Genomic DNA, 57,671 nt, shown 5'->3' on the forward strand with positions numbered 1-57,671 from the left:
TCTTCCGTGAATTACTTCAAATTTCTTTGACGTTTCCTGTTCAGTTTTCAAAGATCGAGTTGCTTTTGCGCCGGCGGTTGTTCCGCTTGGTGCCTGTATATAATACCAAATCTTCTTCCCTTTTGTCAATCCTTTTTTTACCCTTTTTTTCGTTTTTTTTAAATAAATCATAAAAGCTTATAATTCAGGGGTTATTTGCTGATTAATAATTATCTTATTATGAATCTTTCATTAAAATAATCTTTCTTACTTAAAATCTTTATTTAATAAATGATAAAGGATTCGGCTTCAGAGTATCTTTCAAAAAAAAAGAGATAATGATTATCTCTTAAGCTTCTTTACGGCATGCACCGCAGATTTCATAATTCTGACATGTTTCATTGCATGTCTTGGATACAAGGTTGCGCAGTTCACTAGGCACAAAGGATGTAATTTCATCATCATCATAGCCTACAACTAAATTCTTTTCATTTAAGATGATCGGTCTTTTTAATATTGAAGGATTCTCACGGATAAACTTAACTAATTCATTCAGTGATAAATCGTCTAAATCAACATTCATTTCCTGAAAAACCTTTGATCGGGTCGAAATGATATCTTCAGTACCATTTTCTGTTCTTTTTAATAAGTATTTAATTTCATCCTCTTTCAACAATGTTGTGAAGATGTTCTTTTCCACAAACGGCAAATTATTATCTTTTAACCATTGTTTAGCCTTACGACAAGAAGCACAGCCCGGAGATGTATATAATAGTATCATAATGCAGCCTCCATTCTCTTGATATCTATATAATATTATAGACTAATTCTGCTGTCACTGCAAACTATTCTCAAACAGTTATGCAATTTGCGGAATCGATTTCTTAATATTTCTTCCTTGTGTTTTTAATTAAACTGGTGTACGATAATACTGACAAGCGATGATAAAGTGAAGTAGATTAACGATCACCTTCAAAGAGAGCTGACGGCCGGTGTGAGTCAGCAGTGATTTTTAATTGAATTGGGACTTTTGAGCTGATGCAGGCATGAGTCTGTAACCGGTGAGCACCGTTATATGCGAGCGACTATATTATTATAGTAAGCTGGGTGGTACCGCGTACTTTACGTCCCTGCATGGGGGCGTTTTTTTTATTTAACAAGAAAGGAAACTATTATGAAAACTATGTTAAGCGGCATTAAGCCGACCGGAAAGCTGACACTGGGAAATTATATCGGTGCAATCCGTCAATTTGCCAAGTATCAGGATGAATATGAAATGTATATCTTTATTGCGAATCTGCATGCTATTACGATTCAGGTTGATCCTAAGGAATTAAAGAAAAATACCCGCGATTTAGTCGCCTTATATCTGGCATGCGGCCTTGACCCAGAGAAGACAACTGTCTTTTTACAGTCTGATGTGCATGAGCATGCCGAGCTTGGCTGGATTTTAACATGTCATTCTTACATGGGTGAGCTTCAGCGTATGACCCAGTATAAGGATAAAACAGCAAAGGGTGAAACGAATATCACCGCTGGTTTATTTACTTATCCATCTTTGATGGCTGCTGATATTCTTTTATATGATGCTGATTATGTACCAGTAGGCATTGATCAGAAGCAGCATGTTGAATTGGCCCGCAATATCGCCGAGCGTTTCAACAATCGTTACGGTGAAACATTCACCGTGCCTGAACCGCTTGTGGAAGAAGTCGGAGCCAAGGTTATGTCACTGACTGAACCGACCAAGAAGATGTCAAAATCAGGCGATGATGAAAAATGTGTCATTTATCTCTTAGACGATCCTAAAGCTGCCAGAAAGAAAATCATGTCAGCCGTTACCGATTCAATCGGCATCATTCAATACGATGTTGAAAATCAGCCAGGTATCGCCAATCTGTTAACGATCCATTCTACACTGACTGGTGAATCAATTGACAGCATTGTTGAACGGTTTAAAGGCAAGGGCTACGGCGATTTGAAGAAAGAAATCGGTGACAATATCGAGAAATTCTTGACTGAACTGCAAGGACGCTACAATGAGATTATAAACAGCGGCATCTGTGAACAAGTATTGGAAGAAGGCCGTCTGAAAGCAGGCAAGCTGGCGCATAAGAAATTAATGAAAGTTAAAAAACGTGTCGGCTTTCAAATTTTCAATCATTAATTAAACCAAAACAAGTGAGATCATCACTTGTTTTCTTTTTATAGCTTAGCCATTTCAAACATCAATACATGGGCCCAGCTGGCCGCCTTCAGTCTTGTACTTTCATCGATTTTAGCACCATCATGGGCATCAAAGAGCATATCCTCAATTCGCACCCGGCCTTCAAGCACTACTAGGTAAACCTGCCGAAGCGGCATTACCTTTAATTCTATTTCTGCCGCGTCGCTTAATTCACAGGTATAAATATTCATATCCTGATGAAGATGAAGCGGCGCTTCATCTCTTTGAGAAGCTATAAGCAGCCAGCGGTTATACCGCTCATGCCATGGCAGTGCTGCCAGCTGATAATCAGGTGTCAGATCTAATTCATTGGGATAAATCCAAATCTGAATCATTCTCAGCAGTGAATCCTGCATATTCACTTCACTGTGCACAATACCTGTACCAGCGCTCATCAGCTGCATCATTCCCCGTTTTAACGTCTGTTCGCGTTCATTGTCACGATGGGTACATTCTCCTTGCACGACATAGGTTAAGATTTCCATATTCTTATGACTATGTAAATCAAACCCGCTGAGCGGCTGAATCGTATCGTCATTGACCACCCTCAGCATGCCATAGTGCATTTTCTCAGCGTCATAATAATCACCAAAGGAAAAATGATAATAAGTATTCAGCCAGCTGTTATGAAATCTTCCCATCAGCTGATGATCGATTTTTTTAATCATTAATTACCACCCGGGCCATCCTGACGGGGACGTTTATCCGGATAATATTTCAGATTATTATTCGTCCACTGATTATTGCCGGCATCCTTTTCTGCAGGCTCTGATGTCTTTTTCTTCTTGTCTTCCATAAGCCACCTCCGCCCTTAGTGTGTGCGCGGCCTGCATGGCTATGCAAAGGCAGTTTAAAACAAAACCAGTAAAAATTGCAGGAGGGTCATGAGAATCATCCACGGCAGAATACCAATTTTAGGATCAGTATTCTTTAGTTCTTTAATATAAGTGCTTATACAGAGCGATGAATATTGATTTTTTAGTCATTTTTTCCTCCGCTTTTGTTTAATTAATCCATAGAAAAAGAGTATTCATCATCAAAATGACAAATACTCTTATAAGATTACTGCTGATGATTCATTTCCGCAAATTCGCGGATTTTCCATGCATTGCCGATCTTCTCGAAGCCATCTTCTTTTACTACCACCAAGGTTGGTACCTGCATAATACCATACTGTCTTGCCAATGCCTCCTGCTCCTCAGCATCAACCTTCTCATAGCTCAGCTTTGATTGTTCCAATGACTGATAAGCAGCCTTACAGTTCGGACAAGTCTTAGTCGTAAACAGCAGCAGCTTGCCTTCCGCTTTTTCACATGGCGTCTGAACATCACTCAATGCCTGTTTCCCCTTTAACACAGAGTGACCGATATCATATACCTTACGTTCGCTGAATTCCTGTGTCTTGCCCTCATTCCAGTTTTGTACCGGCCGGTAATATCCGGTAATACGGCTGTAAACCTCCGTCTTTTCACCGCAGTGCGGACATTCATAAACCTCACCGCTGATATAGCCGTTATTGCGGCAGATTGAATAAGTTGGCGAAATAGTATAATAAGGCAGTTTATAATTCTCTGAAATCTTACGCACCAAGGCCGCCGCAGCCTTCCAATCCGGCAGCTTTTCACCTAGGAACGCATGGAAAACAGTACCTGATGTATACAGTGTCTGCAGTTCGTCCTGAATATCCAGCGCTTCAAAAATATCCTCTGTATAACCAACCGGCAGATGGGAGCTGTTGGTATAATAAGGCTTCGCGTCATTTTCCGTAGCCGTAATAATATCCGGATATAATTCTTTATCATGCTTCGCTAAACGATACGTTGTTGATTCTGCCGGTGTTGCCTCAAGGTTGTATAAATCACCGTATTCTTCCTGATAAATAACCAGACGCTCACGCATGTGATTTAAAACCTCCTGCGCAAATTTCTGTGTCTTCGGATGGGTTAAATCCGCACGCAGCCAGTTCGCATTTAAGCCCACCTCATTCATGCCGATTAAACCGATCGTCGAGAAATGGTTCTCAAAGCTTCCCAAATAGCGCTTCGTATACGGATATAAGCCTTCATTCAGCAATTTGGTAATGATTGTACGCTTTACGCTCAGTGAGCGGGCGGCAATATCCATTAAATGATCCAAGCGTTTATAGAAATCATTTTCATCCTTAGCCAGATAAGCGATACGCGGCATATTGATCGTTACCACACCTACAGAACCGGTACTTTCACCGCTGCCGAAGAAGCCGCCGGATTTACGGCGCAGTTCTCTTAAATCAAGACGCAGACGGCAGCACATACTGCGCACATCGCTTGGTTCCATATCACTGTTTACATAATTGGAGAAATAAGGTGTCCCGTATTTTGATGTCATTTCAAATAACAGCTTGTTGTTTTCTGTCTCTGACCAGTCAAAATCACGAGTAATTGAATAAGTTGGAATCGGATATTGGAAGCCGCGGCCATTCGCATCACCCTCAATCATGATTTCAATGAATGCCTTATTAATCATATCCATTTCTTTCTGACAATCTTTATATTTAAAATCCATTTCCTTGCCGCCGATCAAGGCTTGCTGTTCAGCAAGATCCTTTGGTACTGTCCAGTCCAAGGTAATATTAGAGAATGGTGCCTGAGTTCCCCAGCGGCTTGGTGTATTTACCCCATAAACAAATGATTCAATACATTTCTTTACATTCTCATAGCTCAAATCATCAACTTTTACATACGGTGCTAAATAAGTATCAAAGGATGAGAAAGCCTGTGCGCCTGCCCATTCATTCTGCATAATGCCCAAAAAATTAACCATCTGATTGCATAAGGAAGCCAGATGTCTTGCCGGCTTTGATGTGATTTTACCGGTAACGCCGCCCAGTCCTTCACAGATCAATTGACGCAGTGACCAGCCTGCGCAGTAGCCTGTCAGCATCGATAAATCATGGAGATGCATCTCGCCACTGCGATGCGCATTGGCAATCTCCTCATCATAGATTTCTGAAAGCCAATAGTTAGCGGTAATCGCGCCGGAATTGCTTAAGATCAAACCGCCGACGGAATAAGTGACCGTTGAATTTTCCTTAACCCGCCAGTCTGAAACCTTCACATAGCTGTCTACTAATTCCTTATAGTCAAGAATCGTTGATTTCATATTGCGGATTTTCTGACGCTGTTTACGATAAAGAATATAAGCCTTTGCTACATCGGCATAACCCGCCTGAATCAAAACCGCCTCTACGCTATCCTGAATCGCTTCTACCTGAATCTTATCATCAACGATCTTATCTTCAAAATCGGCCGCTACATGCAGTGCCAGCATTTCGATGACACTTGGATGATACTGTTTTTTCTGTGCGTCAAACGCCTTTGTGATGGCAGCACAAATCTTCTTTAAATCAAACTCCGCAATACTGCCGTCCCTCTTAATTACCTGATACATAGTTATTTCCCTTTCCTTTCCGCTTCTATAACCCACGCACCTGCGTGTTAGGTACAAATTTTCTGGCTGCTTCACACAGCTTCTGCATTTCATCAGCATCATATCCCTGCAAACCCTTTTGAATGACGCATTCACTGTCTACAAAGGCTTGCAGATAATACGCTTTAGCGCCCTTCAGCCATTCTGCCGCGGCGCTGATTTCCTTTTCACTGTGAAAATCCCTGACCACCGTAGTTCTGAATTCATAATCAAGATCACCATGAAGCAAAAAGTCAACGCTTTCCTCAATCGGTGATAAATCAAAGCTTTCAAGACCAATCGTCTTCGCGTAATGAGCTTTGTCATTTTTTATATCCATCGCAACATAGTCAATTAAGCCAGCCGCTGCATATTTCTTTAAAAGCTTAGGATAACTCCCGTTAGTGTCTAATTTTACCTTATATCCCAGCCCCTTCAATTTATATAAGAAAGGCTCCAGCTCTTCATGCAGCAACGGCTCGCCGCCGCTGATACAGATGCCGTCCAACGTTTTCTGCCGCTGTTTCAAAAAGCTTTCTAAATCATCACTGTTGATTTCAGAAAGATCCTCCGGCAGAAAAACCAGATCCGCGTTCTGACAGAAAGGACAGCGGAAGTTGCAGCCGCCGGTAAACAGCGTTGATGCCAGCTTAGAGGGATAATCCAATAAGGTAAGCTTCTGCATGCCGAAGATTTTCAACTGATTGGTTGGCTGAGTGAGAGCCGACGCGTTGGCAATCAACTTTGCCTGTACGTTCTCTGCCAGCTGCAGCTCTTCTTCACTTAAGCCTTGGGTTATTTTCTCCCACCATTCCTGACGAACGAGATAGATTTCCGGAATGATTTTCTTCGTCTTATCACACGTATATAAATGTTTAATGCGCTTATCTTTTTCATTTGCCGCGGTTGTGATATAGCCTTCCGCCTCTAAGCGCTGAATGCCCTTGGTAACCGTTCCTTTATCAAAGCCGCCCATCAAAGACAGATCGGACATCGTAATGCCCTCATGTTCATAAATCAGAATCAAAAACTGAAGCTGACCGGCGCCAATTTGATAGAGATCTAAATTTTTATCATAATATTTCTGTGTATACCGATATAAAATCGAGGTATTCATCAGCAGACTATTGCGTTTTTCCATACAGCCTCCAAAAATGGTTGGATATTCAACTAGATTTATAATAGCACCAACCTATTGAACTTTCAACCAATCGAATTAATGATATGAAATGAAAAAAACCGGCTTTTTCTTTCACATTTTCAACACATAAAAAAAGCTGGAGTTACTGCGTTAAACACAATACTCACAGCTTTCTGATCAAATTATTGCCACAGCTTTGCGGCATCATAGTAATTCATAGCCGCCTCTAAATAATTGAGCTGGCTGCATTCCCGAATAATCTGCAGATGAATCAACTGAAATAAATGAGCGGTTTGAACCGCAAATTGATCCCGTTCTCCTTTTTCCAACGCTGCCGACGCTTTCATACACAGCTTGTAGATTTCATACTCAGGCTGGCTTTTTTCTTTGCTGATAAAGCCCGGCAAACGTCTGCCGACAATGAAATTCTTACGAATCATCACATAGATCGTCTTCAGTGTTTCATATTGAATATGATCGATAATAAATTGCAGCAGAATACCCGCGATAAAACGGTGATCAAAGGGATCATGCCAGGCTGTCTCCAATTCCCTCTGCAGTTTTAAACAATCGTCTGGCAGCACTGCTGAAACCACCGAAGCTGCCACCCCTTCTACACTCAGCGCCAGTAATTCTAAGCTGTCTAACAGCAGGCGGATATTGCCGGCAATTAATTCCGGTTTAATGGGGGCCTGTTTCAGTTCATCCAGATCCATCATCACTTCAATTCCTGAATGCGGGGCTGCCTTTAGTGCGCCTAAGACCTGCAGCTCTTTGATCGCCTTAAGTGTCGTATCGATACTGACCCCATAGATGCTCTGAAGCTCCTTATGTGAAGGCAGGCGGCTGCCCTTTGGGTATTGTCCAATGGCAATCCGGCCTAAAATATCAACGCAGATACTTGAATACCGTTCTTCGCTTTTGCGCACCTTCTGTTCCAAATCCGCGCAGCCGACACAAAAAATAGAATCCGGCTTTACTTGATAAGGCGGTACCTCAGCATCGTTATCCAAGCCGTAAACAGCAGACATATCATCAAATTTAACACTGGCCGGATCACCGCCGTTTTTGACCGTTTTTAAGAACTGCGTTAACTGCCGGCGATAAGTTTCACGAATGGCAGCATCACTGTGCAGCGATTCCAGCTCTGAAAAGCCTAAGCTGTCAACAACTCTCAGCATCAGCTCATTGCCGTTGCGGGCAATCAGATAACGCCAAAATTGATTAGACAGCTGCCAAAAACGCTCTTTTGAAACTGTCTCCATACTTACAATGATGGTCTTTAAATACTCCCAATCCGCATCCTGACATAGCTTTAGACCCTGATCAATCAACGGATAACAAAGCAGTACCCCTGTCCGTAAAGCGTCTACAGCCGCGATAGCATCTGCCTGCTTTAAAGCCAGCTGCGATGTTTTCTGCATTGACTGATAGATGATGATCGGCCGTTTGCGCTTCTGAGTCGCGATCAGACCTTCCTGAGCTAAAAGTTCCAGGGAACGCCGCACCGTCTTTTCAGAAGTGTTGAATTCCTCACACAGCTTAGCTCTTGAGGGCAGCTGACTGCCCGCCGGCAAGATACCGCAGATTATTTTATTTTTCAAATTCACATAAACCTTTTCATACAAGATCATTTGTCATAAACCCTCAGCTTTAAGAATATTAGTGCCGATGTTTTTGAACTTGCCCATACTGAGTGCAGATATCAGCTAATACAAAAGGCTTGCCGATATGCGCATCCATGCCGCAGTCCAAACATTTTTGAATATCCTCCTGGAAAGAATTAGCCGTCATCGCAATAATGATTACCTGTCCTGCATCGTGCCGATCTAACGCGCGAATCACTTCGGTTGCACTGCAGCCATCCATGATCGGCATCTGAACATCCATCAGAATCAGATCATAATAACCCTCTTCTGATGCGCTAAAGCGTTCAACAGCGATCTGCCCGTTAGTCGCTGTATCAATGATTGCTCCCGCAAACCTCAGCAGTTCAACTGCAATTTCAAGATTAATTTCATTATCTTCAACAATCAAAACACGCTTACCGCTTAATATAGAGGCTGTCTCACTGTCATCGGCTGGCTGAGCATCGGCTTGACCATCATCCAACAGCTGCACGATATCCTTAGTAAAAGCCGGCAAGGAAAGCACCTTGGCTATTTTTAATGCTGAAGCTCTGGCTTCCAATTCATCCTTATCATATCCCATTAAGATTAATTCAGGCATTCTTATTCTATCACTGTCATAAAGTAACTGCAACTTTTGCGTAAACTCATTGCTTTCTGCCAAGGATACAAAACACGCATCAACCGACGCCGCAGTATTGCAAAGCACTAATGCCTGTTCGGCGGTTTTGGTTGCTACAGCTTCAAAGCCTAAGTGATGCAGCAGATCCGCGAGCGCTTGGCGCTGCGGCTGATAATCGTCTATAACTAAAACACGGCCGCTGAATAGCTGAGCCTGTTCCTCACGCTCATAAGCAAACGGCAGATTTACCTTGAAACAGCTTCCCTTGCCAACCTCACTATCTAAGGTGATGGTACCGCCCATCATCTGCACAAATTGCTTGGTAATCGGCAGACCTAAGCCAGTTCCCCCATACTGACGGGCAACGCCTGAGGTTTCTTGGATAAAGGCTTCAAAGATTTTATCAAAATTTTCCCTGGCGATGCCGCAGCCTGTATCGCTGACCTTAAAAGTCAGCCAAAGACGATCATCATCACTTAATGACGTTTCAATACTTAAAACGATCGTACCGCCGGTTGGTGTGAATTTCAATGCGTTAGAAAGCAGATTATTTAAAATTTGATTCAGTCGCAGGGAATCTCCAATCAGCACTTCATTGACTGCCTGCGCGCAATAAGCATTAAAATGAATGCCCTTTTCACATGCCTGAATATAGAACACGGTTGTAATTCCCTTCAGTAATTCTCTGAAATTAAACGCCGCCTGATGCAGTTCAATTTTACCTCTTTCAATCTTAGACATATCCAAAATATCATTAATTAAAACTAACAGATGATTCGAAGAATAACTGATTTTATCAAGACAGTTTTTCATTCGTTCCGGCTGATCAATATAACGCTGTCCCACCTCGGTCATACCGATAATGCCGTTCAGCGGAGTACGAATCTCATGCGACATCTGAGAAAGAAAATCACTCTTTGCCTGATTCGCCTGTTCCGCCCGTTCCTTGGCTTCCATTAATAGCTGCTGATGGCGCTGTTCAATCTGACGGTAAAGCATGAAAAATACAAAAATAATTATCATGACCGTCACAAAAATACCGGCAGCCGCAAACAGCATCAGAAGACTGAGCCGCGACACCTGCGAATTCACTGTCTCATAAGCCATACTGGTCATCATATACCATTCGGTATCAGGAATTGGCGCATAATACAGATATTCATGTTCATCACCCAACCGTAAAGAAAGCATCCCGCTTTGACCGTTCTCAATCTGACTCTGCAGTGATGTCAGCTCATAGCCAGCATCAAATACTGCCTGCTGCTTAAAGATTGAAAACAGATTGCTGCCGCTCAAGAACGGATTTACATCCTCACCGCGGATAATAAAATTACCTTCACGGTTAATCACATTAGTATAAGAATTAGTGCCTTTCTGATTCAGTGCCACCTTCTCACTGATTTTCATTGTATTAATTCCGACAATGACGGCCACTAATTGTTCATTTTTATAGGCTTTGGGAACAATTGAAGTCCCCAGCAGTATCACATCATCATCCCAGATCGTTTCATCAATTGAAATAATTTCCTTACTGCCATTCAACAGTTCATTCAGCGCTCTGATTTTAGAAATCGCCGGCTGTGACCCCTGCGGTGTATAAGCCATCCCCTGTGAATTGATCACCGCTACATAGGAAAAATCATTATCCGTCTGAATTTGTTTCAAAAACGACTTCAGCGCTTCCTCATCGCTTAATTCACTCATCGACAGCGCATTCGTCATTGTCTTGATCTGTGCGAACTGACTTTTCATATTTGTATTAAAATGACTGCTGGTCTGTGAATTCATTTCCTGCAGATAAACCTCACTGATTTTTGACACCGTTTCCGATGCCGCTTCATTATAAGACTTTAAAGCAAATGAGCAAGCCAACACAATAAAGAGAATCAAAGTACAAATGACAAGAATTATAATCTGCTTCTCGCCCTTCATCTTATGCTTTTTCATACTATTCCCCCTTTATTTGACTTAATCCGCATTCGCAAGATCAACGATCCTGCCTTCCAGCTCAATGATTTTCTCCTGTTCAGGATGATCGCGGAAATACTGCTTCACCATTTCCCGATAGCTCATGCCGCTTTCTTTAATCAGTGTCACATCACCCTTTGGAGTGTTTTCATCATAGATATTCAGCATCGTATAGCCATCGCCGTTGCCCTCAAAATAACCGACCGCACCTGCCATATAATTATTTACCGCCAGCTGATAGTTCGCCTTTAAATCAATCGGTGTACCATCCGGCAGGGTAACTGATACCATTCGGCTGCCCCGTGGCTTAGAGCTGTCAAACACATAATGCAGACCAGAAATCTGCAGGAAACGGCCGTTAGGAAATTCATCATCACTATAGGTTACGCTGTTCTCCAGCATATCCCATATTGTTTGACCCGATGCTTCAATTACGATGATCTCGTTTTCAAACGGAAACAGTGCTTCCAAATCTTCGCAATATACATCACCGACATAGAGGCTGCTGCGGATATTGCCGCCGTTCACCACCGCAATCGGCGCCGCGGCCACAGAAGCGATGCAGTCAGCCAAGAAATTGCCAAGTTCGGTTTCGGTGCGCCGCACATTAAAGTTTTGAAACAGCAGATCCTGTTTCATAACGGTAAGCACGGATAAATTATCAGCCATCGCCTGTGAACCCTCAAGATAATATTGATCCACCGCCTGCAGCAGCTCCTCATTCGTAAGTCTGCCAGCCATCCGCTGCTGAGCCGTGCTGCCCAGATACTGGACAACTCTTTCCGGAAAATTCAAATTATAAACATAACCGGAATCAATAAACGTTTCTACACCATTAGGAACCGATGTTTCATTCGCAACATAACCACGCAGACTGGAAGCCCCCATCTGCAGATCCTTAATGATGGCATCCTGACCTTCCTGAGTAGATATCAGCGCTAAGATTCGCTTGCATGCTTCCTGCTTTTCCTCGCTGATTGATGCATTGATGCCGACATAGCTTGACGGTGCATAAAGAATCCAAGGTTCATTTCCCTCATCACTCATTAACGGCAGCATGCGGTATGAATACTGCATCGCCTTGCCTTCTTCAAAGGCTATTTGATTTTCACTCACACACTGCGCAAAAAGACTGGAATCGCCAAAAACGGCCGCCAGATTTCCCGACGCCATCCGCTCATGGGTAAGAATGCTGTTGCGCTGCTTGCTTAATGGCGCCGCATCTAAAACACCGCTGGCTACCAGCTCATCCGTCAAATCAAAGACATTATCCCAAACACCCGTTAAACGGCTGTTTTTCTCTTTGTAATCGGAAAGCCATTGGACACCCTCAACCGTTCCTAAAAAATCAGGCACCTCACCGCCGATTAAAAATAAGCCAAAATAAGTATTATAATCACTTTGAATGGCTATATTCTTATCATCATCACCAAGACCATAGCCTTGCTGCTTTAACTGAACAAGGGCCTCAATCAATGATTGATTGCTGTTAGGCAATTCAATGCCCGCCTGTTCAAACAAAGTCTCATTAATGATATATCCATAATACTGCCCCGGCAGCGGCAGCTGATAATTTTTTCCTTCTACACGCAGACCCTTCATAATCGTACCATCATAGGCAGCGCTGGCGCTCAAATCGCTGATGTCAATAAGATATTGACTGTTATCATCGGTATAAGCTTCTTTTGAGAGCACTAAATCAGGGCCATAACCATTTTCTAAACGCCGTGATAATTCGCTTGTATACGGTGTGATCTCACATTGCAGATCAATGTCTGAATACGTTGATTCCACAAGCTCTTCCAATTGCGGAAATTTATTAGTATAAAGCACCGTTATGACGATTTTATCTGATTTCTCCACAGTCTTTTGCTGACAGCCGCCAACCAGACAAAAACATAATAAAACCGCCAGCCCCTTCAAACATCTGTATCGATTTGATTTACGCATCTTGTTTTCCTCCTTCACTACTTTTAAAGCAGCCAGGCAGTGAAACAGGTACCGCTGGCGTAGGCTGTCAAAAGCATTAAATTTGATTAAAATTCTTGGTACTAATGCCAGTTAAAGTATATCATCATAATTTATGGAAAGCAATTGCTTTAGCGGTATACAAGGCCAAGAAAAAAAACCTTCTCATTAAAATGAAAAGGTTCAATTAGTTCATTCGTGAATTATTTTCAATACCGCTTCCTTAAACAAATCGCCGCGCTGCTCATAATTATTGAATTGATCATAGCTTGAACAAGCGGGTGAAAGCAGGATCACATCACCCGGCGCGCTCATCAGCCATGCCTCATTCAGCGCGTCAAACATCGTTTCACATTGCTTTGAACGGGTAAATATCTCCGCAATTTTAGTTTTAGTTTCACCAAATGCCAGACAGCACTTGATTCGATCATCATAAGCGCGCATTTCTTCAAAAGGGATTCCCTTATCATGACCGCCGGCCAATAACAGGATATTTTTAGGGAATGAGGCAATACCAATGGCAGCTGCCTGCGTATTGGTAGCCTTAGAATCATTGTAGAAGCTGACGCCATTTTTTTCACCGACATATTCAATGCGGTGTTCAATACCCTTAAATGAAGTTAATGCCTGTTCAACATCTTTAAAACTCACACCTAATTTAACTGCCATCGCACCGGCGATCATCGCGTTGCTGACATTATGCATGCCGACTACCTTTAAATCATCAAGCTTAAACAGGCGCTTGTCAAACAGCCATGCACAGCCGTCTTTAATGCAAAGCGGCGTATCGGTCCGAAGCAATGAGAAGTCAATGATTTTACACTTAAGATCACGCGCATACTGCATCACGATCGGATCATCCACATTGCGCAAAAACCAGTCATCACCACGCTGATTCATGGCGATTCTAAACTTTGACGCGTAATATTCTTCAACACTGTTCATATAATCAAGATGATCCGGCGCCAGGTTACAGACAACCGCTGCCTCAGGATGAAAGCTTTCTATCCCTAACAGCTGAAAATTAGATAATTCAAGCGCGATATCTTTTTCTTCATTACCATATTTTAATGCCAGTTCACTAAGCGGTGTACCGATATTACCGGCTGCCTCACAGCGGCCATTCGCCTTTAAGCACTCATAAAGCATGCTTGTAATCGTCGTCTTGCCATTGGTGCCAGTCACCGCGCCGTAATGAAACTTCTCTGCATACCAGCTGGCAATTTCAATTTCCGTATAGATTTTTACTTGATGCTCCACAAAATAGCGGATGATCGGCACCGAATATTTTATACCGGGATTCTTTACGATAAACGCATAGTCATCGTTGAAGAGGAAGTCCGGATGCCCCTCATCCACAACTCGGATGCCCAATGCTTCAAGCTCCTCCTTATCCGGAATACGCTGCATATCCGTTAAAGTGACCGTATAACCCTTTTGATTCAATAACCGGGCGGCTGCATTGCCGCTTTTCGCATTGCCGATAACCAGACACGTTGCCATTTACATTACCCCCAGAAAATAACCTAAGATTGCAAAACCTAAGGAAATCATCCAAAACATTACTACGACCTGCGTTTCCTTAAAGCCGCTTAATTCGAAATGATGATGCAGCGGCGCCATTTTAAAGACCCGCTTGCCGGTAGCCTTAAAGCTGGTTACCTGAATGACTACTGACATTAATTCCATGACAAAGATGCCGCCGATGATGACCAACAGCAATTCCTGCTTCAATACCATTGCTGTGGCAGCTAAAAGACCGCCCAGCGCCAATGAGCCAGTATCTCCCATGAAGATTTTGGCAGGATGCAGATTAAATTTAAGATAACCAAGCAAAGACGCGATCACCGCCAGCAAGAATAAAGCTAAATCGCTTTTTCCCTGATGAATGGAAAGCAGAACAAAGGGTGAAAGAGCAATAATCACACAGCCTGCCGATAAACCATCTAGGCCATCAGTCAAATTTACCGCATTGCTTTCCGCCGTAAACATGATAAAGATCAGCAGGAAATACAGCCAGCCTAATTCAATTTCCATATTCAGAACCGGCACATTGATGGTTGTCGGGGCGATTCTTTGATAAAGATAAAAGAACAGTACCGCTAACACACTCTGCATCAGAAATTTCATCTTCGGTGATAAACCGCGGTTATTCTTTTGAACCACGATGATAAAATCATCAATAAAGCCAATCATCGCATAACCGACATAAGCCAGCACGACAATCTGCATTTCCGGATTCATGAAAGCCGGCGCATCCAAAATCAGCAGCACCAGAATCGGTACCAGAATAAAAACAATGCCGCCCATCGTCGGCGTACCGTTTTTGGCTTTATGGGAAGCCGGTCCCTCTTCACGCTCGCTCTGTCCGAATTTAACTTTATGTAAAATCGGAATCAGGATCGGCATCACAGCCAGCGTGATGCACAATCCCAGACCGACAGCTAATAAATATTGATTCATAGAGGTTCCTCCTCGGTAAGTTTTAGTATAAACGCCTTATCATTATAAGGAATTTTATCCTCTTTGACAATCAAAAATTGTTCATTTCCCTTACCGGCGATTATTATTATATCACTTTTCATACTGATTGACAGTGCGAATGCGATTGCCTTTTGCCGATCAATCAAAACACACACATTATCCAGTACATTGACCGACATCTGTTTGATGATTTCAACCGGATCTTCCCCGCGTGAGTTATCCTCTGTGAAAATCGCCCGATAGCTCAGCGTTGAAGCAATCGTCCCCATCTGATGCCGCTTATCCTGATCCCGTTCGCCGCCGCAGCCCAGCACCGTAATGATTCTGCCGATACAGACCTGATTGGCAAATTCCAGCAAGCGCCGCAGCGCATCAGGCGTATGCGCATAATCAATCCAGATCGTATGATTCTTCAGCTTCAAGACCTCCATGCGGCCCGCCGGCGCTTCGATGCGGGATACAACCTCACACAGTTCATGAGAATGAATACCCAGGCTTTTAAACAAAGCGATGCAGGCAGCTAAATTATAAACATTATTCATACTTAACAAGCATGTCTCAAAATGCAGCTGACCAATATCAAAGCTGGAACCGCTGCCGCGCAGCTCAACATTGCTGATCTGTACATGCGATGGCTTAAGGCCATAAGTAATAATGCCCTTGGTACGCAGATGCAGCATTTCCATCAACTCATCACGATCCTGATTTAATAGAATCCGTCCATTCTCCTTCAAATAGAGCCGAGCCTTAAATTTGGTGTACTGATAATGAGTAAAGGTTAAATGATAATCGAGATGATCCTGAGTGATATTCGTATAAATCAGCCGGTCAAAGCGGATAAAACCCAATCTTCCCTCATCTATCGCGTGTGAGGAAACCTCCATCATCACCGTGTGAATTCCCCTTCGTATCGCTTCCAAAAAGACGCGCAGGCAGACCATCATGCCGGGCGTTGTATTTTGCGTCGCATAACAATAACCGTCAAGCTGGATGCCATTAGTCCCGATGACCACATTGCGCTGTCCGAATTCAGTAAACATCTGCGACAAAAAGGAACAGACGCTCGTCTTGCCGTTGGTGCCTGTCACACCGATAATTGTCAGCTTATCACTGGGTGAATCGTAATAATCGTTAATCAGCATCACAAGCGCCGCTTGAGGATCAGACACTTCGTAACAGTCCGGATGCGGGTGCGATGTGATGACGATGCCGCCCTTCGCCCTTACCTCATCAATAAAATCATCGCCGTTATGCGACATTCCCTGAAGACTGACAAACAGCCAGTCCTGCTTTACTTCTCTTGAATCACAGGTTATTCCTTGAATGATTGTTGAATCATCACAGGATATGCCGATTAAAGCCAGTAACTTTTGACATTCTTTAGCCAAGGGTAATCATCACCTTTCCGCCCTCAAGCAATACCTCGCCAGCCTTTGGCAGCTGGTCGATCACAACCTCCCCCTCATTCACAAATTCAAAGGTTAAGCCTTCCATCTTACATTCATTCTTTTGCTTGCCGATCAAATCCGGGACAATGATTTCAATCGGATCAAGCCATGTTGTCTTTTTAGGCAGCTGTTCCTCTACCTTTTCCACATTCAGATACGGCAGAATATCCTCATAGCATTTTCTGACTACCGGCGCGACAACGGTACCGCCGTACTGCACATCATTTTGCGGTGAATCAGCCGCTACATAAATCACAATCTGCGGATCATCCATCGGCGCCGCCGATAAAAACGACAGAATATATTCATTGCTTAAGTAAACGCCATCCACGGCCTTCTGGGCGGTTCCTGTCTTACCGCCGATCTTATAGCCTTTAATATATGAATTCTTGCCGCCGCCGTTGGCAACTACACTCTCCAGCGCCACGTGCATCAAATCACTGGTTTCTTTAGAGATGATCTGCCCCTGCGGTGTCGGTTCAAATTCTTGTACGATATCCTTGCTGATCGGATCCACCAGCTGCTTCACAATCATCGGTTTATACAGCGTACCGCCGTTTACCACCGCGCTGAAAGCTCTCACCAGCTGAATCGGTGTAACTGATAACCCCTGACCGAATGCCACGGTCGCCTGTTCCACCGGCCCCATCGCTTCCTTTTTAAACATGATGCCCGTACTCTCACCCGGTAATTCAATGCCTGTCTTGCTGCCAAAGCCAAAATCCGTCACATACTGATAAAGGCGATCCAAACCAAGCCGCCGGCCAATTTCCACAAAGCCCGGATTACTTGAATTCTCCAGCACCTGCAAGAACGTCTGCAAGCCATGACCGCCAGCCCGCCATGATTTGATTCTGGCCCCCTCAACCATTTCATAGCCGCGGTCATAGTACGTATCGGTATACATATTAAAGCATTTCTCCTCAAGGGCTGAAGCAAAAACAATCGATTTAAACGTTGATCCCGGCTCAAAGCTCATCCAGATCGGCAGATTTCGGTTAATGATTTCAGAGGTTGAATCCTGATAATGATTGGGATCAAAGTCCGGCTTGGATACCATTGCTAAAACTTCCCCAGTTTTAGGATTCATTGCCAAGGCTAAGGCACTTTTTGGCTTATACCGTTCCATCAGATTATTCATTTCTCTTTCAATAATATCCTGAATCGTCGAATCAATCGTCAGTACCATATCCATGCCCTGTCCTTGATTGATCACCTCTTCATTAATTGACAGCTGATTTCCCTTCGCATCAAAGGGCAGCTTCAAGTCACCATTCTTAGCACTCAAATACTCGTCGTATTCAAGCTCAAGACCCGCCAAGCCCTGATTGTCGATACCGGTAAAGCCCAGCACCTGCGCCAGATAATTGCCGTTGGGATAATAACGCTTGGAATCCTGAACAAGCACGACGCCTTTAATATTCGCATCCTGAATGGCCAGCGCCTGTTCATCACTGATATTTCTGCCCTCCGGCTGCAGCTTCTGCGTTGAGACATGATTCGTCAGCTTTTTATAAAGCGCGTCACGGTCAGTATTCAATATCTGACTCAAAACGTCAGCCGCATGCTCAGGCTCCTCAATCATTGCCGGTACGACAATAATTGAAGTTGACGGTACATCCACCGCTAATTCACGGCCGTCACTTGAATAAATCGTTCCCCGATTGCCGGCCAGCTTAAAATCACGCTGCCACAGATCCTTGGCCTTATCAACGATTGAGCCTTGATTAATGATCTGTTCATAACCAAGTTTGCTCAAAATACAGCCAAACAAAACCAAAGCGCCGATAAAAATCGCATTAATTCTTTTCTTATTGCGGACATGAAGCATGAACTCACCTCAAAACATCTTATTCCAGCACATAAAAAAATAGCACCGAAGTGCTAGTCTAATGTAACTTTAATTTCTGTATCAGCGAAAATGCTAGTACCGGCATCAAGATTCTGCCAGACAACAACACCCTGACCCGTCATCTCAATCGACATACCGCTTAATTCCTTAAAAATCTGCACATCCTTGTATGCCCAGCCAGTCATATCCGGCATCGTATAATTGATACCATCGGTCTTCACAAAGGCATGCTGCTTGGTACCAATCGTTGTTCCCATTTTCGGATATTGTGAAACAACCTGATTGCCGTCGCCGATGATGATGCGGTCGACATCCATCTCATCCAGCTTCCAATTGGCATACTGAAGCGTATGATTCACTAAAGTCGGCATGGTATATTCCTGATAAGTGCTGCCATAGCTGTTATCATAGGCAACCGCCTTTAATGGCTGCGCGTTGTTGATTGACGCCGCGTCAAGCGCGGTCATAAACGCGTTTTTAAAATAATCAGCTGAATAATAAAGATAGTTGCTGCTCTCAAACGCATAATACATCATGATTTTTGGATCATCCGCCGGTGATGCCGCCATGATGCTTGATGTATAAACCGTATCCCCGTAGCTGCCATCCTTCGCAATCTCACCGGTACCGGTTTTAGCCACCATCGATACACCGTCAATCTTATACTTATGCGCCGTCCCCTTTTCAGGATCTTCAACAATCTGTTCCATCAGCTTCAAAATCTTCTCAGTGGTTTCCTTTTTCAGCACCGGCACCGGCTGACCCTGTTCATCCGTATAAACATATTGGGTTTTGCCGCTTTCAATAATTTCATTGGTATTTGGATTTACGATCTTATCAATATAATAAGGACGCACCATGATGCCGTCATTAAAGATTGCCGTATAAGCCTGCATCAACTGCAGTGTTGTAACCGCGGAACCCTGACCGAAGCCAGCAGCCACACGGTCAAGCGGCGTTTTATCATTCTTGATACCGAATTCCTCACTCTGTGACAAGCCTTCAATACCGGTTTGTTTAAAGAAGCCGAATTTATCCAGATAGTCCCAGAACACATCGGTTGACAGATAATCGGTCAGCAAAGTCGCGATACATGTATTTGAGGAACGAATCAAACCGTCATCAAAACTGATCGTACCCCAGCCGGCACGTTCAGCGTCATTGATATTGCCGTTTTCTTCACAAGGACCGCTAGTCCGATATAAACCACCGTTTTCATCATAAGCGATACAGAAGCGGCCGGTAAATACCGTATCATCGCCTTTATAAACACCGGCATCCATCGCCGCCGCATAGGCAAACGGCTTCATAACCGAGCCTGGTTCAAACACATACATACTCGGCAGATCTACATAGCTTTCAATATTACGCTTATTCAAATCAAAGGTCGGATAACCGGCCCAAGCTAAAATCTTACCAGTTTCAACCTCCATGATAACACCCCAGGCACGTTCAGCACCATTGGCCTCCATCGTACTCTGCAGCGCTACTTCTAAAGCGCTTTGCACATCCTTATCTAAAGTCAGATAGACATCATTGCCGTTAACCGCTGCTTTTTCCGTCTTCTCCGTACCCGGCAGCTTATAGCCAAGCGCGTCTTTCTGATAAGTAACCAAGCCGTCGCTGCCCTTCAGCACCGCGTCCTGAAAAGCCTCGATACCGATCTGACCGACGATTCGCTGCTGCTCCTCATCATAATTCGCAAAGCCTAAAAGATTTGACGCGAACTTACCCGGTGAATAAAAACGGGTCGTTGTCTTATCAAATTCAATCCCCGGCAAGCCCGGATATTTCTTATTTGGATCAGGCGTATATTCAATCGCTTCAATCGCTTCCTTTTGTTCGATCGTCAGCCCTTTGCCCTTTTCACCAAGCAAAGTCTCATAGACACCCTGATCCTGAAGATTCAGATAATTCATGATTTCTTCTTCGCTCATACCTAAAATAGGAGCCAGGGCTGCAGCCGTAAACTCCTTGTTGTCAACATAAGCATAAGCACCTGTACGATCTTTAGAAAGTACAGCTTTAATTGTATATGTATCTTGATCCTGAGCGATGATACTGCCATTGCGGTCACGAATATATCCGCGTCTGGCCGGCAAAGTCTCCTGCCGTTCCTGACTGCCTTCCTTGCTCGCCAAAATATTGGTGCCCGAACGCATATGGACACCGCCGATCGTTACCACAAAAACATTGATGACGACCACTAACGACAATACGGCAATGACGGTAAAAATCCCAGCGATTCTAAGATTTGATCTCTTCATTCTACCAGCTCACTCTTCTATTTGTCTTCATTGCTGATATACACGATATTTTTTTGATCGAGTTTCAGATTTCCCCCGTTTTCATTACTGATAGTCATCAGATATTCTCTTTCTGTAAACTGCGCTACCTCAAGCTTTAACGTCTCTAATCGCTTATTAGCATCTTCAATTTCAATCTGCTGGGCAGTCAGCTTATAGTTTAAAGCTACATTATGCGAATGCAAAAAAGTCGCGGAACAAATATAGACAATAAATGATAAGCTGAAAATCACATTCACAAAAGTCCCAAATTTAAATCTTCTCTTCCTTTTCACAATCTTAGCCATAAACTATTTCACCCTTTCTATCACTCTGAGTTTGGCCGAATGAGATCGGTTATTTTCTTTTAACTCTGCTTCCCCTGCCAGAATCGGCTTTTTAGTAACCAGCCGATAAGGCGCTTCTTCTAACTGACCCGGCAAAAGCGGTATGCGTTTATCAATCTTAGGCTGACTGCTCATCCGTACAAAGGTTTCCTTCACGATGCGGTCCTCCAAAGAATGAAAGCTGATCACCGCGACACGGCCGCCGATCTTAAGCATTGCCAGCGCATCCTCAAGCACCGTTTCCAGTTCAGATAACTCGTCATTAACCTCGATGCGGATGGCCTGAAAAATCTTCTTGGCCGGATGTCCCTTGCTGTTAAGCACCTTAGCCGGATACGCCGACTTAATGATATCCACCAGCTCAAACGTCGTTTCAATGGGTTTTACGCTGCGGGCCTGTTCAATTTTGCGGGCTACCTGTTTGGCGAAGCTGTCTTCACCATAACGGTAAAAAATACGCATCAGTTCATTAAATTCATATGTATTCACTACTTCATAAGCGCTGAGCGGCTGGCTTTGATCCATGCGCATATCCAGCGGCGCATCATAACGGTAGCTGAAACCGCGGCTGGCTTCATCAAACTGCGGTGAAGAAACACCTAAATCAAGAAGCAGACCGTCAATTTCATCAACACCCCGATTTTGAAGCTCGCTCTTCAGATTTTTAAAGCCGGCATGGATAATTGTAAAATTACTGCCAATTGCCGCCAATCTGCCTTCTGATTCCAAAATTGCCTGTTGATCTTTATCAAAACAATAAAGATGACCATTTGGAATCCTTTTTAAAATTTCACTGCTGTGACCGGCTCTTCCCAATGTACCGTCCACATAAATACCATTTGGTTTAATAACTAAAGAATCAATGCATTCCTGCAAAAGTACGCTTGTATGTTTCATCATATAATAAAATCCGTGATACTCTCGGCAATGCTTTCAAATTCATCATCAGCACTGTCAGAATATGCTTCCCATCTTTCTTTTGACCAAATCTCAACCTTATCAGCGACACCGACAATCACGCATTCCTTAACGATTGCGGCTTCTTTGATCAGAATTGAGGGAATCAGGATTCTGCCCTGATTATCCAACTCCACTTCACTGGCCTTGGAAGTCAGTGTACGAACATACATCCGCACTTCTTTTTTAGTCGTAGGCAAAGCGAGGAGCTGAGCATAAATCTTATCCCACGCTTCCTTTGTATAGAGTGAGAGACAGCCGTCAAGACCGCGCGTAACGATCATGGCAGAACCCAATTCATTTCTGAATTTAGCAGGAACGATCAGACGTCCCTTCGCATCAATATTGTGCGCGAATTCGCCCATGAACATCACAATCACCCACTTTCTTCCACTTTTACCTACTTCTTACCACCATTATAGACTAAATCATGTTTTTTGTATAGATGAAATCCATCGAGAATTGATTTTTTTATAAGTTAAAAAATGTCAAAGTCCTTTCCTTCAAACGGCTTGACCGCCCCTTAAAACAAATTCACCCTTTTTAAAACAATTTTAGTTATTATTTGCATATTTTCGCTAAACACATTAACAGCAAAAAAAAGAACTGATCAGATTCACTGTCAGTTCCGCATTATTTTAAATCAGCTATTTTATAAACCAAGCCTTTTCAGCATAACTTCCTTTGCCTTATGTTCAAGCATGTCATTCAGCGGTTCCAGAGTGCATTCACCATGTCTCTTAGCCAATGCCTTGCGCAGAATAAAGTCGGCGATTTCAGGATTTTTAGGCAGCAGGGGGCCATGCATATAAGTCCCCAATACCTGTCCGTTATAAAAGCCCTCAAAGGCACTTTGATATGTATTGCCATGGCCTTTCAGCACTTTTCCGAAGGGCTGATCCACACCCTTTGTCTGACCGCCGTGATTCTCAAAACCGACCGCGATGATCCGCTCATTATCTAAAGCTGCTTCCACCGCGATATTGCCGATGCAGCGATCACTTCGGGAAGCGGCTTCCGTATAATAATCAAAGAATTTTAAGCCTTCGATTTTCTGACCGTCACCGTCTAAGTAATATTGGCCAAACAGCTGATAACCGCCGCAGATCAGCAGGATAAATGAACCCTGATCCATCGCTTCTTGAATCGCGTCACGCCGCTTAAGCAGATCATTTACCAAAAGTCCCTGCTCACGATCCGCACCACCGCCGATAAAAAGCAAATCATAATCCGCCAATGTCTTTTCTTCATCCAGCGTACATGTGTCGACAACACATTCAATGCCGCGCTTTTCACAGCGGGTTTTCAGCACCTGGATATTCCCTTTATCGCCATACAGATCCATCAGATCATGATACATCCAGCAGATTTTCAGCTTCATGAAACCTTCCTCCTTAAAATTGAACGGCATTGCTGCAGCGCCGTATATGTTGAAATAACCATATGCGTACCCGGACATTCACAAAGCTTATCAATCGCCTGTGACAGATTTTCCTCCACCTGAAGGCCGACATTATAGCCCTCATACTTCAGCCGCAGCGCCATGTCATAGGCACGGGTACCGGAACAGACAATGCATTCAGTCAATGGATCAATCAGCAGATCAAAATGCGCGTCCCAGATCCATGATACATCTCTGCCATCCTGATCATTATCATTAAGCACGATCAGCACAGAACGCTTCTGTTCATCATGAGCAATCATCTTCATGACCTCATTGGCACCGGTAGGATTTTTAATCAGATTCAAAACACATTTCTCATGGTTAATCATAAATGTCTCATTGCGCCCATCATTCAGCTCAAACTCGGCAAACACCCTCGCCGCATATTCCCAGCTGATGTCCATGGCCTTTAAAAGCGTCAGTACCGCCGCACAGTTATAAACCGCGTAGATCGCGTTTTGAAACATCGGCAGCGTCTGAGCGTTTACCACCATCGTCTGCGTGTTAAAATCGATACTTTCCACACAGACCGCCGTCTCATGCCTGCCAAAGCCGTCGCGCGGACAGCTGAACTGGCCGATATGTGAATATTGATAATAATCATAATGCAGCTCACCACCGCAGCGCGGACAGAATTTACCCTCACTCGCTTCATGGCTGTCAGAAAGTGAAACCGCACATTGCTTCACTTCAAAATAAAGCACTTCGGCCTGTTTGGCACAATCCGCCAGCCGCACGACATTGGGATCATTGCCATTCAAAATCAGCTTGCCGTGATAGTCAGGCAGTACCGATTCAATTTTACGCACGATCGTTTCCATCTCGCCGGCCCGATCCAATTGATCACGGAAGAAATTATTAACCACAAAGGCACTCACAGGCAGCTGATCAAACACCCTCGGTATCGTTAATTCATCAACTTCAAGCACAACCGCATCCGCCTTGACACGATAATGCAGATCACTGTTTGCGCACAGCAGGGTGGCAATCCCTTCACGAAGATTATCACCGCGGCGATTGCCGATCACCTTCATCCCCGATGCCAGCAAGCTTTCAACAATCAGATTGCTTGTCGTCGTCTTGCCATTGGTTCCGGTTACCAAAATCACATGCTTTGGCATTTTGAATCGACTCAGCAGCTGTGAATCCATCTTTAATCCGATATTGCCCGGCAGCGATCCGCCCCGGCCCAGCTTTACTAACAGCCAGCGGATTATTTTAACTATCATTAAACGCAGCATAACCAACACTCCTCACATTCCTTTCTATTAGTATAGCATGCTTAAACAAACCATGCATACTTATCAGAAAACAAAATAAAAACCCACGAAAACTCATGGGCCTCTATTAGCGTTTTAAACTAAGCAACTTTTACTCCGTTGTAAAAACCACATTCTCCGCATACTCTGTGTTGTCTCTTTAAAGCTCCACATTGAGGGCATTTAACTAATGCCGGTGCAGTCAGTTTGTAGTGTGTTCTACGTTTTGCAGTTCTAGTTTTTGAATTACGTCTTTGTTGAACAGCCATGTCGGTACCTCCCTACTTATTTTTCGATCTTAAAATCTCTTAATTTTGCTAACCGAGGATCAATTGCCTTCTCTTTTGAAGCAATTAAATCTTCCTCCCTGACGACTTCCCACCCTTTTCCTTTCGGATAATCAGTGAGCCCCTCTTTCACGACCTTATATGGAATTTCCATCATAATCAGCTGAAAGAGAACTGGGTACAACTCTACGATATCACCTTTAGCTTCATGCATCTCATCTTCTTCACTTACCTTATGAAAGGCATAGACTTCCGTTGAATTTACATGAAACGGATACTCCACATCTTCCAGTGTAATTGAACACGGAAGAACCATACAGCCGTCGATATCAAGGTTGGCAATTGCCAAATCACTAGTCGAATCGTAATGGATGTTTCCGGATACCGTAACATTCTGTAATTTTCTTAAATGATGGATGCGAGCTATTGCTTCTTCCTCAAATGCGATTGATTCATCAAATTCAATTGTGCAATCTCTGGCCTGCAGCAATTCACTTTTGGTCCACTTCAAAAAAATCACCTCGTCGCTTAACGTACTTATTATAAGGAATTTGTACTCCAAAGTCAACTATATTAGTATAACTTATTCAATCCTGTGATGCAAGTATAATCCGTTCGCAGCCGATATAATTCATGGTTAATCAAACCCATGCATGTACTATGATTTAAAAATAGCGCCTGACTTTTTTCATATAATCAAGATACTTGCTGCCAAAGCGCTGTATGCACCAGTTTTCTTCCGCAAGGATGATCCGATGCGCAGCCAACTGAAAAAGCAGTACCGCAGCCAGCAGCAGCCATGAATGAAGCAGCATCGCGCAGCCGATAAAGAAGATAAAATAGGCAGCATACATCGGATTGCGTGAAAAGCGATAGACACCGCTGCAATTGAACCCTGTATTATCACATGAGGCAAAGCTGATGATCGATGCCGTTAAAGCCAGCAAGCCAAAAAGGTAAATCAGCAAGCCCATATAATAGATTGAAGAAGGCGAACGCTTTATCGGCAGTACGAGAATCAAAATAAAAATCATGATATTGGTGACCTGATAAAGCCAATAAAAACCTTTTTCCGTTTTAGGCATCGGTACAAAATGAGCAGCCCGCCCCAGCGCCTGCTGATCTAGCCTTGATAAAAGCAGGAAACGAATCAAAAAAAACGGCAGCAGCAATAAAAAGCCCATTTCATCACACCTCTCTGTGCCTGACATTAAACATAAAAGCCTGCCCGTTCAAGCAGTAAAGCAGGCTTTAAAACAATCAGCAATTTGATTATTCAATCGGACGAGCGGCAATAAAAAGCATATCATTCAGTTCTTCTTCCGGAAAGAAGTCATACATCGTGAAATTGTAATAGAACCGTTCAGCCGGATAAATGACATAACCATCCTGATTGTGATCCGTTGTATCATATGGATCAGCCATGATCAAAACATCATCCTGCTCCGTTTCTGTCCCCATTGTATCATAACCGATGATTACCTGCCAGTGACCGCCCCAATCATTCCATGCCACCATTACCGGTATGCCTTCTTTCAAATAATCTTGTATGGTCGATAAGGTAAATGCTTCCGCAAGCTCATCACCATAATCAAAGGTCGTCGCTAATTCAAAACCGCCGACACCTTCAAAAATCTCCATCGCCTGACGCAGTGTTGTCGCTTCCGGTGTCAAGCCATTGGAGCGCAGCTGAGCCAAAGAATATTCATCATGATCCCCCAGTTTATCATAATAAGCCAGAACCATCATCGCGCTGGCAACGCCGCAGCTCCATTCTGAGCTTTGCTGGATCGTCTTGAAATGCGGAAGAATCGTCAAAGTATCAGTTGATTCCATGTTATAAAAATCAAGCTGTGTAAAATACGGAGAAGCTTTATGATCTCCTAAACGTTCAACGGCATCCGCACCGTCCTCTAAAGAAATATCCTGCCCATAGGCAAGCTTCATCTCATCTGTAAAATTACTCTGTGGTTCGGCATTCGCCTTTACACAGGCAGTTAGTGTCATCAAACAACATAAAATAGCAATCAGTTTTTTCATTTTAACATTTCCCTTTCTGAAAAATTTAAAAACAGGTTGTACTTGCTGACAAACATCAACTTTCTTTATTTATTATTCCCAAGGATTTTATTTATGATAAGCTGGCAATCTGCATAAAACACAGGTGTCCCTGACAAGTACCTCATTGTTAATCGCTGAAATCATCACCCCGCTTTTCACATGCTTTTTATTATACATAGAACAAAGCTGATTTCAAGCCAAAAGTTTAATAAATTATAATTTTTTGTTTAGTATTATTAAACAAGAATGACAATTCAGAAGCCATTCATTATCGCTGAGATTCTCTTCAAAACATCAAAAAACTCTCACCGGCGGCAAGAGTTTAACATTACTAAACAAATAGTTTATTCATAAACGATTTCATAAGCCTCACCGCTTTGTTCAAGCAGTGCCTGTATCACAGTTTTAGCCTTATCCATCGCTTCCGTCAGCAAACCGTTCGCAATGGCTTCACTTTCTACCTTGGCTTTCTGATCCTTGGAGAAGTTAGTATAATCAGTAATTTTTATCTGATTAAAGATATTTCTCGTTTCATCAAATACCTCAATGCTGTCTTCATCAATTTCATGCGAAATAATTTTAGCTTCCGGCAGATGCACTGTTACCTTATTGCCATCAACCTGTATTTCCGCTTCTGAAAGATCAACCCCCGCCAGAATCACGCCGTCATAGGAAATAATAAATGACTTTGTCATAAAAGGTACCGTCCAGCCATAAAAATCGGTGGCTTGTTCGAATTTACCCATATTTGTATATTTATAGCGAAGCGTTGCTAAATCGCTGACATTCTGCAATTTAGTCGTCAGCAGGTCAGAGGTGATAAGCGGTGCCTTAGCACTCGGTGAGAAAAAGCGGCCGCCGGCAAAAGCAATCAACGCGACTAAAGCTAGGATTGCAATGCCTTTTAAAACATCTTTAGCCTTCTTAATATTTTCCATACACAAGCCCCCTTTGTGAATCCATTATACCTGATTCACAAAATATTTCGAGGATTATGACGAAATTGTAGGAATTTATTTCTGAATTGCCTGTTCAATAAATGCCAGCATATCACTGCGCACTTCATTTTTACTTAAATCATTCAAGATTTCATGACGTACATTCGGATATATTTTATTCGAAATATTCTCATATCCAACCTGACACATAAAATTAACGCTTGCTTTGAACTGTTCCATATCCACCGCGCATGGATCATCGCTGCCGATGATAAAAAGGATTGGTACATAGCGATTCTTCATCTGCCAGTAATTCTTAGAATATGTCTTCTCCATCAAATTTAATACATTCATAAACCCATTCAGTGTAAATGTAAAGCCGCATTTCTCACTGGCATCATACGCCCGCACAACCTCTGGGTCAGAACAGATCCATGCATTTTCAGACTTTTCCTGACTGAAGCGCTTATTATAAGCACCAAAGGATAATTTATTGATAAAAGCAGAACGATAACGTTCACCCTTAAGCTTGATCATCAGCTGAATGAACAGCTTCTCAGCCGGCAGGGTTGTCCGTTTACTTGGTGATCCGCAGACAATTAAACCATTGATTTTATCATCATATCTTTTCATATAAGCACGAACGATCAGACTGCCCATCGAATGACCAAACAGAATGAGCGGCAGGCCCGGATAACGCGCTTTAAGCATATCGGTTATCAACGCTACATCATCAACAACGGCATCGCCATTAATATCATTAAAATAGCCATAATCATCCTGTGAAGCTACACTGTCGCCATGGCCGCGATGATCATGCATCACGCAGACAAAACCATGATCCGCGAAATATTCCATGGTTTCAAGATACCGTTCTTTATGCTCTGCCATACCGTGAACCATCTGAATGATTCCTTTGATTTCACCTTCCGGCTCAACACTTAGCAAAGACAGCTGAGTTTGATCATAAGCCGATGTGATTGTTTCATTTTTTATTTTTGACATACTTCCACCTCTTATCCAGTATAGCACACTTGCTTCACTCTGACACGGCTTTGAATTTTTTTCGCATATGGAAACCTGACCATTTCTATGCTATCATTATTGCGAGAGGGATTTTTTAATGAAAATAACAGGCATCATCGCTGAATATAATCCGTTTCATAACGGTCATATTCATCATATAAATAAAACAAAAGAAATTACCGGCTGTGATCTTTTAATTTGTACCATGTCCGGTCATTTTGTGCAGCGCGGCGAACCGGCAATCACTACTAAGTGGGAGCGGGCTAAAACAGCAATTGAAAATGGCGTAGATTTAGTTCTTGAGCTGCCCTTTGTCTATGCAGCGCAAAGTGCCGCCTATTTTGCGAAAGGCGCAGTTGACGTATTAAAATTAGCAGGTGTTGACAGCATCTGCTTTGGCAGTGAATCAAACAATCTAGAAATATTGGAACAATTGGCTGAGCTTGATGTCAATCTGAGTGATGCCATGAAGGGCGGTCTTTCACCAGTACAGGCCTATGAGATCTTATATGGCTCACTCAATGCCAATGATATTCTAGCTTTAAACTATATCCGCGCCCTGCAAGGCAGCGGTATCCGGCCTTATTCCATACAGCGAACGAATCATTATCATGAATTGGATACTAGCAAGCAGATTGCTTCTGCGACAGCCATTCGCTATGCAATAAAAAATCAGCTTGATATTAAGCATGCGACATGCATGGAAATTACTGATCCTATCTTTCTTGAGGATTATTACCGATATTTTCAAACGGTTTTATTAACTATGGATTCATCAGCACTGCCGTCATATTTCATGATGGATGAGGGCATTGAAAATCTATTAATCAAACATACCAGACTGCCTGAATTTGAAGATTTTATCAATGCCGTCACATCAAGGCGCTATACACGTTCAAAAATTCAGCGCACCATGCTGCACCTGATGATGCAGACAAAGAAAGCGGACATTGACAATTTACCGCCGCTGAATTATCTGCGGGTACTGGCATGCAATGAAAAAGGACGCGCGCATTTAAAAGCATTAAAGGAACAAGGCGTACTGATTGCTTCTAAATTCACACAAATACCAGAAGCATACCGTACTATTGAATATAAAAGCAGTGTGCTCTACGGTTATCCATGCAGTGATGAAAAACGTCAGCTGATTCTTGAACGTGAGTTGAAAGCACCGGTGATTCTTTAATGATTTACTTAATTCTGTTAATGCTTGTGCTGCTGCCGATCTTTATCTATTTTCCCAAACCTAAGCAAAACATGGATCATGCCGATTGTATCCTTGTATTAGGCTGTCCGACGCATGAAGACGGAAGTCTTTGTCAAACCCAAATCAGACGCTGTAAGAAAGCCCTTGATTTATGGTCTAAACAAAAGGCTCCCTTAATCATGATCAGCGGCGGTAAAGCACATAACGCTACGTGTGAAGCCGAGGCAATGGCAAAATACATTCATCAAAGTGATCCGCAGATACCAATATTGATGGAAACTAAAGCCATGAATACCTATGATAATTTTAAGTATTCCAAACAGCTTTGTGATCAGCATCAGATACATTCCATCATCGTAGTTACAAGCACCTCACATTGCCGGCGGTCTGCCTACTTTGCCCGCAAGTTCTTTGATGAATTTGCCATGATTGGTGATGATGAACCATTTTCATTAAAGAAGCGAACAAGGGAATTTTTTGCGAAGTACAACACCTTGTACTGTGAGATTAAAATCAAGCTGAAGCAAATGTAACAGCACCGCTTAGAATACAAGAAAAAAATGAGTGAACGCATTCAAGCTCCACTCATTTTTTATTATGGTTTAATATACGCATATCCTTCCGCCTGCCGCTTAGCTAATTCAACAACACCCGCGCTTACAACCTCTACAAAAGGATACAGCTCCTCGGCATTGAGTTGGTTCGCTTTCAACGCGTTGCCGCAAGCGGTAAACAGAATACCTTCCTTTGCCAAGGCTGCCATTTTCTCTTCTAATTCATCAGCCTGCGCATACTGTTTAACAGCGGCGCTATTAGCAAGCACCTCAATTTTATACGCTTCACCCTGCTGCTTATATACCGCAAGCATATTTGATACATTAGTTAAGGTCAGCGGCCATTTAGCCATCTCATCAACATGATAAATTACCTTCATTGTCTCGCCTTCTTTCACTCCATGATTATAACATCAAAGCGGCAAAGCAGATAATAATTTACCCATCAATCATCAAGTTGATACATATAGCGTGAAGTACAATAACCCTTCACAATTTCTCCTTCATCGACAAGCTGAAAACCATGCTTCTCGTAGAAATGCTTAAGTTCAGGCTTATTAGCACGGCAGTCCAGTCTGCACGCATCTTTCTTCAGCCGCCGGCCTTCTGCCTTAAAATAATCCATAATCATCTGTGAAGCCATTGATTTAGCCGCCTTACGCATCACACACAGCTTATGGATATATAAGCTTTGCCCCGGTTTTATTTCCGACCAGTAGATTGGATCAGCATCGCACAACAGGAAGGTCGCGACAACCTCGCCCTTTTCTTCCACTACATAAAACTGATCAATAGTATGTGTCTGACTTAAGGTATGCCAAGCCACATCCTCCTCGCTCCATGCCCGTTTATTAATTGAAGTGAGCCATCGCACAGCATCCAGCAATACCGCCTCGATGTCTTGTATATCCTGTTCACATGCTTTTCTGATTTGCATAAGAAAAAACACTCCGCAGAGTGTTAGTCGATATTTTCAACGTTGTGCCAAACATTCTGCACATCGTCAACATCATCAAGCAAAGTAAGCAGGCGCTGGAATAATTCCTTATCATCACCCTCTAATGTGCAATATTCATTAGGGATCATTGTCAGCTCTAATACATCAAATTTCACATCAGGAATTAATGCCTCAATTGCTTCTTTAGCCTTATATAAATCTGACGGCTCTACATTGATATTCATGTATTCACCTTCAACTTCAAGCTCCAGCACATTTACATCAGCCATAATCAGCGCATCCAGCATTGCTTCTTCGTCAGTATAAGCAATTACTAAATTACCTACATGCTGATAATTGAAAGATACACTGCCGGCAACCCCAATTTTAGCCTTAGCCTTATTGAAGCATGCTCTTAAAGACGCGATTGTACGATTCTGATTATCTGTTAAACATTCAATGATAACCGTAGATGCTCCAGCTCCAAAGCCTTCATAAGTTGAGCTGGTATAAGAATCAGTCGAACCGCCCTTAGCCTTGTCAATTGCTCTTTTAATTACATCAGCCGGTACATTGTTAGCCTTCGCACGTTCAATAACCTTTTTTAATCCTTGGTTCATTGAAGGATCAGGTTCACCCGCTTTTGCTGCCATATAGATTTCTTTACTGAATCTTGAGAATAACTTTGCATTTGCAGCTGACGTTTTAGCCATTGCTGCCGCTCTTACTTCAAAATGTCTACCCATTTTAATCACCTTCCAGATTTTTATTGAATTTCCGCATTTTATTATAGCAAATATTTACCATGACTACAAATAAAAATCAACATAAACTGATGAAATCGCCTATAAAATCATTAAAACTGAGTCTTTGACACTACAATGAAGCCTTGATTGCTTCTAAAACATCCTGACTATTATCATTAGTAATCAAAACCCAAGCATCGCCAACCTTTTCAATGACACTGTTTTTAATCTTATCAGCTTCCTCTGGGAAATAGTTTTCAGCACTGGTCAGATTATAATCACGGCGTTCTTCAAAGGCTTTTTTAAGTACCTCATCTTCACCTTTGCAAATAGCTAATTCATTTGTTTCATTACTGCTTGAAACATAAACTGCACATGTATTCTTCGCCATATCAATCATCAGAATACTGCGGATTTGATCATCATTTGCCTTGATCATCTCATCATTATAATACTCACTAATCATTGTTTCAGCTGTCTTATCAATATCGATTTCTTTGCTTTGGTTACTGCTGCAGCCAGTAAGCAGACATAAACTAATCAGCGCAAGGCTTCGTTTCATATAAAATCTCTCCTTTATTCACATGTTCTTTAATCATCGTCAGCCAATGACTAAAGCCTTCTTTGTTTAAATGATAACCATCACTGGTCCATTCATCAGGCAGATATGTATCCTCTGATTCAAACATTGAATTACTGTGAATCAGATTCACCTGAGTTTCTGCCGCAACCTCTTTAATTGTATCATTAATCAGTTTCAATTTATCAAGATTTGTATAATCATTTTCAAATTCACGGCTTTTTGAAAAGTTATAAACATCAAGCAGATAAATCTGTGCCTGCGGCTGCAGGGCTTTGATCTGATTGACAATATCGATATAATCTTCTTTAAAGATATCCATGACATACCAGCCTAATTCATTTAAGCCAAAGCTTAAATAAATCTTTTGAACAGGTGTCTGCGCAAGTGCGTCAATCATCGTACCCATACCGCCATTATCCAAAGGGAATACGGTACGCATTGTCGCCTTGCTGACATCCAATGAGACAGAGCCATAGATTCTTGCCGTGGTGTCAGCTAATACATAAAGTTCAGCGATACCGGCAATGCGTGAATCACCGGCAAAAGCCGCGTCATCAAAATAACTATTCTCAACCGCTTCACTTCTAGGCACTGGTTCTCCATAAGACTGCGGGATTGCGAAATGGCATAATTTAACATGATTTCTTAATTCATGATCATTTTGATAGCCGGTTTGACGAGCTTGAGTATATTGACTGGCACTGCAAGCTGATGCCAGAGAAAGACAAAGCATTAAACTAAAAAACTTACTTATTTTCATATAATCATCCTCTAAACTTAATTACACTTCACTAGTTTATCCTATTCACAACAAAACAACAACATTAAACACAAAAAACGGATCTTTCAATCCGTTAAAAGAATAGGAGTGCCGCCAGTACCGAAAACACTTGAATCAGCACATAGATAATTATGACCCAACCAATGATTTTAGAAATGGAATTTCCCTGCTGCCGATTTGCAGGCCGGCGATTAACTGGCTTACGTTCATTCATTGACCGTGAGTTCGCTGTTTTAGCGTAACGATCACTATTTGCTGAAGAGTAGCTGCTATGAGTATTTGAATGACCGGCAGATTTGCTGTATGGATCATTTACCATATTAGCAGTGCATGGTTTAGCTTCCTTACCAGTTTCCCTAACATATTTTGAGTTTTGTTCTAAATGACTGTCAGCATGCCTGAAAATAGCAGCTTTAGCACGGCCGTCATTCAGTGAAACAGAATCATTTTCCCTGACTCTTGCATAACAATATGGACAATATTTATCTTTTGTATCGAACCATGTTTTGCAATATTTACAACGTATACGCATACTATCACCTCATGGTATAAGTATAGCATTCAATCAACAAAAAGACCATGAATATAGCAAAAGTGTCATTAAGTTTTATGGCTTAGAAACAAACCGTTGAGCATATTTTTACTTTTCAAACCATATGTTTCCAAATATTCATCATATGATTCAAATTCACCTGTCACATTATTCATGATCTGCAAGCCGGATAAATCTGCCTCTGACAATTCAAGCGGTATGGCTTCACGCTGAGGCAGTGATGCCTCACGCAGACCATACATATAATCAATCACTTGATATAAATCATTCGCCTCATCATATTGCAGAATCATTAGATATGTCTTGCCAGCCTCAATGGGTACATCTCCCTCAATCAATGTATCGATAAATAATTCGGATAAATCTTCGTCAAAACCATTCTGTTCACGTAAAGCCTCTGCTTTTTCAAGTGATGAAGCAGGCCGCAGTTTATCATATTGTGCTTGAGTAATCACACCGCCATTGCGGGCATACTGAACCACCTCACCCATCGATAAGTTTCCTTTCAAAACATCATAAACGACAAAATCACCATAAGTATAACCATGGATTGATTTACTGCCATCAGGATAAATCGTATCCGCGCCATCTAAAGATACAACAGCCGCTAAGACAATATCTGAACAATTCTCAACTTGTAATTTCATATCATCAAAACCCTTAACAAAACTTGCTTGAAACGTTAACTTTATTGCGTTTTCCTTCATTTCATCACTTAGATAACTCGACGTTTCAAGGGTTGGCACTTCCGTTAAAGCTTCCTGATTTTTTTCCTGCATCATACAGCCGGATAGTAACATAATTAATAAAACAGACAGCACTTTTCTCATCATAAACACCTCCCCCAACATAGTTATCTACATTATATTAAACTGGCCGGCCAAATCAAGCAGAAAAAAGCAAAACCGCAGCCTCAAACACTGCGGTTTATTTATTTAATTAACCTCTTAAGATTGCATTCAGCTCTGCTTTTAATGCAGCCAGAATCTTTTCATGAACACTATTGATTTCCCCATCGGTCAATGTCTTTTCATCAGATTGGAAATTGATTGATAAAGCAATTGACTTAAAGCCTTTCTCGACATGTTCACCAGTGTAAACATCAAATACTTCGATACCCTTAATAATCTGACGGCCGCATTTGCGGATTGCTTCTACGATATCAGCTACCTTAACATCTTCCTTTACAACGAAAGCAAGGTCACGGGTAACTGCCGGATATTTAGAGATCGGTGTATATTTTACCTTTGATGGTTTGTTATTCAGCAGTACATCAAGCTTACCTTCAAACATTACCAATTCTTTAGGTACATCAAAATCCTTAGCCATCTGCGGATGAATCTGTCCAAAGATGCCAAACAGTTCTTTGCCGATATAGATGCAGGCTGAACGATATGGATGGAAATGCGTTGTATCCAATTTGTTTTCTTTAATACTTACACGGCTTCCCTCATAGCCCAGCTGACTCAGCATAGTTTCAATCAAGCCCTTTATCGTATAGAAATCAGCCGGTACGCTCATTTTCTGCCAGCGGCTCTTATGCATTAAACCATTCATCACTAGTGCCAGACGTTCCTCGACAACATCCTTTGCATAAACATTGGAAATTTCAAAGAATGCCAGATCCTTGATTGAACGATTGTTATTATAAGCAGCCGCATCAAGCATACTCGGTAAAATTGAAGAACGGATGTATTTGCGGTCTTCACTCATCGGTGAAGCCAATTCCACAGCCGGCGTAATCGGCAGAATCGCATGATCTAAATGCTTCTGACTGACCAGCGTATAGGTTTCAGTTTCATTCAAGCCCATATTGACATACATTGAACGAATTCTTCTGCGCATGGCCTGACGATTATCTAACGCGCCAACAGTCATACTCATCGTCGGCAGAGTCGATGGCAGACGGTCATAACCGATCAGGCGGATAACTTCTTCCGCGATGTCTGCTTCGATTTTTAAATCAGTACGATAGCTTGGAATGCTGACCTTAATATCATTGCCTGCCTTTTCAGGTTTCAGATCAAGCCATTTTAATTCTGTCATGATTTCATCTTCACTAAAATCAGTGCCTAACAGATGATTGATTGAATCCGTATTTACTGTAAATTCAGCCGGTACATAGTTATTCGTGCCATATTGAGCAGTTTCTTCAATCAAGCTTGCATCCGCATATTCAATCAATAATTGAACACAGCGATCCATTGCTTTATAAACTGCCATCGGTTCAATTTCCTTCGCATTGCGGACTGCCGCATCAGAAGTGATATTTAAACGGCGGGCTGTATTGCGGACTTGAACATAATTGAAAGTCGCAACCTCAATAATGATCCCCTTTGTTTGCTCATCGATTTTACTGTCATCACCGCCCATGATACCGGCAATACCTACTGGATTACCCTGAGTCGTAATCATGATATCTTCTGGTTCAATCTTATAGTCGACGCCATCCAAAGCGGTATACGTTGTATCAAAGCCATCCTTAACGATGATTTCCTGATGCATTTTCGCGGCATCATAGAAATGGGTCGGCTGGCCGGTTTCCAGCATCACGAAGTTTGAAATATCAACAACATTATTGATTGATTTAACACCGGCGGCATGCAGCAGCTCCTGCATCCATTTTGGTGATGGTTTAATCGTTACAGAGCCAATAACTTTGCCTAAGAAAATCGGACATTTAGAAGTTTCACTGGATACCTTTAATTTTGTCGGCACACCAATATTGGCAGCGCCTTCACATTCAGGCAGCTGTACTTCACGGTGCAGAATAGCGCCTACTTCTTTAGCTAATGCCCAAGAAGCCAGACAGTCATTGCGGTTAGGTGTCAGTCCGACATCAAGCAATGTATCATCAAGGCCTAAATAATGAAGCGGATCACAATCACCGACAACTGCATCATCACCTAAAACCTCAATGCCATTTTTGCTTTCTTCACTCAGCTGTTTCGCATCAACCCCTAATTCAAGCAGCGAACAGATCATGCCATTTGACTCAACGCCGCGAATCACGCCATTCTTAATTTCACCGCCCGGCAGCTTTGCTCCCGGCAGCGCTACGATAACCTTTTGTCCTGCCGCTACATTAGGTGCGCCGCAGACAATAGTATCAACCTTATCGCCAAGATCAACCTTGCAGACATGCAGATGGTCGGAATCTGGATGGTCGCTGCATTCCAATACCTTACCAATGATCAGGTTGCTTCCCTGAGCCATCTTTTCCAAACCTTCAACTTCATTGCCAGCGGTTGTCAGCTTATCAGCCAAAACCTCTGGTGTAATATCACTTAAATCTAAATATTGGCTCAGCCATTTTTTACTTGTTAACATACATACCTCCTACTCAAACCGTGTGAATGTCTTTAAGAAACGCAGATCATTCGTATAGAAATGACGGATATCATCAATACCATATTTCAGCATGGCAACACGTTCAATACCAACCCCAAAAGCAAAGCCGCTGCATTTCTTTGAATCATAGCCAGCCATCTCCAATACATTTGGATGTACCATACCAGCACCGAGAATTTCAATCCAGCCAGTTCCCTTACATACCGGACAGCCCTTGCCGTTACAGATATGACAGCTTACGTCAACCTCTACGCTTGGCTCAGTGAATTGGAAATAGCTCGGACGGAAACGGATAACACGCTTTTCACCAAACATTTTCTTCGCCATAAACTCTAAGGTACCCTTTAAATCAGATAAGGTAATATTCTCCGCAACAACTAAGCCTTCCATTTGTGTAAACTGATGAGAATGTGTCGCATCATCATCATCGCGGCGGTAAACCTTACCTGGACAAACAACCTTAATCGGCAGCTTAGGTGCATAGGCTTCCAGCTGACGCGTCTGAATCGCCGTCGTATGCGTTCTCAGCAACTCCTCAGCATTAATATAGAATGTATCCTGCATATCACGGGCTGGATGTCCCTTCGGTATATTCGCCCGTTCAAAGTTATATAAATCAAATTCGATTTCCGGTCCTTCACCAATGGTATAACCTAAACCGATAAACAAATCCTCAAGTTCCTGCTGAACAAGCGTCAGAGGATGCAGATTGCCAACGGTTGGATGATAGCCCTCCAGTGTGATATCAATCTTTTCACGTTCAAGACGATCTTCCATCTCCTTGGCTTCAAGTTCAGCCCATTTGCTTTCAATAGCAGCCGCGATCTGCGACTTGATCTCATTAACAGCAGCGCCAAACTTAGGACGTTCTTCCGCACTCAAATCTTTCATTGATTTCATTACTTCCTGAATCGGTCCTTTTTTACCCAGATAAAGAACCCGGTGCTGCTGAAGCGCAGCCAGTGTCTGACTTTCACGAATCGCGTTAAGTCCCTCTTCTTTTAACTGTTCTAAATTTTTCATCGTTTTTTCCTTTCCGACTAATAAAAAAGCCGCAAGCCTGCAGGAACGCTCTTGCGCGGTACCATCCTGCTTCGTCTTGCGACACACTTTTACCCTGATAACCGGTTGTTTCCCGGGGGATGATTAGTCCCACTATTCAAAGGTGAATTCAACAGCTTTCTCTAAAAACAGCTTGCAGTCGGTGGCTGTTTATCCCTGATAGAGAATATCTTCATGTTTACTAGTCCTTCTCAAAGTATTTAACAGTTGTTATTATAGCCCAAAAAAATGGATTTGACAAATGCTTTTTCACCTTATTCATACCCGCTTAAGCGCTGCATATTCCAAAAACATCAAAAGTTACAAAATCAATCCACAAAATTGGATAAACTTATTTGCTTGGCAGTTAAACCATGCTCACCATCAATAATATCAATGATGAAAGTGATTTCTTTAAGACCTTCGATTAAAGTCTCCTTTTCATTATCTTCAAGGATTAGAATATAATCTGTACTATAAATACTTTGATTTCCTGATGATGGCAAATCAAATAAAAAAGTAGTTACTAATTCTGAGGGTGGTTCATAAAGATAATCATTCAAGTAATCATCAAGCGTTGAAAAATCAACAGTCTTAACACGATAATCATTATTTCCCCCGGCATTGACGCACAGATAAACGGACAAGCGATACAAATTTTCTTCCGTTTCTAAAAAGTTTAACGTTTCAGGATGTTCTAGCAAATATTCATCCATCACATAATCATATTTTGTCAATGGATGAAAATGCACTTCATCACTAACCTCAAATTCTGGTTTAGCTGTACAGCCAAATAAAAATATGCCTAAACACAATAGTATTATCTTTTTCATCAATGTCATCCCCCTTCATGATAATAAGTTTAATTCAATAATTACATTAAACAGCTGGATTATACCCTTACCTCATCCATATACATCTTAATCATTGAAAAGGTTTCCCTGCCGCACCGCTCATCCTCCAACAGCTCATGGGGTCCTTCTGGAATCAGATACAGTCTTTTCTGCGGATGATTGATCAAATGATAGGTTCGTTTGCCAATCGTCGGCGGCACAACATCATCCGCCGTTCCCTGAATAACCAATGCCGGCACATTGATTTTCTTTTGATATGGGCGCAGCATATTAATCAGCTTCGCAAATTCTATCGAATATTCAAGCAGTACCTTATCACGGTCATTGACTTCCGGTTTGCCGCCTTCCTTGAATTTAAAATCATTGCAATAGGAAAGCACCTGTTTTACGCCATAAACCTTAAATGACGGTGCAATCAAAATCAGCTTCTGAATCGGAAATTTATCGGCCAAATAACTGGCAATAACACCGCCCATCGAAAAACCTAACAAGGTAACCTGACACTCCATAAAATCAATGCCCTTTAATACTTCAATGGCTTTTTTCAGCCAATCAGTCCAAATTGGATGCGGGGATAAGTCATAAAGATCAAAAGTAACCAGCTCATAGTCCTGCCCCTTTGACCATTCAATCAAGTTACGGAAATTCTCCTGCCGCATATCCCCAAAACCATGGATAGCTACTAATACTTTTCTCATAAGTCCTGCTTTCTGAATGCGTAACAGCAAATACCGGCTGCTACCGCTACATTTAAACTTTCAAAACGATTCATTTCAATAAAAATACGATCATCACACAGATTTAAGATTGCTTCACTGACGCCATTGCCTTCATTGCCGAAAACCAGCGCCGTCTTTTGCTGATTCACAAAGGTTGAAAGTCCCTTTGCCTCATGCAGTGAAGTTCCATATACTATCGTTCCCATCTGCTTCAGCTTATGAATCATATCCGGCAGATGAGCTTTTAATACTGACATATGAAACAGCGCGCCCTGAGTTGAGCGAATTAATTTTTCATTATAAATATCAACGCTGCGGCCAGAGAAGACAACCGCGTCAAAGCCAAAAGAATAAGCTGTTCGAATGATTGTTCCCGCATTCCCCGGGTCCTGCACATCATCAAGCAGAATCACCTTATCACCAAGCGTAACATTACTGTCCTTAACCTTGCAGACACCCACACATGTATTAACCGAAACGGTGCTGCGCAGCTTCTTCATAATTTCCTCACTGACCAAATAGCACTCCCCGTCAAAATCAAATTGATACGGGCAGTCAGGGCTGATGATCAGCGCCGTTAACAGACCGGCGGTAATTGCCTCCTGAATCAAATGTTCCCCTTCAACTAAAAAGAGTCCGTCTCTGTCACGGTGTTTCTTATCATGATATTTCACCCATTGTTTTACACGGGGATTATTCACTGATGTTATCTCATTCATATTCTCACATCCTTGTTTGTAGTATATCCCAGACAAAGAAAATCTGCAAGCGAGAACCTGCAGATGTTATATGTACTCGATTCAATTGTTTAGATACCGCTAGTTTGGGCTCCCGCCGCTTTTTTCTGAAATACAAAACGGTAAAACAGATAGCCGCCTAAGGAGAAGATACCCGTAATCGCATAAATCAAGATTGCCTGAGCGAGCATATTGCTGCCCAGATTAGCACCGACCAAAGTTGATGAATAAATGGAAGGAATGCGGGCAATGCTTGAAATCAGCAGGAAGGTAGACAGCTTCATATTCGTTAAACCTAATAAGTAGGTAAAGATATCCTTTGGGGTTCCCGGAATCAGAAACAGGATAAAGGTAACAGCATTCAGCCGGCTCTCATCCTTAAAGAAACTGATCTTATCCATTTTTTCTTCAGAAATAAACCGCTGAACAAATTTTTTGCCATAACGTTTAGTTAATAGGAAGATTAATGTTGAACCAATCAGATTGCCTACTAAGCAGAAAGCCATGCCGCCGATACTTCCATAAAGGACACCGAACAATACCTCAATAATTTCACCCGGCAAAATGGCTATCAGAATTTGAGCGGCATAAAGCAATATACCCACCAGCATGCTGCTGGCACCAAATTGTTCAAGGAAGGCCTTCATCTGATCCATATTGCTTAATAGATTGAACAGGTCTTTGCCATAATAAATCAGTCCCAATAAGATTAAACCACCAGCTATTACAGCACATATTCCTTTAAAAATATTACGATCCACTTGCTTCATCGCTTATCCCTCATTTCATGCTCTAAGAATAACAAATCATTCTTAAAACCTAACGGTGATAAGCTTAAAGATTTCTAAAGATTACTTAAATTTTACCTTTAAATTCAATCAGTAAGATGCTTATGGTATAATATATATAACCATAGACATTCATTTAATCTTGGGAAAGGAGCATTTGATATGAACAAGAAAATTGTCTATCTCATTTACACTCTGATTTTTATTGTCATTTACATCCTTCAGCTATTGAATGTTTATAATTTTAAAAATATCTTACTGATCATTACAGCAGCGTTATTCATTATCGCCGTATTAAGCAGTGGGTTATTAACCTCAGGGGATCGTATGCGGGCTAATTTAAACACATCTAAAAATGAAAACCGTTTTGCCACGACAAACCTTTTCTTACTTTTAGCGATACCGCCGGCCATTGTCTTGTTATTATCCTATCTGACACTTCCTTTTTAGTAAGCAAAACCCTCAATCGAGGGTTTTATTTATATCAATTATTTAAAGATCACCTGCACCAGAAGCATATATAATGCCGTGCCGCCTAAGATACTGATTAAATTGTTGCGTTTCCAGCAATGCAGTCCAACTACGGCACTAACCGCAATTAATTCAGGGATGCCATAAGGGGCTGACAGCACAGCTGTATTGCGCAGACAATAAACGACTAACAGGCCCATCATCGCATAAGGCAAAACATTTCCCAGATAGCGGATCAGCGATGGCAGCTCATTTTTATTTCCCCATAAGATAAAGGGAATGACACGGGTTAAAAAGGTAACACCCGCCATAATGGCAATAATTAAGATAGACGTTGCTGTTGAAATCATGAAGCATCACCCGCTTTCTTCTTCATTGCCATTAACACAAGCACAATCAAAATCATTGAAGGAATAACCATATTCTCAGCGCCAAATACAACTAGTGAAAGCAATCCGCAGGCGGTTCCGCACAATGCCGGGCGGTGATCTGAACAGCTTAGCCATTGTTCCGTAAAGATCACTACAAATAAAGCAATCAGTGCAAAATCAATGCCTGTTGTATCAAAGGGCAGCATACTGCCGATCAGTGAACCCAGTATTGAGCCGATGATCCAGTAGCATTGATCTAAAAATGAAATCAGAAACATCAGCTTGTCGGCGTGACCTTCCTCATTCTTGATATTAACCAGCAAAGAATAAGTTTCATCGGTCAAAGAAAAAATCATATATGGCTTTTTGCGCCCCATATGCGAAAATGGCTCAATCATGCTTAAACCATAGAATATATGCCGTACATTCACCAGCAAGGTCATCAATGCCACTTCCACAAGACTGACTCCCGGCACAAAGAAATTAATACCGATAAACTGCATACTGCCGGCATAAACAAATACCGACATGGCTGCTGCCCATAAAAAATTATATCCTTTTTCCTGAAACAGCATACCAAAAGCGATGCCGACAAATAAATAGCCAAGCATGACCGGAATTGTGGTTTCAACCGCTTCAAAAAAGACGCCCTTATGTTTCATAAACTACCCCATTTCTTTGTTTCAATTATACTCATATATAAAGAAAAAGAAAGAACTTTTTTTCTGAAACAGGTATCATTTCCACTAAACTACCATTCCTTCATGAAAATCCATAGGATTCGTCACTCTATATTGCACATGATACTTATCATCAAACAGACTGAACTTCTCCAACAGTCATATTCAGATACCTTAAAATAACATTGGCATCAATCAGTTTTCTCATGCTTTCTTACCATTACTATTCCTCCTAAATAAATTATTGAGCAATTTCTCATAAAACACACCAAACCTAAGGTTGAGTTTGCCTATACCACATAAAAAGCGAACCCATATTTAATGAGTTCACTTCACAACTATTTATTTCAACTTACTTAATTCACAGGCAATCTGTGATGCCAGCTTAGCGTTATTATAAACCAGCTGAATATTTGCAGCCAGACTTGATCCGCCGGTAATCTTTTGAATCTTATCCAATAAATACGGCGTTGTATCCTTGCCTTTAATGCCTAAACGGTTAGCCTCTTCAATTGCTTCATCAATGGATTTATTAATCATATCCGGATCCATTGAATATTCTTCAGGGATTGGATTAGTTACCAGCATTCCGCCGCGTAATCCCAAATCCTCTTTAGCCTTGTAGACATCAGCTAATTCCTTTGGTGTATCCATGCGGTAGTCTACTTTAAAGCCGCTTTTGCGGGTATAGAAGGCTGGCAATTCTTCACTCTGATAACCAAATACCGTAACCCCCTTGGTTTCCAGATATTCAAGCGTTAAACCAAGATCAAGAATGGATTTAGCGCCTGCGCAGACAACCATCACCGGTGTTTCAGCTAATTCCTCAAGGTCAGCGGAAATATCCATCGTAGTTTCAGCTCCGCGGTGAACACCGCCGACACCGCCGGTCGCGAAGATTTTAACACCGGCAAGATTGGCAAGAATCATGGTTGCCGCTACGGTTGTCGCGCCATCTTCTCCCTTAGCAGCCAACACTGGAATATCACGGCGGCTGGCTTTGATGACATTGAGTCCTTTACGGCCTAAATGATCAATTTCTTCCTTTGAAATACCTACCTTCAGCTTACCGCCGATAATGGCAATCGTAGCTGGTACAGCACCATTGTCACGTACGACCTTTTCCACATTTAAGGCGGTTTCCACATTCTGCGGATATGGCATGCCATGAGAGATAATCGTTGATTCCAGTGCTACAACCGGACGTCCCTCGGCTAATGCATTCTGTACTTCTTCAGATACGTCTAAATACTTTCTTAAGTTACTTGTGTTCATGTTTTTCCTCCTATTTTACTGGATGCTGATCCAGGATTTCAAGTATATGTTCACAGCTGATATGCGGACTGATGGTTGATTCACTGGCGATACAAATACTGGCTGCCGCCATACCGGCTCTGGCAATATCGCGCAGTGGAAGCTGCTGACGCCATGCCCAGGCAAGGGCTGCGACAAAGCTGTCACCGGCGCCTGTCGTATTGACAATTTCACATGGAAAGCTTGGCAGATGCAGATGCTCATGGTTATTTGCCGCATAAACACCCTCTTCTCCTAAAGATATAAAAACCTGCTGCATGCCCTGTTTCAAAAAACACTCCGCCGCTGCGCGCAGGGAATTTTCATCAGCGATTTTAATGCCTGTCAACTCCTCTGCTTCAATAAGGTTTGGTTTCAATGTGTGAATCTTACCTAACAAGCCTTTCAGCTTTTTCGCCTTAGTCGTTGATACCGTATCGGCAAATAACGGACACTGGCAATGCTCGGCAAGATATTCTAAGGTATTCTGCGGTAGATTGGTATCACAGATACAAAGGCTTGCCCGATTGATAAAATCGATGCGGGTTGCCATCAGTTCAGGTGTTAAATGCTCATAAATCCCCATATCCGACACCGCTAATTCCATATCGCCATGCTCATCAGTAATGAATAAATAAGTCGATGTCACACCGTTGGGAATCGTAAAGGACTGAGATGTATCAATGCCGATGCGATGGCATTCTTCACTGAGCTGTGACGCATAGCCATCACTGCCAAAAGCCGTAATCAATTTCACATCTTCATCTAACAGCGCCAAATTATGCGCGATATTACGGCCAACGCCGCCCGCTGATAAAAAGGTGGTGCCGGGATTGGAATCACGCATGACCAATGGCTGATACGGACGTCCGCAGATATCCATGTTCACACCGCCGATCACCACGATATATGGCTTTTTCTGTAAGATATAACCCTTACCCTGAATCAATCCCTTTTTAGTCAGATTGGAGATATGCACAGCTGCTGATGAGCGGGTAATACCTGCCAGATCCGCTAGTTCCTGTTGGGAGATCAAGGGGTTTTCCTCAATCCAATGCAGAATTTGACGTTCTCGATCAGTAATCATAACTGCCTCCTTTCTATAATCATTTGTTTAGTATTCTAATCTTTTGCTTATTACATCTTTATAGTACCGCTCGCTAAGTGTAAAGTCAAGCACGAAATTACAAAAAAAATACAGACTGTTTGCACATGTCTGTATCATTTGATGATTATGCCTTTTCAGCTTTTACCAGCTTGGCCATATAAAAGCCATCGGTATTGTATTCATAAGGGAAAATGGTTCGCTGAGAAATCAGCTGCGCGTTATCATGCAGTCCCAGAAATTTTTCAATTTGCTTTTCATTTTCTTTTTTATTCAGCGTACATGTTGAATAGACAAGAACGCCGCCCGGTTTTACCATTTTAAATGCGGTATCCAATAGCTTTGCCTGAAGCGGCAGCAAAGAATCCATGTCCTCTGGCTGCATATGGACTTTGATATCATTTTTGCGCTTCATTACACCGTAGCCCGAGCATGGCGCATCGACCAATACCCGATCAAAGCTTTCCTCATCATATTCATGATTGATTTCACAGGCATCAAAGCACCATGGCTGAATGATGCTTAAGCCAAGTCTGGCGGCCGCATTACTAATCAATTCAACACGATGTTCATGAATATCCAAGGCAATGATTTCTCCCTCGTTTTTCATCAGCTGGGCCATGTGGCATGTTTTCGTTCCCGGCGCCGCGCACATATCCAAAATACTCTCATCGGGCTGAGGATCAACTAATAAGGCGACACACTGGCTTGCCTCATCCTGAATCGATACTCTGCCGGTCAGATATTCCTTTGTATCGGCAATATTGCCGCCATGATAAATCAGCGCGTCTTCACTCAAACAGCCCTTTTCAAAATCAGGATTGGCGGCAATGATTTCATCACGGCTGGTAACACATGTATTCACCCGGGCCGCTAACGCCGGTGCTCCCTGATCATCAAGACAGATCCGCTCAGCAATTTCATATCCATATTGTTTTTCCCACATCTTGACTACCCATAAAGGATGCGATGTTTTGATAGACAGCTGAAAGAGCGCATCACCAAGGATCGGACGTTTACCCTCTCTTAAAAAGCGCCGCAGCATCGCGTTAATCATCGCTTTATACTTGCCTTTATGCTTCTTAGCCGCAATTTCCACGGCTTCATTCACCACCGCATATTCAGGCACCTTATCCATAAACAGGAACTGATAGATACTCATATCCATCAAAAGCGCCATATCAGCGGCAATATCGCTTTGCACATAGGCTTCCCATTGATATCTGAGATAGAGATAATTCTGCATCGTACCATAAACGATATTGGTAATCAAACCCTTATCCGCTGAGCTGAAATCATTAATTTCTTTACGCAGATAAAGATTGCTGTAACTCTTGCCTAAAACAATATCACATAAACAATTGTATGCTTTTTCTCTTGCTTTCATAAGCTTCTCCTCTAATCCATATTCAGCGGATTGATATCGATCTGCAGTCTGACCTTGCTTTTTGATGAGCGATGTCTGCGTGAAAGCTGATAAACCGCTTTCTGCAATTGCGTCAGTGATTTACTTTTAATACAAATACGGAATCGATATTCATCCTTTACCTTCATTAATTCACTTGGCCCCAATAGCCTGAATGTTTCTTCCGCCAAGCAGCGCATGCCCTCACACGCCGCCTCACTGGCTGATTCCTTATCTTTATGAATATACAGAATCGATGCCAGATAGGTATATGGCGGATAACCGGCTAAATGGCGGTAGCGCATTTCCTGTTCAAAAAATTTCAGATAATCATGGGTCAGCGCACAGCGCACGGCATAGTGCTGATCATCAAAAACCTGAAGCAATACCTTCCCCTTTTTCTGACCGCGGCCGCTTCGTCCGCTGGCCTGACACAGCAGATCAAAGGTCAGCTCACTGCTGCGATAATCTGAGCGATAAAGCATCGCATCACCTTGAAGAATTCCCACCAGCGTGACATTTTCAAAATCCAAGCCTTTCGCGATCATCTGCGTACCAAGCAGGATATCCGCTTCATGCCGGCCAAATTGTGCCAGTAAATCACGGTGCGCATTCTTGCGGGCTGTCGTATCGGCATCCATGCGAATGATTTTTTTATCCGGGAACAGCTCGCTGACCATTTCCGCCAGCCGCTGTGTTCCAAACCCCATTCCTTTTAATGAAGGTGATTTGCATGATGGACAAACACTGGGCACCGGTATGCTGTAACCGCATAGATGGCATTTAGCGCTTTGATCATCCTTATGGTAAACTAAAGCGCGGTCACAATGCGGACACATCAGTGTTGTTCCGCATTCACTGCAATGAATCGTCGGCTGATAGCCGCGCCGGTTCAGCAGCAAAATCACTTGTTCATTGCGATCCAGACTCAAACGCATGGCTTCAATCAGCTGCGGACTCAATATATAAGAGCCGCCTTTTTTTACAGTCTGCTGCATATTGATCAGCGACACATCCGGCAGATTATTACTTACCCTGCTTTTCAGTGATATCAGCTGATAAACATCCTTAATGGCACGCGCATACGTCTCTAAAGATGGCGTCGCACTCGCCAGCAAAACGGTCGCATGATGGACAGCTCCCCGCCATATCGCTACATCACGGCAGTGATACTGCGGCTGACTGTCCTGCTTATAGCTGCTGTCATGCTCTTCATCAAGGATGATCAAGCCTAATTGATCAAAAGGCATAAAGATTGCGGAACGGGTACCGACCACAATATTTTTCTCATGCCTGCGCACGCTTTGAAACTGTTCATATTTTTCCTGATCATTTAATGCGGAATGATAGATTGCCACATCATTGCCAAAACGCTTCTGAACACGCTCCACCATCATCGGTGTCAGCGCGATTTCCGGTACGAGCAGCAGCACTTGCTTGCCCTGCTTTAAAACCTCTTTGGCACAGCGCAGAAAAACCTCTGTTTTGCCGCTGCCGGTAACGCCGTGCAGACAAAGCACTGACTTACGCGGATGCAGCACTTGTTCAATGGCCTGCTTTTGCTCCTCACTTAGAGTCAAATCAAAATCACTGACACTCAGTTTTTCCTCAGCCGCTTTCGCTTCCTTTTCAAACACTTCCACCGCCTGACATTCCTCAAGCGCCTTTCCCACACTCTTAAAATCACGGCGCCACATTGTCAGCGTCATTTCCCCAACCGCCTGTAAGGCAGACAAGGCTTCCTGACGCTTAGGCGTCATAACCAAAGGCACATGATGAACACGCACCCATTTTTCCATTTTTATGCGCTGTTTGCTTGACTTAGGTTTCAGCTTTGCCGGCAGCATCGCTTGAAAACAGGCGATTACCGGTGAAACCGTTGTTTCCGCCAGCCATTTGCCTAAAGCCATTAATTCCGCATTCAGAATAGGTGAAGCATCCAATACCTTGACAACATCCTTAATTTCAAAGTCAAAGCTTTCCTTCGTATCATAAACAACCTCATCAACGAAAGCGACACAGAGCCGATGCGCAAAATCAACCTGAATCCGCATCCCCGGCTCAATTTTTTCATCATGAAACTGATAGGTATACCGCTGATCAATGGCTGATACAGGATGTTCGATATAGCAGTAGACAAGATTCATTCACTTCACCTCACCCTATTATTATACCATGAGCCAAGCCAACCTGCTTCGTTTTTTCAAATGCATTTAGTCACGCATTAATAACGGCTGAAATTTTTAATATTCTGCCGCAATTATTCCCTTTCCGTTATAGAATTGTTCGGCGGGATTGTGTATAATAATAGAGAAAGGACGTGGTGCCATGAAAAAGAATAAAAACCGTTTTATTACGACTGAGATTTATCATGATGGAATGTCAGCCTGTACCAAGCTTTTAGTCGATGTAGAAACCCATGTACAGTATATGTTCCACAATGAAGGTTCTGGCGCCGGTCTGTGTGTTCTTGTCGATCGTGACGGCCGGCCGCTGCTGGCTGATGATGAAATAATCGAACATGAGGAAATGGCTTATGTCCGTGCCCAACAGCCGGCTGCCGCAATCAGCCTCAATGAACGCCAGGAGCAGTTTGAACCGATCCGCCCTGTGAAAAAAGTGCAGATCAAAGAAAAAGAAAAGAAAAAAAGCTGGGCCGAAGAAATCAAATAATCTGGTTTCAGCTTTTTCATTTATGGAGGTAGTATGGAGCATAAAATCAAAATGATTGTCTCAGATCTTGACGGTACCCTGCTTAATGACGCTAAAAAAATCAGCGCGTTTACCGAAAAGACCTTGCTGGAATATCAGCAGCAGGGCTGCATCGTCGTCTTAGCCAGCGGCCGTTTCCAGCGTGAGGTCGATCGCTATGCAAAGCAGTTAAAATTAAAAGAATACAATGGCTGGATGGTATGTGCCAATGGTTATGAGGTAACCCGCATGGCAGATGGCAGCTGTCATACCTTTGATTCATTAAATCCTCAGGAAAGTCAGAAGCTGTGCAGCATCGCCGATGAATTAAAGCTGATTCAATATGTCCGCATCGCCGATCAATATCATCTGAAAATCAATCGTTTACTGGGCGGCGGTTTAAAAGGCGCGGTGGGATTATTAAAGCTGATGCATCGTTTGGGATATCAAAAAGGCACTTACACAGTTCATCTGCTTGAAGAAACCCGCAATGTCCAATCCATGCGTGAGTATCTCAATGAGGATGTTTATAAGATCTGTTTCATCGGTACGGTTAAGCGGATCAAAAAACTGATTGAGCTTGTGGAAAGGGTTTATCCTGATCAGTACGCATTTTATTATGTCAATCCAATGGCAGTGGAAATCTGTAAGAAATCCGTCAGCAAACGCAACGCGGTTGAATATATCTGCCGGCAGACAGGCATTCAGCTTGATGAAGTGATTGCCTTTGGCGATTCCGGCAATGATGAACCGCTGCTGTTAAGCGCCGGCATTGGTGTTACAATGAAAAACGGCACAAAGAAAGCGTTGGCCGTGGCACGGACCTTATCCGCAAAAACTAATAATGAAGATGGTGTAGCCTATGAATGCCTGCATTATCTGGGAGGCAGCAATGAAAACAGTTAAAATGATTATGTGTGATCTTGATGGCACCCTGCTTACAAGTGCTAATTCAGTTTCTGACCGCACTAAAAAAGCAATCAAAATGGCACGGCAGGCGGGTATATATTTTGGTATCGCAACCGGCCGGCCGCCTTATGCGGTCAGTGAGCTGATTAAAATTTGGGGTATTGAAGAAGACATCGACTGCATCGTTGGCTTTAACGGCGCCCAGCTGATTGATTATACCTTAAATGAAAGCCGCCTGAATTATCCGCTTTCATCAGCCAATCAGCTTGAAATTATGAAGCATTATGAAAATGAAGGCATTAACTTCATGTTATATGAACAAGACGGCATTTATACACAAAAGGTTGACGCTGTCAGTGAACGGCTCAGCCGCAACAACCGGCTGCCGCGCCGTGAGCTTACTGATGAAATACTCAGTCATGAGCACCCTAAGCTTTTAATTTCCTGTCCAAAGGAAAAGATGGCGCGGGTAGAAGAAGTCATGAGCCAGATTCATATAGAAAATGTGCGGGGTGTGCATTCACAGCCGGATTTGTTTGAAATATTTGATGCCCGTAATTCTAAAAGCCGCGGTATCGAACAAATTGCCCGGCTGCATGGCTTCACATTAGATCATGTAATGGCCTTTGGTGATGAGGATAATGATTTAGAAATGCTGAAGGAATGCGGCATTGGCGTGGTCATGGCTAACGGTTCACAAAAGGCACTGGCAATTGCTGATGAAATTACGGCCAGCAACCTTGATGACGGTGTTGCCCAGCGCATCGAAGCACTGTTAAATCAATAGAAAAATAACTGAAGATTTGAAATCGCTTCATGAATCATGAGCGTTCAGCTTCAGTTTTTTATTGCCTGTATAGCTGTTTCAGTTGTCACAAGGTGGCAAATTGTTCCATATGTAGGCCCCGTAAACCCGTATGAAATGGGCGTTTTCTCATTGCGCATGACCTCCCCGGTGAGATTGGCGCCGTCACATGCCGGGGCTATTTCCATGCGTGACTGGTGTACCAATCCAAAAAAAACAATCGTGGCAAGCAGGGCAGGAGTGTATATACTTCTGCAAAACGCTTGTTGGGGTGCCTCCTCAACATGAAGATTTTACAGGTTTTCGCGGTGACGAAAAAGTGGAAAATCGTTTCGTGTGTACCACGAAACACTGCTTGCCACTATTGAAAACAACTACAGCGTAGTACGCCTTTTACCATTAAGACGTAGCTCTACGTTTCGCTCGTACTACCGATTTCAAGCAAGTTGCCTTCCAAGTCGGCAACATAAAAGTTGCGGATGCCGAAAGGATAGGTAATGGGTGCTCCAGTAGGAAATTGCAAGTCCAACTTTGATAGCCGCTCATATTCCGCATCCACATCAGCAAAGCTAGGCAACCAAAGGGCTATTTCAAACGTCTGATTAATCCCCTTTGGCGGGACGTAGGTCTCTCCAATCGCCTTTACAAATTGTTTCCTACTGTACATGAACAAAGACAGCGCACCGCTTGCCGTTTCAAACTCTGCGAAATCCCCACCATCCCATTGTGTACGAAAGCCCAATGTATCTCTGTAGAACCGTACCATACTGTCCATATCGCCAACTAACAGGCTTGCGCCTACTCTCACATCACGTCCGTTCATCAACATCATCTCCTTTATTTAGTACATCTTATCCGCCAAAAACAAACACAACTTAAACATTTCCATCCTAATATCAGCGTGCGGAAATGTCAAACAGCTCATTTTGTATCATAACTCATGTTACTGTCCATAACTCTTTTTGTTCATCTGGGCACCCATTGGGCACCATTTTGCCACTTTACATATATGCTTATTTTACAAGAAACCCAATAACCATGCGGTTTTCAGCTTATAGAGAAGACGTAACCGGCTGAAAAGATAACTATTTTTTATATCGTTTGTTTCGTTTGAAATTCTCTCAATTCTGAATCAATGATTTCAAAAACTTGCCGATAGCTTTCCTCACGGCTGTTCAGCAGTTCCTCCAATTGAATCTGTAATTCATCATCATTCAGAATCAAATCAACAATTGAATCAGAATAACGGCTTCCCTTTTCACTGTTTAATTCTTCCAGCACTTCTTTAAATTGTTTTGTACGCGCATAATTACGGCCTAAATTATCGGTTGCCGCATCTAATGTGTCACAAATTGTAATCAAATCAATAAACAGCTTCTGCGGTGAATGCAGATTATCAAAATCAATCGGATAACCTTTTTGGCCGTCATAGCTTTTATGATGACCGACAGCGATATCATAGAAATCAGCGATGGTTGGAATCTGCTTCAAGATTTCACCGCTGCTTATCGGATGCAGCTTAATTGCTTCAAATTCAAGATCAATCAGCCGCCGATATTGCATATTGATCACATTGCTGCTTAAAATTTTTCCGACATCATGCAGCAAGGCAGCTTCACCTACATAGTCAATAATTTTCTGACGGTTAGCCTGAACATGCGCAATCGATGAAAAACAGCTCATCCTCATGAATAAAGCCGGTGTCTTATCGATCATTGCGGCAACGATCGTAGTTGCCAGCTTTCCAACCATGATCGTGTGTGCGGCGGTCTGAGGCTGTCGGAAAATCGTAAGAAAAAGAGTAATTCGCAAGATCTCATCTGCCGGCAAAACATTCAGCAGCGGAAACATATAAAGAAAAATCGCATTATCGGTAATATGCTCGATATAATTGTCATTAGGCAGACAAAGATAGGCATCAAGCAATATCTGCAGAATACCCTTTACCTCAGCCTGATATTTCTTATCATCTTTCGCAATAATGCGGATGGCACAGGAAAGTATCTGCAAAGCATCCATCAATTCATCATCATAGGTCATCGTCGGTTTAGGCAGCATGTTCTGAAGTCTTATTAATTCAGCCATGACCTGATCCTTATCAAGCCCCTGCTCTTGATATGTAAGCATCAGCTTGATCAAACAAACCTTCACATCCTGAATAGAACCAGCCTGTGTTTCGTTTTCCATCTGCCTGCATACTTCATAAAACATAGCTAATTGTTCAGCTGTAAAAGCGGTATGCTTAGCTTTAATCGGTATACCGACAAAACCGCATTGCCAGCATACCCGCAGATAAGGCACAATATGATTAACACGCAGCGACAAATCTTCTTCAGTTATAAACCGTTCAATGTGACGCATCCGCCGCTGATACAGCTTAATCAGCGTTTCCGGACTTATAATCGGATCAAAATTCACATATTCGCTGCAGGCATTGCTTTCATAATCATAAAAGCTTAATCCCATACTGCGTTCCACAGCATTCAACTGCTCATAATTGCGCTCATAAACATCGATTGCCCATTCACAAAGCGATAAGATTTGCTCTTTATTATGGGGGAAATCAAGCATGATCCTGTTGGTGAGGATAATTAAGGTACATTTCATCATCGCAATCTCATTGTCTGCCTGCTGATAATAATTATAAAGCGATTCGGCAGTTTTCTGAGTAGCCTCAATATCTTCTATGCGAATACTGTTTCTAAATAAATAATCAAGCAAGGAAGCCGCGACATCCGCCTCCCAATGCTCTGGGTTTTTAATAAACCAGTAAAGATGGCGTTCAAGATATTTTTCATTATCCAGATACATTTCCCTTAAGCACAGGGCGCGTTTTTTATATAATGTCAGCCAGTGAGCCCCATTCTGATAGTGAGCAGATGAAAAAGAGGTCAGCTTTTCAATACTGAGAATACGATCTGTATAAATTTTAAAATATTCAGCCCATTCTTCATATTCAGTAAATCCGTGTTCCTTTTCCATAGCTCTGCCTGACCTTTTCAGTTCTTTCCTTTTAACATAACCCTGTATTACATCTGAACACAGTTCTTACCATTTCTTTTGGCAATATACATCCGCTGATCAGCTTCATCAAATAATTCATGCAGCGATTTTGGCGCGCATTCACGGTAACAGCAGCCAATGCTGATTGTGTAATGAATTGCCGTCTCACCCATTGACACACGGTTTGTTTCACAAGCATAACGAATGCGTTCAGCTAATTCATATAATGCCTGTTCACTGAGCGAATCAATCAGCAAAATGAATTCCTCACCGCCAAAGCGGGCGATGATTCCCTGCTGCTGATGCTGCTTTAAAATATCCGTAACCGCGCAGATAACGCGATCTCCCTGCATATGTCCATAGCTGTCATTAATCTTTTTAAAGTCATCGATATCAATCATTAATGCCCCGATGGAATGCTTTTCCTGATCCGCGCGCTGAAGCATTCCTTCTCCATATTTCATCAGCGCACTGCGGTTATAGATACCGCTGAGATAATCATAGCTCGACTTCTCAAGCGCCGCTGAATACTGCTTCACATTGTGAATCGCAATCGCGATATAATCCGCGAAAATCTGAAGCAGGCCCTGATCTGTACGGCTGTAATTTTCAATCTGATTGGACTTCATACAAAATAATGCCAGCAATTCTCCCTGATAGCTGACCGGCTGAATCAGCATTGAGCGGCTGTGTTCATCATACAGCTTCCCCAAGCGTTTGGCCAAATCAGTTTCCGCATTCCAATTGCCCAGCTTATACGCGCTGTTTTTGCTGACGCACAGAGCCAATAAAGGATGATCAGCTAAATCATAGCTTTCATGATCCAAACTGCCGAAACGCTGCAAGGGCTCATCATAAAATAACAAATGCCATTCATCAAAGGAGAAAATGCGGCCGGCATGAAGGGTAATCACCTCTAACAGCTGCTGCCAGGTCAAACAAGAGGTTACAACCTTACCAAATTCAGTCATGACTAAAAGCCGGTCATACATTACCTCATACGATAAGCGCCGGTTCTGTTCCCATACGTCCTCAATCTCCTTGTGATAAATATCATCAATAAAGGAAATAAATGTCTTAGTTAATTCATGAGCTGACTGTAAATAGCAATAAGCTTTATCCTGATCACCTAAACAATCATAAAGCTTTGCCGCTTCTTCCAGCAGCTGTCTTTTATGACCAAAAAAGCCGCCTTTATAATCAAGCAGAAGCTTATAATATTTTAATGCCTGCTCATACTCTTTACGATACATATGGTAGCGGCCTAAAGTAAAATAAACCTCGCCGTTATCCATATCATCGCCCTTAGTAAAATCATAAGATGTGATAAATTTTTGATACAATTCATCAGCCAGCTTGCGATCATCCTCAAGAATGGCCGCGTCTAGATAGCCTAAATTAAAAATATTTACATCAAAATAACCCGTTTTCTGTAATTCGGGCACATATGTATCAAGCAGCTTTTTAACCTTAGCCGTATCCTTAACCGCAAGGTATAAGCCGCATAATAAAAAAACAGTGGTATAAAAATTACTGTCACCGATAAAATCTCTTTTTTCCAATGTTTCTTCAACCTGCTGAATCGCTTTTTTATATAAGCCAAATTCCCGCAAAATGATTGCTCCATTATTTAAAAACGCGGAGTAATAGGTTATCTGGCCGCCTTTTTCCGCAATTGGCATGGCTGCCAGTATTTCCTGGTAAGCCGCCCCGTAATTTCCTTTAAAAATATGACCGAGCAAGGCATTATTCGCTACCGTTAAAATGCCGTCATGTTCCTTATAGTCTGGCTGACGCATAAACATTTCTCTGGCTAATTCATTATAGTGAATCGCCAAATCGAGATTTCGGCCATAGTATATATAAAACATCATCGCATAACCTAAGGGCAGTGCATAAGCGTAAGCCTTCCGTTCCGCAATTTCAATATAGCGCTGCATAACTGGTTCTAGGACAGGGCCAAGGCCGATCTGTTCCAACAGCAGTTTCTTGAATCCCTCACAGACACTCTCATCGCTCTCAAAACGATCCAGATAATCATCAAATGTTTTCTGAAGCTCTTCCTTCATATATTTACCCTCTTTATATTATTACTATCATACAATATTTTTCATTGATTTCCCATCCTTTTTGTAACTTTTATATATCAAAAAGAAAAAGAATCCCGGCTTGCAAGATTCTTTATTCAACTTAATTATTCACCGGCTAATTCTAAGATTTCAGCCATCGTTTCAGCACTGATCACAGCGCTGCCGCTGCCAATCGGCGTACCGTCACTCATGCTGCCTTCTTCAACCTTTTCAAACAAGGTGACCATTAGTGCCATGTCTGGTTTTAAAATACTCTTACTTACTTCAAAGTAAGCACCCTGACCGCTGCCTGTCACATCAACCTCGATGCGGAAAATCTGACCATCCGGCGCGTTGGCAAAAATCATTGTCAGATCTGATGATGACTCATAGCTGATCGTAAAGCGCAGATTGCCGTTATCCATATCCTGAACCTTGATTTCACTGATTGAGGCAATACCCGCAAGCTGCCCCATATCTTCTGTAAAATCAAGAATTACACCATCTTTCAAATCTTTATCCTTAGATGGTTTTTTATCATCATCACTGGCAATCGGTTTATCTCCAGGCTGGTGATTATCCGGCTGCTGGCTGTTATTTTGGTTATTCTGATTGTTTTGGCCATTGTTGTTATTATCGACAATTGGCGG

Annotated in this window: 54 protein-coding genes and 1 other annotated feature (1 of these 55 running past the window's edge); of the genes, 7 read left to right on the forward strand and 47 right to left on the reverse strand. The window is 42.5% G+C overall.

Annotated features, from left to right (window positions below; all coding sequences use genetic code 11):
- Positions 1-328 precede the first annotated feature (328 nt).
- Positions 329-760: a transcriptional regulator Spx gene (gene spx, locus DWZ33_RS16760; RefSeq protein WP_022938181.1), complete on the reverse strand. Its 432-nt coding sequence runs from the start codon at positions 758-760 to the stop codon at positions 329-331.
- 151 nt (positions 761-911) lie between these two features.
- Positions 912-1,114, forward strand: a binding site (T-box leader).
- Between the two features lie 39 nt (positions 1,115-1,153).
- On the opposite strand from spx, the gene trpS reads away from it, so the two are divergent.
- Complete coding sequence (gene trpS, locus DWZ33_RS16765) at positions 1,154-2,146, forward strand: tryptophan--tRNA ligase (RefSeq protein ID WP_118456085.1); 993 nt, start codon at positions 1,154-1,156, stop codon at positions 2,144-2,146.
- Positions 2,147-2,184: 38 nt separating this feature from the next.
- Here trpS and DWZ33_RS16770 read toward each other — a convergent pair whose 3' ends face one another.
- From DWZ33_RS16770 to DWZ33_RS16875, 23 genes are all read right to left on the reverse strand, one after another.
- Entirely contained in the window at positions 2,185-2,874 is a 690-nt protein-coding gene (locus DWZ33_RS16770; RefSeq protein ID WP_118456087.1) for a pirin family protein, read from the reverse strand.
- The gene (locus DWZ33_RS18475) at positions 2,874-3,002 is read right to left on the reverse strand and encodes a hypothetical protein (protein ID WP_022938184.1); all 129 of its coding nucleotides are present in this window, start codon (positions 3,000-3,002) and stop codon (positions 2,874-2,876) included. Before DWZ33_RS18475 ends, DWZ33_RS16770 begins: the two co-directional genes overlap by 1 nt.
- A 266-nt stretch (positions 3,003-3,268) precedes the next feature.
- Entirely contained in the window at positions 3,269-5,635 is a 2,367-nt protein-coding gene (locus DWZ33_RS16775; RefSeq protein WP_118456089.1) for a ribonucleoside triphosphate reductase, read from the reverse strand.
- A 25-nt stretch (positions 5,636-5,660) separates the two neighbouring features.
- Positions 5,661-6,794 carry an anaerobic ribonucleoside-triphosphate reductase activating protein gene (locus DWZ33_RS16780; RefSeq protein WP_022938186.1) on the reverse strand — a complete coding sequence of 378 codons (1,134 nt, stop codon included), beginning with the start codon at positions 6,792-6,794 and terminating at the stop codon, positions 5,661-5,663.
- Positions 6,795-6,976: 182 nt separating this feature from the next.
- Positions 6,977-8,428 carry a GntR family transcriptional regulator gene (locus DWZ33_RS16785; RefSeq protein ID WP_118456091.1) on the reverse strand — a complete coding sequence of 484 codons (1,452 nt, stop codon included), beginning with the start codon at positions 8,426-8,428 and terminating at the stop codon, positions 6,977-6,979.
- Positions 8,429-8,456: 28 nt separating this feature from the next.
- Positions 8,457-10,991, reverse strand: a complete 2,535-nt coding sequence (locus DWZ33_RS16790) for an ATP-binding protein (RefSeq protein ID WP_118456093.1) — start codon at positions 10,989-10,991, stop codon at positions 8,457-8,459.
- 21 nt (positions 10,992-11,012) lie between these two features.
- Entirely contained in the window at positions 11,013-12,962 is a 1,950-nt protein-coding gene (locus DWZ33_RS16795) for a 5'-nucleotidase C-terminal domain-containing protein (RefSeq protein ID WP_118456095.1), read from the reverse strand.
- 210 nt (positions 12,963-13,172) lie between these two features.
- Positions 13,173-14,483 carry a UDP-N-acetylmuramoyl-L-alanine--D-glutamate ligase gene (murD, locus tag DWZ33_RS16800; protein WP_118456097.1) on the reverse strand — a complete coding sequence of 437 codons (1,311 nt, stop codon included), beginning with the start codon at positions 14,481-14,483 and terminating at the stop codon, positions 13,173-13,175.
- Positions 14,484-15,443, reverse strand: a complete 960-nt coding sequence (gene mraY / locus DWZ33_RS16805) for a phospho-N-acetylmuramoyl-pentapeptide-transferase (protein ID WP_118456099.1) — start codon at positions 15,441-15,443, stop codon at positions 14,484-14,486.
- Positions 15,440-16,852 carry a UDP-N-acetylmuramoyl-L-alanyl-D-glutamate--2,6-diaminopimelate ligase gene (locus tag DWZ33_RS16810; protein WP_118456101.1) on the reverse strand — a complete coding sequence of 471 codons (1,413 nt, stop codon included), beginning with the start codon at positions 16,850-16,852 and terminating at the stop codon, positions 15,440-15,442. Before DWZ33_RS16810 ends, mraY begins: the two co-directional genes overlap by 4 nt.
- Entirely contained in the window at positions 16,845-18,743 is a 1,899-nt protein-coding gene (locus DWZ33_RS16815; RefSeq protein ID WP_022938193.1) for a penicillin-binding transpeptidase domain-containing protein, read from the reverse strand. The genes DWZ33_RS16810 and DWZ33_RS16815 overlap by 8 nt, the downstream gene beginning before the upstream one ends.
- Before the next feature lie 53 nt (positions 18,744-18,796).
- On the reverse strand, positions 18,797-21,031 hold the full coding sequence (locus DWZ33_RS16820; RefSeq protein WP_118456103.1) for a penicillin-binding transpeptidase domain-containing protein: 2,235 nt from the start codon (positions 21,029-21,031) through the stop codon (positions 18,797-18,799).
- Positions 21,032-21,048: 17 nt separating this feature from the next.
- On the reverse strand, positions 21,049-21,357 hold the full coding sequence (locus DWZ33_RS16825) for a hypothetical protein (protein WP_118456105.1): 309 nt from the start codon (positions 21,355-21,357) through the stop codon (positions 21,049-21,051).
- A gap of 3 nt (positions 21,358-21,360) precedes the next feature.
- The gene (rsmH, locus tag DWZ33_RS16830; RefSeq protein WP_022938196.1) at positions 21,361-22,296 is read right to left on the reverse strand and encodes a 16S rRNA (cytosine(1402)-N(4))-methyltransferase RsmH; all 936 of its coding nucleotides are present in this window, start codon (positions 22,294-22,296) and stop codon (positions 21,361-21,363) included.
- A complete protein-coding gene (gene mraZ, locus DWZ33_RS16835; protein WP_022938197.1) occupies positions 22,293-22,724 on the reverse strand; it encodes a division/cell wall cluster transcriptional repressor MraZ in 432 nt (143 codons plus the stop codon). Before mraZ ends, rsmH begins: the two co-directional genes overlap by 4 nt.
- A gap of 281 nt (positions 22,725-23,005) precedes the next feature.
- Positions 23,006-23,734, reverse strand: a complete 729-nt coding sequence (locus DWZ33_RS16840; RefSeq protein ID WP_118456107.1) for a type 1 glutamine amidotransferase — start codon at positions 23,732-23,734, stop codon at positions 23,006-23,008.
- Entirely contained in the window at positions 23,731-25,038 is a 1,308-nt protein-coding gene (locus DWZ33_RS16845) for a Mur ligase family protein (RefSeq protein ID WP_182425828.1), read from the reverse strand. Before DWZ33_RS16845 ends, DWZ33_RS16840 begins: the two co-directional genes overlap by 4 nt.
- Positions 25,039-25,157: 119 nt before the next feature.
- Positions 25,158-25,325: a 50S ribosomal protein L32 gene (rpmF, locus tag DWZ33_RS16850; protein ID WP_022938200.1), complete on the reverse strand. Its 168-nt coding sequence runs from the start codon at positions 25,323-25,325 to the stop codon at positions 25,158-25,160.
- Positions 25,326-25,341: 16 nt separating this feature from the next.
- Positions 25,342-25,863 carry a YceD family protein gene (locus DWZ33_RS16855; RefSeq protein WP_235696043.1) on the reverse strand — a complete coding sequence of 174 codons (522 nt, stop codon included), beginning with the start codon at positions 25,861-25,863 and terminating at the stop codon, positions 25,342-25,344.
- Between the two features lie 145 nt (positions 25,864-26,008).
- Positions 26,009-26,527 (reverse strand): methyltransferase family protein, encoded by a 519-nt coding sequence (locus DWZ33_RS16860; RefSeq protein ID WP_118456111.1) that lies wholly within the window; start codon positions 26,525-26,527, stop codon positions 26,009-26,011.
- A gap of 88 nt (positions 26,528-26,615) precedes the next feature.
- Positions 26,616-27,383: a papain-like cysteine protease family protein gene (locus DWZ33_RS16865; protein WP_118456113.1), complete on the reverse strand. Its 768-nt coding sequence runs from the start codon at positions 27,381-27,383 to the stop codon at positions 26,616-26,618.
- A gap of 365 nt (positions 27,384-27,748) precedes the next feature.
- Positions 27,749-28,342 carry a DUF4230 domain-containing protein gene (locus tag DWZ33_RS16870; RefSeq protein WP_118456115.1) on the reverse strand — a complete coding sequence of 198 codons (594 nt, stop codon included), beginning with the start codon at positions 28,340-28,342 and terminating at the stop codon, positions 27,749-27,751.
- Between the two features lie 75 nt (positions 28,343-28,417).
- Positions 28,418-29,347 carry an alpha/beta fold hydrolase gene (locus DWZ33_RS16875; RefSeq protein ID WP_118456117.1) on the reverse strand — a complete coding sequence of 310 codons (930 nt, stop codon included), beginning with the start codon at positions 29,345-29,347 and terminating at the stop codon, positions 28,418-28,420.
- Positions 29,348-29,465: 118 nt separating this feature from the next.
- On the opposite strand from DWZ33_RS16875, the gene DWZ33_RS16880 reads away from it, so the two are divergent.
- Complete coding sequence (locus DWZ33_RS16880; RefSeq protein WP_118456119.1) at positions 29,466-30,554, forward strand: nucleotidyltransferase; 1,089 nt, start codon at positions 29,466-29,468, stop codon at positions 30,552-30,554.
- Positions 30,554-31,108 (forward strand): YdcF family protein, encoded by a 555-nt coding sequence (locus DWZ33_RS16885; protein ID WP_118456121.1) that lies wholly within the window; start codon positions 30,554-30,556, stop codon positions 31,106-31,108. The genes DWZ33_RS16880 and DWZ33_RS16885 overlap by 1 nt, the downstream gene beginning before the upstream one ends.
- Positions 31,109-31,170: 62 nt before the next feature.
- Here DWZ33_RS16885 and DWZ33_RS16890 read toward each other — a convergent pair whose 3' ends face one another.
- The 13 genes from DWZ33_RS16890 to DWZ33_RS16950 all read right to left on the reverse strand — a co-directional run bounded on the left by DWZ33_RS16890 (position 31,171) and on the right by DWZ33_RS16950 (position 42,201).
- A complete protein-coding gene (locus tag DWZ33_RS16890) occupies positions 31,171-31,509 on the reverse strand; it encodes a DsrE family protein (protein WP_118456123.1) in 339 nt (112 codons plus the stop codon).
- 65 nt (positions 31,510-31,574) lie between these two features.
- Complete coding sequence (locus DWZ33_RS16895; protein ID WP_118456125.1) at positions 31,575-32,066, reverse strand: GNAT family N-acetyltransferase; 492 nt, start codon at positions 32,064-32,066, stop codon at positions 31,575-31,577.
- Between the two features lie 23 nt (positions 32,067-32,089).
- Positions 32,090-32,812, reverse strand: a complete 723-nt coding sequence (locus DWZ33_RS16900) for a YebC/PmpR family DNA-binding transcriptional regulator (protein WP_022938210.1) — start codon at positions 32,810-32,812, stop codon at positions 32,090-32,092.
- Between the two features lie 130 nt (positions 32,813-32,942).
- Positions 32,943-33,374, reverse strand: a complete 432-nt coding sequence (locus tag DWZ33_RS16905; protein WP_022938211.1) for a DUF4358 domain-containing protein — start codon at positions 33,372-33,374, stop codon at positions 32,943-32,945.
- Positions 33,349-34,155: a GDSL-type esterase/lipase family protein gene (locus tag DWZ33_RS16910; protein WP_022938212.1), complete on the reverse strand. Its 807-nt coding sequence runs from the start codon at positions 34,153-34,155 to the stop codon at positions 33,349-33,351. Before DWZ33_RS16910 ends, DWZ33_RS16905 begins: the two co-directional genes overlap by 26 nt.
- A gap of 94 nt (positions 34,156-34,249) precedes the next feature.
- Positions 34,250-34,708: a hypothetical protein gene (locus DWZ33_RS16915; protein ID WP_022938213.1), complete on the reverse strand. Its 459-nt coding sequence runs from the start codon at positions 34,706-34,708 to the stop codon at positions 34,250-34,252.
- A gap of 68 nt (positions 34,709-34,776) precedes the next feature.
- Positions 34,777-35,562 carry a hypothetical protein gene (locus DWZ33_RS16920; RefSeq protein WP_147352904.1) on the reverse strand — a complete coding sequence of 262 codons (786 nt, stop codon included), beginning with the start codon at positions 35,560-35,562 and terminating at the stop codon, positions 34,777-34,779.
- A 106-nt stretch (positions 35,563-35,668) separates the two neighbouring features.
- Positions 35,669-38,059 carry a phenylalanine--tRNA ligase subunit beta gene (gene pheT / locus DWZ33_RS16925; protein WP_118456128.1) on the reverse strand — a complete coding sequence of 797 codons (2,391 nt, stop codon included), beginning with the start codon at positions 38,057-38,059 and terminating at the stop codon, positions 35,669-35,671.
- Positions 38,060-38,068: 9 nt separating this feature from the next.
- The gene (gene pheS / locus DWZ33_RS16930) at positions 38,069-39,103 is read right to left on the reverse strand and encodes a phenylalanine--tRNA ligase subunit alpha (protein ID WP_026880935.1); all 1,035 of its coding nucleotides are present in this window, start codon (positions 39,101-39,103) and stop codon (positions 38,069-38,071) included.
- A gap of 347 nt (positions 39,104-39,450) precedes the next feature.
- Complete coding sequence (locus tag DWZ33_RS16935) at positions 39,451-39,954, reverse strand: hypothetical protein (RefSeq protein WP_118456130.1); 504 nt, start codon at positions 39,952-39,954, stop codon at positions 39,451-39,453.
- Positions 39,955-40,013: 59 nt separating this feature from the next.
- Positions 40,014-40,673, reverse strand: a complete 660-nt coding sequence (locus DWZ33_RS16940; protein WP_118456132.1) for an alpha/beta hydrolase — start codon at positions 40,671-40,673, stop codon at positions 40,014-40,016.
- Positions 40,670-41,413: a TrmH family RNA methyltransferase gene (locus DWZ33_RS16945; RefSeq protein ID WP_118456134.1), complete on the reverse strand. Its 744-nt coding sequence runs from the start codon at positions 41,411-41,413 to the stop codon at positions 40,670-40,672. The genes DWZ33_RS16940 and DWZ33_RS16945 overlap by 4 nt, the downstream gene beginning before the upstream one ends.
- A gap of 89 nt (positions 41,414-41,502) precedes the next feature.
- Positions 41,503-42,201: a TVP38/TMEM64 family protein gene (locus DWZ33_RS16950; protein ID WP_022938224.1), complete on the reverse strand. Its 699-nt coding sequence runs from the start codon at positions 42,199-42,201 to the stop codon at positions 41,503-41,505.
- Positions 42,202-42,381: 180 nt separating this feature from the next.
- Here DWZ33_RS16950 and DWZ33_RS16955 point away from each other — a divergent pair, with 180 nt between their 5' ends.
- Positions 42,382-42,669, forward strand: a complete 288-nt coding sequence (locus tag DWZ33_RS16955) for a DUF5316 family protein (RefSeq protein WP_118456136.1) — start codon at positions 42,382-42,384, stop codon at positions 42,667-42,669.
- A 38-nt stretch (positions 42,670-42,707) separates the two neighbouring features.
- Here DWZ33_RS16955 and DWZ33_RS16960 read toward each other — a convergent pair whose 3' ends face one another.
- The 6 genes from DWZ33_RS16960 to priA form a co-directional block, all read right to left on the reverse strand.
- Positions 42,708-43,040, reverse strand: coding sequence for a branched-chain amino acid transporter permease (locus DWZ33_RS16960; protein ID WP_118456137.1), 333 nt, complete (start codon positions 43,038-43,040; stop codon positions 42,708-42,710).
- A complete protein-coding gene (locus DWZ33_RS16965) occupies positions 43,037-43,723 on the reverse strand; it encodes an AzlC family ABC transporter permease (RefSeq protein WP_022938227.1) in 687 nt (228 codons plus the stop codon). The genes DWZ33_RS16960 and DWZ33_RS16965 overlap by 4 nt, the downstream gene beginning before the upstream one ends.
- A 360-nt stretch (positions 43,724-44,083) precedes the next feature.
- Positions 44,084-45,016: a pseudouridine-5'-phosphate glycosidase gene (locus DWZ33_RS16970; protein ID WP_118456139.1), complete on the reverse strand. Its 933-nt coding sequence runs from the start codon at positions 45,014-45,016 to the stop codon at positions 44,084-44,086.
- 10 nt (positions 45,017-45,026) lie between these two features.
- Positions 45,027-46,121: a PfkB family carbohydrate kinase gene (locus DWZ33_RS16975; protein ID WP_182425830.1), complete on the reverse strand. Its 1,095-nt coding sequence runs from the start codon at positions 46,119-46,121 to the stop codon at positions 45,027-45,029.
- Between the two features lie 145 nt (positions 46,122-46,266).
- Positions 46,267-47,526 carry a 16S rRNA (cytosine(967)-C(5))-methyltransferase RsmB gene (rsmB, locus tag DWZ33_RS16980; protein ID WP_118456141.1) on the reverse strand — a complete coding sequence of 420 codons (1,260 nt, stop codon included), beginning with the start codon at positions 47,524-47,526 and terminating at the stop codon, positions 46,267-46,269.
- An 11-nt stretch (positions 47,527-47,537) separates the two neighbouring features.
- The gene (priA, locus tag DWZ33_RS16985) at positions 47,538-49,691 is read right to left on the reverse strand and encodes a replication restart helicase PriA (protein WP_118456143.1); all 2,154 of its coding nucleotides are present in this window, start codon (positions 49,689-49,691) and stop codon (positions 47,538-47,540) included.
- Positions 49,692-49,872: 181 nt separating this feature from the next.
- On the opposite strand from priA, the gene DWZ33_RS16990 reads away from it, so the two are divergent.
- From DWZ33_RS16990 to DWZ33_RS17000, 3 genes are read left to right on the forward strand one after another with little or no spacing between them, the layout of a single operon-like run.
- Complete coding sequence (locus DWZ33_RS16990; protein ID WP_022938232.1) at positions 49,873-50,217, forward strand: DUF6440 family protein; 345 nt, start codon at positions 49,873-49,875, stop codon at positions 50,215-50,217.
- 33 nt (positions 50,218-50,250) lie between these two features.
- On the forward strand, positions 50,251-51,141 hold the full coding sequence (locus DWZ33_RS16995) for an HAD family hydrolase (RefSeq protein ID WP_118456145.1): 891 nt from the start codon (positions 50,251-50,253) through the stop codon (positions 51,139-51,141).
- Positions 51,128-51,931, forward strand: a complete 804-nt coding sequence (locus tag DWZ33_RS17000) for an HAD family hydrolase (protein WP_182425832.1) — start codon at positions 51,128-51,130, stop codon at positions 51,929-51,931. Before DWZ33_RS16995 ends, DWZ33_RS17000 begins: the two co-directional genes overlap by 14 nt.
- Before the next feature lie 430 nt (positions 51,932-52,361).
- Here the strand turns inward: DWZ33_RS17000 and DWZ33_RS17005 are convergent, their stop codons facing one another.
- The 4 genes from DWZ33_RS17005 to DWZ33_RS17020 all read right to left on the reverse strand — a co-directional run.
- The gene (locus DWZ33_RS17005) at positions 52,362-52,772 is read right to left on the reverse strand and encodes a VOC family protein (protein ID WP_022938235.1); all 411 of its coding nucleotides are present in this window, start codon (positions 52,770-52,772) and stop codon (positions 52,362-52,364) included.
- Between the two features lie 269 nt (positions 52,773-53,041).
- Positions 53,042-54,931: an HD-GYP domain-containing protein gene (locus DWZ33_RS17010; RefSeq protein ID WP_118456149.1), complete on the reverse strand. Its 1,890-nt coding sequence runs from the start codon at positions 54,929-54,931 to the stop codon at positions 53,042-53,044.
- Between the two features lie 47 nt (positions 54,932-54,978).
- A complete protein-coding gene (locus DWZ33_RS17015; RefSeq protein WP_022938237.1) occupies positions 54,979-57,021 on the reverse strand; it encodes a sensor domain-containing diguanylate cyclase in 2,043 nt (680 codons plus the stop codon).
- 125 nt (positions 57,022-57,146) lie between these two features.
- A protein-coding gene (locus tag DWZ33_RS17020) for a zinc ribbon domain-containing protein (RefSeq protein WP_182425834.1) crosses the window boundary here: on the reverse strand, positions 57,147-57,671 show its 3' portion. The gene runs 396 nt beyond the window's last position; 525 of the gene's 921 nt are visible here — the last part of the coding sequence; its start codon lies beyond the right edge, outside the window; its stop codon occupies positions 57,147-57,149.

Origin of the sequence: Dielma fastidiosa, from assembly GCF_003475485.1 — a bacterium.
GTDB classification, from domain to species: domain Bacteria; phylum Bacillota_I; class Bacilli_A; order Erysipelotrichales; family Erysipelotrichaceae; genus Dielma; species Dielma fastidiosa.

Coding starts and splice junctions, on each gene's coding strand:
- spx (WP_022938181.1), bottom strand. CDS start 760: ATGATACTATTATATACATCTCCGGGCTGTGCTTCTTGTCGTAAGGCT.
- trpS (WP_118456085.1), top strand. CDS start 1,154: ATGAAAACTATGTTAAGCGGCATTAAGCCGACCGGAAAGCTGACACTG.
- DWZ33_RS16770 (WP_118456087.1), bottom strand. CDS start 2,874: ATGATTAAAAAAATCGATCATCAGCTGATGGGAAGATTTCATAACAGC.
- DWZ33_RS18475 (WP_022938184.1), bottom strand. CDS start 3,002: ATGGAAGACAAGAAGAAAAAGACATCAGAGCCTGCAGAAAAGGATGCC.
- DWZ33_RS16775 (WP_118456089.1), bottom strand. CDS start 5,635: ATGTATCAGGTAATTAAGAGGGACGGCAGTATTGCGGAGTTTGATTTA.
- DWZ33_RS16780 (WP_022938186.1), bottom strand. CDS start 6,794: ATGGAAAAACGCAATAGTCTGCTGATGAATACCTCGATTTTATATCGG.
- DWZ33_RS16785 (WP_118456091.1), bottom strand. CDS start 8,428: ATGATCTTGTATGAAAAGGTTTATGTGAATTTGAAAAATAAAATAATC.
- DWZ33_RS16790 (WP_118456093.1), bottom strand. CDS start 10,991: ATGAAAAAGCATAAGATGAAGGGCGAGAAGCAGATTATAATTCTTGTC.
- DWZ33_RS16795 (WP_118456095.1), bottom strand. CDS start 12,962: ATGCGTAAATCAAATCGATACAGATGTTTGAAGGGGCTGGCGGTTTTA.
- murD (WP_118456097.1), bottom strand. CDS start 14,483: ATGGCAACGTGTCTGGTTATCGGCAATGCGAAAAGCGGCAATGCAGCC.
- mraY (WP_118456099.1), bottom strand. CDS start 15,443: ATGAATCAATATTTATTAGCTGTCGGTCTGGGATTGTGCATCACGCTG.
- DWZ33_RS16815 (WP_022938193.1), bottom strand. CDS start 18,743: ATGCTTCATGTCCGCAATAAGAAAAGAATTAATGCGATTTTTATCGGC.
- DWZ33_RS16820 (WP_118456103.1), bottom strand. CDS start 21,031: ATGAAGAGATCAAATCTTAGAATCGCTGGGATTTTTACCGTCATTGCC.
- DWZ33_RS16825 (WP_118456105.1), bottom strand. CDS start 21,357: ATGGCTAAGATTGTGAAAAGGAAGAGAAGATTTAAATTTGGGACTTTT.
- rsmH (WP_022938196.1), bottom strand. CDS start 22,296: ATGATGAAACATACAAGCGTACTTTTGCAGGAATGCATTGATTCTTTA.
- mraZ (WP_022938197.1), bottom strand. CDS start 22,724: ATGTTCATGGGCGAATTCGCGCACAATATTGATGCGAAGGGACGTCTG.
- DWZ33_RS16840 (WP_118456107.1), bottom strand. CDS start 23,734: ATGAAGCTGAAAATCTGCTGGATGTATCATGATCTGATGGATCTGTAT.
- DWZ33_RS16845 (WP_182425828.1), bottom strand. CDS start 25,038: ATGCTGCGTTTAATGATAGTTAAAATAATCCGCTGGCTGTTAGTAAAG.
- rpmF (WP_022938200.1), bottom strand. CDS start 25,325: ATGGCTGTTCAACAAAGACGTAATTCAAAAACTAGAACTGCAAAACGT.
- DWZ33_RS16860 (WP_118456111.1), bottom strand. CDS start 26,527: ATGGGCTTTTTATTGCTGCTGCCGTTTTTTTTGATTCGTTTCCTGCTT.
- DWZ33_RS16865 (WP_118456113.1), bottom strand. CDS start 27,383: ATGAAAAAACTGATTGCTATTTTATGTTGTTTGATGACACTAACTGCC.
- DWZ33_RS16870 (WP_118456115.1), bottom strand. CDS start 28,342: ATGGAAAATATTAAGAAGGCTAAAGATGTTTTAAAAGGCATTGCAATC.
- DWZ33_RS16875 (WP_118456117.1), bottom strand. CDS start 29,347: ATGTCAAAAATAAAAAATGAAACAATCACATCGGCTTATGATCAAACT.
- DWZ33_RS16880 (WP_118456119.1), top strand. CDS start 29,466: ATGAAAATAACAGGCATCATCGCTGAATATAATCCGTTTCATAACGGT.
- DWZ33_RS16885 (WP_118456121.1), top strand. CDS start 30,554: ATGATTTACTTAATTCTGTTAATGCTTGTGCTGCTGCCGATCTTTATC.
- DWZ33_RS16890 (WP_118456123.1), bottom strand. CDS start 31,509: ATGAAGGTAATTTATCATGTTGATGAGATGGCTAAATGGCCGCTGACC.
- DWZ33_RS16895 (WP_118456125.1), bottom strand. CDS start 32,066: ATGCAAATCAGAAAAGCATGTGAACAGGATATACAAGACATCGAGGCG.
- DWZ33_RS16900 (WP_022938210.1), bottom strand. CDS start 32,812: ATGGGTAGACATTTTGAAGTAAGAGCGGCAGCAATGGCTAAAACGTCA.
- DWZ33_RS16905 (WP_022938211.1), bottom strand. CDS start 33,374: ATGAAACGAAGCCTTGCGCTGATTAGTTTATGTCTGCTTACTGGCTGC.
- DWZ33_RS16910 (WP_022938212.1), bottom strand. CDS start 34,155: ATGAAAATAAGTAAGTTTTTTAGTTTAATGCTTTGTCTTTCTCTGGCA.
- DWZ33_RS16915 (WP_022938213.1), bottom strand. CDS start 34,708: ATGCGTATACGTTGTAAATATTGCAAAACATGGTTCGATACAAAAGAT.
- DWZ33_RS16920 (WP_147352904.1), bottom strand. CDS start 35,562: ATGATGAGAAAAGTGCTGTCTGTTTTATTAATTATGTTACTATCCGGC.
- pheT (WP_118456128.1), bottom strand. CDS start 38,059: ATGTTAACAAGTAAAAAATGGCTGAGCCAATATTTAGATTTAAGTGAT.
- pheS (WP_026880935.1), bottom strand. CDS start 39,103: ATGAAAAATTTAGAACAGTTAAAAGAAGAGGGACTTAACGCGATTCGT.
- DWZ33_RS16935 (WP_118456130.1), bottom strand. CDS start 39,954: ATGAAAAAGATAATACTATTGTGTTTAGGCATATTTTTATTTGGCTGT.
- DWZ33_RS16940 (WP_118456132.1), bottom strand. CDS start 40,673: ATGAGAAAAGTATTAGTAGCTATCCATGGTTTTGGGGATATGCGGCAG.
- DWZ33_RS16945 (WP_118456134.1), bottom strand. CDS start 41,413: ATGAATGAGATAACATCAGTGAATAATCCCCGTGTAAAACAATGGGTG.
- DWZ33_RS16950 (WP_022938224.1), bottom strand. CDS start 42,201: ATGAAGCAAGTGGATCGTAATATTTTTAAAGGAATATGTGCTGTAATA.
- DWZ33_RS16955 (WP_118456136.1), top strand. CDS start 42,382: ATGAACAAGAAAATTGTCTATCTCATTTACACTCTGATTTTTATTGTC.
- DWZ33_RS16960 (WP_118456137.1), bottom strand. CDS start 43,040: ATGATTTCAACAGCAACGTCTATCTTAATTATTGCCATTATGGCGGGT.
- DWZ33_RS16965 (WP_022938227.1), bottom strand. CDS start 43,723: ATGAAACATAAGGGCGTCTTTTTTGAAGCGGTTGAAACCACAATTCCG.
- DWZ33_RS16970 (WP_118456139.1), bottom strand. CDS start 45,016: ATGAACACAAGTAACTTAAGAAAGTATTTAGACGTATCTGAAGAAGTA.
- DWZ33_RS16975 (WP_182425830.1), bottom strand. CDS start 46,121: ATGATTACTGATCGAGAACGTCAAATTCTGCATTGGATTGAGGAAAAC.
- rsmB (WP_118456141.1), bottom strand. CDS start 47,526: ATGAAAGCAAGAGAAAAAGCATACAATTGTTTATGTGATATTGTTTTA.
- priA (WP_118456143.1), bottom strand. CDS start 49,691: ATGAATCTTGTCTACTGCTATATCGAACATCCTGTATCAGCCATTGAT.
- DWZ33_RS16990 (WP_022938232.1), top strand. CDS start 49,873: ATGAAAAAGAATAAAAACCGTTTTATTACGACTGAGATTTATCATGAT.
- DWZ33_RS16995 (WP_118456145.1), top strand. CDS start 50,251: ATGGAGCATAAAATCAAAATGATTGTCTCAGATCTTGACGGTACCCTG.
- DWZ33_RS17000 (WP_182425832.1), top strand. CDS start 51,128: ATGAAAACAGTTAAAATGATTATGTGTGATCTTGATGGCACCCTGCTT.
- DWZ33_RS17005 (WP_022938235.1), bottom strand. CDS start 52,772: ATGAACGGACGTGATGTGAGAGTAGGCGCAAGCCTGTTAGTTGGCGAT.
- DWZ33_RS17010 (WP_118456149.1), bottom strand. CDS start 54,931: ATGGAAAAGGAACACGGATTTACTGAATATGAAGAATGGGCTGAATAT.
- DWZ33_RS17015 (WP_022938237.1), bottom strand. CDS start 57,021: ATGAAGGAAGAGCTTCAGAAAACATTTGATGATTATCTGGATCGTTTT.